This is a genomic window from Flavobacterium sp. ENC (genome assembly GCF_020991415.1).
Classification (GTDB): domain Bacteria; phylum Bacteroidota; class Bacteroidia; order Flavobacteriales; family Flavobacteriaceae; genus Flavobacterium.
The window spans coordinates 173,015-230,685 of the sequence record NZ_JAJMOY010000006.1 but is presented as its reverse complement, the minus strand read 5'-3'; the positions used below and the strand labels follow the sequence as shown (position 1 = coordinate 230,685).

General features: G+C 37.7%; 47 protein-coding genes (2 of these 47 running past the window's edge). 13 read left to right on the top strand and 34 right to left on the bottom strand.

The genetic code is table 11. The features are described from left to right. From LPB89_RS17035 to LPB89_RS17000, 8 genes are all read left to right on the top strand, one after another. A protein-coding gene (locus LPB89_RS17035; RefSeq protein ID WP_230702889.1) for a TonB-dependent receptor crosses the window boundary here: on the top strand, positions 1 to 1,196 show its 3' portion. The gene continues 1,807 nt to the left of window position 1, outside the view; 1,196 of the gene's 3,003 nt are visible here — the last part of the coding sequence; the start codon falls outside the window, past its left edge; it ends in the stop codon at positions 1,194 to 1,196. Between the two features lie 16 nt (positions 1,197 to 1,212). After that, positions 1,213 to 2,730 carry a RagB/SusD family nutrient uptake outer membrane protein gene (locus tag LPB89_RS17030; protein WP_230702888.1) on the top strand — a complete coding sequence of 506 codons (1,518 nt, stop codon included), beginning with the start codon at positions 1,213 to 1,215 and terminating at the stop codon, positions 2,728 to 2,730. Between the two features lie 17 nt (positions 2,731 to 2,747). Beyond that, positions 2,748 to 3,932 (top strand): glycoside hydrolase family 88 protein, encoded by a 1,185-nt coding sequence (locus LPB89_RS17025; protein WP_230702887.1) that lies wholly within the window; start codon positions 2,748 to 2,750, stop codon positions 3,930 to 3,932. 3 nt (positions 3,933 to 3,935) lie between these two features. Next, the gene (locus LPB89_RS17020) at positions 3,936 to 6,368 is read left to right on the top strand and encodes a glycoside hydrolase family 2 TIM barrel-domain containing protein (RefSeq protein WP_230702886.1); all 2,433 of its coding nucleotides are present in this window, start codon (positions 3,936 to 3,938) and stop codon (positions 6,366 to 6,368) included. A gap of 235 nt (positions 6,369 to 6,603) precedes the next feature. Then, a complete protein-coding gene (locus tag LPB89_RS17015; protein ID WP_230702885.1) occupies positions 6,604 to 8,418 on the top strand; it encodes a glycoside hydrolase family 2 protein in 1,815 nt (604 codons plus the stop codon). Positions 8,419 to 8,484: 66 nt separating this feature from the next. Then, entirely contained in the window at positions 8,485 to 9,045 is a 561-nt protein-coding gene (locus LPB89_RS17010) for a DUF2911 domain-containing protein (RefSeq protein WP_230702884.1), read from the top strand. A gap of 116 nt (positions 9,046 to 9,161) precedes the next feature. Further along, positions 9,162 to 10,559 (top strand): serine hydrolase, encoded by a 1,398-nt coding sequence (locus LPB89_RS17005; protein WP_230702883.1) that lies wholly within the window; start codon positions 9,162 to 9,164, stop codon positions 10,557 to 10,559. 117 nt (positions 10,560 to 10,676) lie between these two features. Further along, positions 10,677 to 11,009 carry a YegP family protein gene (locus LPB89_RS17000; protein ID WP_230702882.1) on the top strand — a complete coding sequence of 111 codons (333 nt, stop codon included), beginning with the start codon at positions 10,677 to 10,679 and terminating at the stop codon, positions 11,007 to 11,009. Between the two features lie 54 nt (positions 11,010 to 11,063). Here LPB89_RS17000 and LPB89_RS16995 read toward each other — a convergent pair whose 3' ends face one another. The 12 genes from LPB89_RS16995 to rhaT all read right to left on the bottom strand — a co-directional run bounded on the left by LPB89_RS16995 (position 11,064) and on the right by rhaT (position 22,798). Beyond that, complete coding sequence (locus tag LPB89_RS16995; RefSeq protein ID WP_255667766.1) at positions 11,064 to 11,450, bottom strand: helix-turn-helix transcriptional regulator; 387 nt, start codon at positions 11,448 to 11,450, stop codon at positions 11,064 to 11,066. 1,075 nt (positions 11,451 to 12,525) lie between these two features. Further along, positions 12,526 to 12,741, bottom strand: a complete 216-nt coding sequence (locus LPB89_RS16990) for a hypothetical protein (RefSeq protein ID WP_230702880.1) — start codon at positions 12,739 to 12,741, stop codon at positions 12,526 to 12,528. Positions 12,742 to 12,782: 41 nt separating this feature from the next. Next, complete coding sequence (locus LPB89_RS16985; protein WP_230702879.1) at positions 12,783 to 13,100, bottom strand: DUF3817 domain-containing protein; 318 nt, start codon at positions 13,098 to 13,100, stop codon at positions 12,783 to 12,785. Next, the gene (locus tag LPB89_RS16980; RefSeq protein WP_230702878.1) at positions 13,097 to 13,561 is read right to left on the bottom strand and encodes a hypothetical protein; all 465 of its coding nucleotides are present in this window, start codon (positions 13,559 to 13,561) and stop codon (positions 13,097 to 13,099) included. The genes LPB89_RS16985 and LPB89_RS16980 overlap by 4 nt, the downstream gene beginning before the upstream one ends. A 59-nt stretch (positions 13,562 to 13,620) precedes the next feature. Next, on the bottom strand, positions 13,621 to 14,223 hold the full coding sequence (locus LPB89_RS16975; RefSeq protein WP_230702877.1) for a TetR/AcrR family transcriptional regulator: 603 nt from the start codon (positions 14,221 to 14,223) through the stop codon (positions 13,621 to 13,623). Between the two features lie 134 nt (positions 14,224 to 14,357). After that, on the bottom strand, positions 14,358 to 15,545 hold the full coding sequence (locus tag LPB89_RS16970; RefSeq protein ID WP_230702876.1) for a hypothetical protein: 1,188 nt from the start codon (positions 15,543 to 15,545) through the stop codon (positions 14,358 to 14,360). A gap of 102 nt (positions 15,546 to 15,647) precedes the next feature. Beyond that, positions 15,648 to 16,235, bottom strand: coding sequence for an LUD domain-containing protein (locus LPB89_RS16965; RefSeq protein WP_230702875.1), 588 nt, complete (start codon positions 16,233 to 16,235; stop codon positions 15,648 to 15,650). Then, complete coding sequence (locus LPB89_RS16960) at positions 16,225 to 17,628, bottom strand: lactate utilization protein B (protein ID WP_230702874.1); 1,404 nt, start codon at positions 17,626 to 17,628, stop codon at positions 16,225 to 16,227. Before LPB89_RS16960 ends, LPB89_RS16965 begins: the two co-directional genes overlap by 11 nt. A 4-nt stretch (positions 17,629 to 17,632) precedes the next feature. After that, the gene (locus LPB89_RS16955; protein WP_230702873.1) at positions 17,633 to 18,373 is read right to left on the bottom strand and encodes a (Fe-S)-binding protein; all 741 of its coding nucleotides are present in this window, start codon (positions 18,371 to 18,373) and stop codon (positions 17,633 to 17,635) included. 242 nt (positions 18,374 to 18,615) lie between these two features. Further along, on the bottom strand, positions 18,616 to 19,977 hold the full coding sequence (locus LPB89_RS16950; protein WP_230702872.1) for an FGGY-family carbohydrate kinase: 1,362 nt from the start codon (positions 19,975 to 19,977) through the stop codon (positions 18,616 to 18,618). A 279-nt stretch (positions 19,978 to 20,256) separates the two neighbouring features. Next, positions 20,257 to 21,531 carry a TIM barrel protein gene (locus LPB89_RS16945; protein ID WP_230702871.1) on the bottom strand — a complete coding sequence of 425 codons (1,275 nt, stop codon included), beginning with the start codon at positions 21,529 to 21,531 and terminating at the stop codon, positions 20,257 to 20,259. A 217-nt stretch (positions 21,532 to 21,748) separates the two neighbouring features. Next, positions 21,749 to 22,798: an L-rhamnose/proton symporter RhaT gene (rhaT, locus tag LPB89_RS16940; protein ID WP_230702870.1), complete on the bottom strand. Its 1,050-nt coding sequence runs from the start codon at positions 22,796 to 22,798 to the stop codon at positions 21,749 to 21,751. Between the two features lie 372 nt (positions 22,799 to 23,170). Here rhaT and LPB89_RS16935 point away from each other — a divergent pair, with 372 nt between their 5' ends. Next, positions 23,171 to 24,211 carry a GntR family transcriptional regulator gene (locus LPB89_RS16935; protein ID WP_230702869.1) on the top strand — a complete coding sequence of 347 codons (1,041 nt, stop codon included), beginning with the start codon at positions 23,171 to 23,173 and terminating at the stop codon, positions 24,209 to 24,211. 155 nt (positions 24,212 to 24,366) lie between these two features. On the opposite strand, the gene LPB89_RS16930 is transcribed toward LPB89_RS16935, so the two are convergent. After that, on the bottom strand, positions 24,367 to 24,543 hold the full coding sequence (locus tag LPB89_RS16930) for a histone H1 (RefSeq protein WP_127336630.1): 177 nt from the start codon (positions 24,541 to 24,543) through the stop codon (positions 24,367 to 24,369). Between the two features lie 362 nt (positions 24,544 to 24,905). Continuing rightward, positions 24,906 to 25,448 (bottom strand): hypothetical protein, encoded by a 543-nt coding sequence (locus LPB89_RS16925; protein WP_230702868.1) that lies wholly within the window; start codon positions 25,446 to 25,448, stop codon positions 24,906 to 24,908. Between the two features lie 400 nt (positions 25,449 to 25,848). Here LPB89_RS16925 and LPB89_RS16920 point away from each other — a divergent pair, with 400 nt between their 5' ends. Further along, positions 25,849 to 26,829, top strand: coding sequence for an AraC family transcriptional regulator (locus LPB89_RS16920; RefSeq protein WP_230702867.1), 981 nt, complete (start codon positions 25,849 to 25,851; stop codon positions 26,827 to 26,829). Positions 26,830 to 26,847: 18 nt separating this feature from the next. Then, positions 26,848 to 27,876 (top strand): AraC family transcriptional regulator, encoded by a 1,029-nt coding sequence (locus LPB89_RS16915; RefSeq protein WP_230702866.1) that lies wholly within the window; start codon positions 26,848 to 26,850, stop codon positions 27,874 to 27,876. A 17-nt stretch (positions 27,877 to 27,893) separates the two neighbouring features. Here the strand turns inward: LPB89_RS16915 and LPB89_RS16910 are convergent, their stop codons facing one another. The 12 genes from LPB89_RS16910 to LPB89_RS16855 form a co-directional block, all read right to left on the bottom strand. Next, a complete protein-coding gene (locus LPB89_RS16910) occupies positions 27,894 to 28,637 on the bottom strand; it encodes a rhamnogalacturonan acetylesterase (protein WP_230702865.1) in 744 nt (247 codons plus the stop codon). Between the two features lie 179 nt (positions 28,638 to 28,816). After that, positions 28,817 to 30,166, bottom strand: coding sequence for a glycoside hydrolase family 28 protein (locus LPB89_RS16905; protein ID WP_230702864.1), 1,350 nt, complete (start codon positions 30,164 to 30,166; stop codon positions 28,817 to 28,819). 20 nt (positions 30,167 to 30,186) lie between these two features. Beyond that, complete coding sequence (locus LPB89_RS16900) at positions 30,187 to 31,173, bottom strand: pectinesterase family protein (protein WP_230702863.1); 987 nt, start codon at positions 31,171 to 31,173, stop codon at positions 30,187 to 30,189. A gap of 6 nt (positions 31,174 to 31,179) precedes the next feature. After that, positions 31,180 to 32,778, bottom strand: coding sequence for a glycoside hydrolase 43 family protein (locus tag LPB89_RS16895; RefSeq protein ID WP_230702862.1), 1,599 nt, complete (start codon positions 32,776 to 32,778; stop codon positions 31,180 to 31,182). Between the two features lie 80 nt (positions 32,779 to 32,858). Beyond that, on the bottom strand, positions 32,859 to 34,079 hold the full coding sequence (locus LPB89_RS16890) for a glycoside hydrolase family 105 protein (RefSeq protein ID WP_230702861.1): 1,221 nt from the start codon (positions 34,077 to 34,079) through the stop codon (positions 32,859 to 32,861). 22 nt (positions 34,080 to 34,101) lie between these two features. Continuing rightward, the gene (locus LPB89_RS16885; RefSeq protein WP_230702860.1) at positions 34,102 to 35,322 is read right to left on the bottom strand and encodes a glycoside hydrolase family 105 protein; all 1,221 of its coding nucleotides are present in this window, start codon (positions 35,320 to 35,322) and stop codon (positions 34,102 to 34,104) included. 18 nt (positions 35,323 to 35,340) lie between these two features. Beyond that, complete coding sequence (locus LPB89_RS16880) at positions 35,341 to 36,564, bottom strand: glycoside hydrolase family 105 protein (protein ID WP_230702859.1); 1,224 nt, start codon at positions 36,562 to 36,564, stop codon at positions 35,341 to 35,343. A gap of 4 nt (positions 36,565 to 36,568) precedes the next feature. Beyond that, a complete protein-coding gene (locus LPB89_RS16875) occupies positions 36,569 to 37,534 on the bottom strand; it encodes a DUF4861 family protein (RefSeq protein ID WP_230702858.1) in 966 nt (321 codons plus the stop codon). Between the two features lie 11 nt (positions 37,535 to 37,545). Beyond that, entirely contained in the window at positions 37,546 to 38,481 is a 936-nt protein-coding gene (locus LPB89_RS16870) for an alpha/beta hydrolase (protein WP_230702857.1), read from the bottom strand. 97 nt (positions 38,482 to 38,578) lie between these two features. Further along, complete coding sequence (locus LPB89_RS16865; RefSeq protein ID WP_230702856.1) at positions 38,579 to 40,252, bottom strand: RagB/SusD family nutrient uptake outer membrane protein; 1,674 nt, start codon at positions 40,250 to 40,252, stop codon at positions 38,579 to 38,581. Positions 40,253 to 40,264: 12 nt separating this feature from the next. After that, positions 40,265 to 43,369 carry a TonB-dependent receptor gene (locus tag LPB89_RS16860; protein WP_230702855.1) on the bottom strand — a complete coding sequence of 1,035 codons (3,105 nt, stop codon included), beginning with the start codon at positions 43,367 to 43,369 and terminating at the stop codon, positions 40,265 to 40,267. Between the two features lie 36 nt (positions 43,370 to 43,405). Then, positions 43,406 to 44,845 carry a glycoside hydrolase family 28 protein gene (locus LPB89_RS16855; protein WP_230702854.1) on the bottom strand — a complete coding sequence of 480 codons (1,440 nt, stop codon included), beginning with the start codon at positions 44,843 to 44,845 and terminating at the stop codon, positions 43,406 to 43,408. Between the two features lie 286 nt (positions 44,846 to 45,131). Between LPB89_RS16855 and LPB89_RS16850 the strand changes: the two genes are divergently transcribed. Then, positions 45,132 to 46,160 (top strand): LacI family DNA-binding transcriptional regulator, encoded by a 1,029-nt coding sequence (locus LPB89_RS16850; RefSeq protein ID WP_230702853.1) that lies wholly within the window; start codon positions 45,132 to 45,134, stop codon positions 46,158 to 46,160. A 462-nt stretch (positions 46,161 to 46,622) separates the two neighbouring features. On the opposite strand, the gene LPB89_RS16845 is transcribed toward LPB89_RS16850, so the two are convergent. The 8 genes from LPB89_RS16845 to LPB89_RS16810 all read right to left on the bottom strand — a co-directional run bounded on the left by LPB89_RS16845 (position 46,623) and on the right by LPB89_RS16810 (position 56,397). Next, entirely contained in the window at positions 46,623 to 48,245 is a 1,623-nt protein-coding gene (locus LPB89_RS16845; protein WP_230702852.1) for a UxaA family hydrolase, read from the bottom strand. A gap of 29 nt (positions 48,246 to 48,274) precedes the next feature. Further along, on the bottom strand, positions 48,275 to 49,714 hold the full coding sequence (locus LPB89_RS16840) for a tagaturonate reductase (RefSeq protein ID WP_230702851.1): 1,440 nt from the start codon (positions 49,712 to 49,714) through the stop codon (positions 48,275 to 48,277). 212 nt (positions 49,715 to 49,926) lie between these two features. After that, the gene (locus tag LPB89_RS16835) at positions 49,927 to 50,598 is read right to left on the bottom strand and encodes a bifunctional 4-hydroxy-2-oxoglutarate aldolase/2-dehydro-3-deoxy-phosphogluconate aldolase (protein ID WP_230702850.1); all 672 of its coding nucleotides are present in this window, start codon (positions 50,596 to 50,598) and stop codon (positions 49,927 to 49,929) included. Positions 50,599 to 50,608: 10 nt separating this feature from the next. Beyond that, a complete protein-coding gene (locus LPB89_RS16830) occupies positions 50,609 to 51,631 on the bottom strand; it encodes a sugar kinase (protein WP_230702849.1) in 1,023 nt (340 codons plus the stop codon). 141 nt (positions 51,632 to 51,772) lie between these two features. Then, the gene (gene uxaC / locus LPB89_RS16825) at positions 51,773 to 53,179 is read right to left on the bottom strand and encodes a glucuronate isomerase (protein ID WP_230702848.1); all 1,407 of its coding nucleotides are present in this window, start codon (positions 53,177 to 53,179) and stop codon (positions 51,773 to 51,775) included. Positions 53,180 to 53,203: 24 nt separating this feature from the next. Further along, positions 53,204 to 53,998, bottom strand: coding sequence for a gluconate 5-dehydrogenase (locus LPB89_RS16820; RefSeq protein WP_230702847.1), 795 nt, complete (start codon positions 53,996 to 53,998; stop codon positions 53,204 to 53,206). Between the two features lies 1 nt (position 53,999). Beyond that, on the bottom strand, positions 54,000 to 54,839 hold the full coding sequence (gene kduI, locus LPB89_RS16815) for a 5-dehydro-4-deoxy-D-glucuronate isomerase (RefSeq protein WP_230702846.1): 840 nt from the start codon (positions 54,837 to 54,839) through the stop codon (positions 54,000 to 54,002). An 88-nt stretch (positions 54,840 to 54,927) separates the two neighbouring features. Further along, entirely contained in the window at positions 54,928 to 56,397 is a 1,470-nt protein-coding gene (locus LPB89_RS16810; protein WP_230702845.1) for an MFS transporter, read from the bottom strand. A 492-nt stretch (positions 56,398 to 56,889) separates the two neighbouring features. Between LPB89_RS16810 and LPB89_RS16805 the strand changes: the two genes are divergently transcribed. Continuing rightward, positions 56,890 to 57,671, top strand: partial view of an alpha/beta hydrolase gene (locus tag LPB89_RS16805; RefSeq protein WP_230702844.1) — the 5' portion only. It continues 100 nt past the right edge of the window; only the first 782 of its 882 coding nucleotides appear in the window; its start codon is at positions 56,890 to 56,892; its stop codon lies off the right edge, out of view.

Sequence of the window (57,671 nt, the reverse complement as noted above, 5' to 3'; positions counted from 1 at the left end):
TAAAAGACAGTAAAATCATTTCAAACCTAAAACTGAGAGCGAGTTATGGTGCTACCGGAAATCCTTCCATCGGTGCCTATTCTACCCTTTCCAGGTTCTCTGAAATTTACGATGTGAGCGGTGACGTAATTGTCAATGCGGTGCAATTAACATCATTAGACAATCCAAATCTGAAATGGGAAACTTCCTATCAGCAGGATTACGGAATTGATTTAGGTTTGTTTGACAACAGAATAAGCCTGACAGCCGATTATTATAAAACGATTACCAAAGATTTGCTGTTCAACAGACCTTTACCGGGAGTTTCAGGAATTGGATCTCAGCTTCAGAATGTTGGTGAGTTGGAAAACAAAGGCTGGGAATTGGGAATTAATTCGAAAAACTTTATCGGAGCCGATTTCACCTGGTCGACCAGTTTTAATATTTCTTCTAACAAAAATAAAGTATTGAAATTAGCTGATAACAAAGACCTTCTGATCAACTCGACGCCGGGGCATTTCCTGGCAACAGAATCCCAGATTCTTAGAGTGGGACAACCGGTGGGTTCTTTCTTCGGATTTATTTATGACGGTGTATTGCAACAAGGAGAAACAGCGCTTCCGGGTAACTTCGAAACCACTGCGGGCGGTGAAAAATTCAAAGATGTAAACGGTGACGGAAAATTAGATTCCAACGATAAAACGATAATTGGTAATCCGAATCCTGATTTCATCTTCGGTCTGAACAATGATTTCACATATAAAAATTTAGATTTAAATATCTTCTTCCAGGGTTCAGAAGGCAATCAGGTCTTAAATTATACCTTGATGGAGCTGGCTTCCGGAAACAATAATGCTACCACAGAAGTTTTAGACGCCTGGACACCAACCAACACCGATACCAACGTTCCAGCCAACGCGGCAAGAACCAAAAGGGTTACCTCAAGATTTGTGTATGATGCGAGTTATATCCGTCTGAAAAATATCTCTATAGGATACAGTTTAAGTGAAAAAATTGTTTCTAAAATGGGACTGAGCAAAGTTCGTTTTTACATCAGTGCACAAAACATCTGGACGATTACCGATTATCCGGGATCAGATCCGGAGACCAGTTATCTGAATGACAGTAATGCCAGAAGCAATACGAATCTGGGTCTGGAATATGGAAGTTATCCAAATGTGAAAACTTTTACGTTCGGATTTAATATTAAATTTTAGTCTAATACAACACATTATGAAAAAATATATAGCTTTTCTTTTCTTGGGAATATTCGCCTTTGGATGCTCTGATCTAGAAGAACATCCGGTTGGAATCATTCGTCCCGCTAACTTTTTTAACAATACAGACGACTTACAGGCAGCTGTAAACGGAAGTTTTGCCAACATTGCCCACAATAATTACTGGGGAAGGGAATTTACAATTGCACTGATGCTCAGAGACGACATGGCCGATATTGGCGACAGAACGACTCAGGCCGCGAGAATCGATGTCAACGACTTTAAGATGAATGATACCAATGCGCTTGTGGCGAACTTCTGGCCACAATCCTATATCATTATTGCCGCGGCCAATCAGGCGATTGAAGGTGCGAAAAAAACACCGGGTGATCCTGCAAAAGTAAACGCAATTGTAGCACAGGCCTATTTCGCAAGAGCTTTTACGTATTATCATCTGGTACGCATCTTTGGGGACGTTCCGTATATTGATTTTGCCGTAAATGAAGTTTCACAGGTCGATAAATTAAGCCGAACCAAAGAGGCTGTAGTCTATGCCAAAATAATTGAAGATCTGGAATTTGCCAAAAAATGGCTGGACGATAAACCAAAGGTAAAAGCCGTTCCGGGAAAAGGAACAGCGGCAGGTTATCTCGCTTCTGTATACCTGACGTTAGGCCAATACCAGAAAGCATACGATGAAGCGAAATATGTTATTACCAACGAAGCAAAATTCGGATTGGGACTGGATGCTGATTTTCAGGATTTGTTTAATGCCAATAAAGCAGCGGCATTGAAAGAACCGTTGTTCACCATTGATTTCAATAACTTAGTATCCGGAAACTACGGTCAGGACTATACTGCGTTTTTTACGGGTTCCTTAAAAGATGACAGTTACAGCTACGGTCAGGGGTTTTCTGTAGCGGTACCTGCTTTGAAAGTTTTTAACGACTGGGATCAGCGAGATTACAGAAGAGCAGTAAGTTTTGATACCATCATCAGAAAGAAAACAGGCCCGGGTGGTTCTTTGCAGGTTTATCCTTCAAGTGATAACGAAAAAGCACCTCGTCCGCATATTGCCAAATACTTTCGTTTTCCGGGAAAAGCCGGTGCCAACGGAAGAACTTCACAGCACAATTACATCACAATGCGTTACGCCGAAGTATTGCTGACCGCTGCCGAAGCCTTAAACGAAATTACTCCGGGAACCTCAGAAGCGGACGGTTATGTAAACAGGGTTCTGGCAAGAGCCCGAAACAAAGCCGGAAAACAAGTTTCTTTTCCTGCGAATGTAACTCCGGGATTGTCCCAGGTGGATTTCAGAAAAATGGTAATCAATGAAAGAAGACTCGAATTTGCCTTTGAATACATCAGATGGTATGACATTAAAAGACTGAAAAACGGTCCTGAAGTATTTGGTCCGGCTGGTTTTGAGCCTCATGCCAATTTTGATCCGAACAGGGATTACCTTTTTGCCTTACCGGGAACGGAACTGGCCATCAATCCTAATTTAAAACCAAACAATCCGGGTTACTAAACATTAGATTAATTAGTATGAATAAAGTTAGTTTTTTTACTTTAATTCTTGGGTTTGCATTGCTGGCAACAGCGTGCAAATCCGGAATTAATTCCCAAACAAAAAATACGTCTGCAACCGCCAGCACTCTTCTTGAAACCCGTTACAAAATGATGCTGGAATATCCTGTTGATTCCCTGTCCATGCCGCGCAGCATGAACCTGAAATCCAATCTCATAAAGAAAGTACCTTCGCGAGATTGGACCAGTGGTTTTTTTGCCGGAAACTTATGGCAGCTGTATCGATTGACAGGCAATTCCGAATACAGAAAACAGGCTGAAAAGTGGACGCCTTTCAGTAAAAAAGAAAGCGTGAACAGCGGTTCTCATGATGTTGGTTTTAAAGTGTACTGCGCTTTTGGCGAAGCCTTAAAAGTCGAAAACAAATCGGAGTACCAAAATGTTATCATCAAAGGAGCCGAAACGTTGTGTACCCGATTTAATGAAAAAACCGGAGCGATCCGTTCCTGGGATTTCAACAAAGACATTTGGGAATATCCTGTGATTATTGATAATATGATGAACCTTGAACTACTTTTTGAGGCGACCAAATTATCCGGCAATAAAAAGTATCACGACATCGCGGTAAAGCATGCCAATACCACACTGAAAAATCAATTTAGGGCAGACAACAGTTGTTATCACGTCATCGATTATAATCCTGATACCGGAGCTGTGAGAAAGAAAACCACGCTTCAGGGATATAATGACGATTCCGTCTGGGCACGCGGACAAGCCTGGGCGGTGTACGGTTTTACCATGTCGTACCGATATACCAAAGATCCGGCCTACCTGAAACAGGCCGAAGCAACAGCACAGTTTTTCATTACAAACCAAAACCTGCCGGAAGACGGAATTCCGTATTGGGATTTTAAAGATCCCTCGATTCCAAATGCAGCACGTGATGTTTCTGCCGCAACCGTTATGGCTTCTGCTTTATATGAACTTTATGGCTATACCCAAAACAAAAGTTACCTGACCTACGCCGAAAAGGTAATCAGGACTTTACAGTCAGACAACTATATTGTAAACCCTAAAATCAATGCGCCTTTTATTTTAGATCACAGCACAGGAAACTGGCCTAAGAAAGACGAAATTGATGAACCCATAATTTATGCCGATTACTATTTCCTGGAAGCATTATTAAGAAAAAAAGACTTATAACTTATGAGAAAACAATCGTACCACTATAGCTCTTTTTTTACTTTCATTTTTGTTTTTCAGTTTTGCCTGGGCAGTCTTTTTGCTCAGGCAACTACTGATTTGCGTACCAAAACAAATAGCAATGACCACTGGCTTTATTTAGAAAACAATACTCCAAACCTAAACGATGTCCAAAAAGCAGCGAACTGGACCGGAATAAATCTGCCGCACAGCTGGAACAGCGAAGACGCCACCGACTTAAATCCCGGTTACAGGCGTGATGCAAGCTGGTATCAGAAACAGCTCAACATTGCACAAATAGATCCTGATAAACGGTATTTTTTATATTTCGAAGGAGCGAATGTGACTACGAAAGTATACGTCAACGGCAAAGAAGCCGGAGGTCATATTGGCGGATATATTGGATTTACCATCGATATTACGAATTATATTAAAGAAGGAAACAATGCTGTTTTTGTTCGGGTGGACAATAGTTATGACATTGAAATTATTCCGTCCCAGAAAAGTGATTTCTTTATCTATGGCGGGATTACGCGCGATGTCTGGCTGGTTTCCAAATACAAAAACAATATCGACAACCTGAAAATTACCACTCCGGAAGTCTCGGCGAAAAAAGCCTCTTTGCAAATCATCGCATCGACCGTACATCCGGACAATGCAAAAGATCTTTCCCTGACAGTCACGCTTAAGGATCCTAAAGGAAAAAAAGTAGCGGGTAAAACCGTTTCGATTACCAATAAAACAACTACCATCACATTCGAAAACATCAAAAATCCGGAATTGTGGGATACCCAAAAACCGAATTTATATACCGTAACAGCTGTTTTATCAGAAAAAAACAAAGCAAAAGACAGTATCAATGAAAAAGTAGGTTTCCGATGGTTTGAGTTTAAAGATCATGGCCCTTTTTACCTGAACGGAAAAAGGCTCTTGCTTCGCGGTACACACCGACACGAAGAACAAGCCGGTGTTGGTGCTGCCATGAGCAATGCGCAACATCGTGCTGATATGGAATCCATAAAAAAAATGGGGGCTAATTTTGTCCGTCTGGCGCATTACCCGCAAGATCCGGAAGTCTATAAAGCCTGTGATGAACTTGGTCTTTTGGTGTGGGATGAATTACCCTGGTGCCGTGGCGGAATTGGTGATGACCTGTGGAAAACCAATACCAGAAACATGCTGGCGGAAATCATCAATCAGAACTATAATCACCCGAGTATCATTATCTGGTCTTTGGGAAATGAAATGAACTGGCTTCCCGACTTTCCTGACGGAGACAATACCGAAAAGACCAATGCTTTTCTGACGGAGCTAAACGATATCGCCCATAAAATGGATCCGAACCGAAAAACAGCGATCCGAAAATACTATGAAGGCTCGCAGACTGTAGACGTCTTCTCCCCTTCTATCTGGTCGGGCTGGTATTCCGGAAGTTATAAAAGCTATCAAAAAGCAATTGATGTGTATAAGAAAGAATACAAACATTTTATCCATGCCGAATATGGCGGCGACAGTCATGTGGGCCGTCACAGCGAAAATCCGGTTACAGGCGAAAATATCATAAAAGCAGAAGGCTGGGAAGAAGCCATTGTACAGACAAAAGTGGCCAATATTGCCCAAATTGGCGACTGGAGCGAAAATTATATTGTTGATTTATTCGACTGGCATTTGCATATATCCGAGAATGATCCAACGTTTGTGGGTAATGTTCAATGGGCATTCAAGGATTTTGCAACGCCGCTGCGTCCGGAAGATGATATTCCGTACATGAACCAAAAAGGACTGGTGGACCGAAACGGAGTTCCAAAAGATGCGTATTATGTTTTTAAAAGTTACTGGAGCGACGAACCTTTTACTTACATCGAATCGCATACCTGGACAGAACGCCAGGGCCCTGAAAATACGCCCAGAATCCTAAGCGTCTTTAGCAATTGCGAAAAGGTGACTTTATACCACGACGGAAAATCCCTTGGTGAGAAACAACGAAATATCGCCAGTTATCCGGCCTGTGGCCTAACCTGGGACGTTAACTTCAAAAAAGGGGAAAACATTTTAATCGCCATTGGAAAAAATAAAGACGGCAAAACGGTTTCGGATACTTTAAAAGTAAATTATCGTTTTACTAAAAATGAATCCGCAGTTTCGTTACAATTATCTTCCCAAAAATTAAAGAACGGAAATTATCTTGTAACGGCTATTGCGATAGATAACAACAATTTACGTTGTTTAGATTATGAAGAAAGCGTATATTTCCAATGCCTAAAAGGTGGCAAAACAATGAAAAGCCAGGGAACACCAACCGGAAGCGAATCCATCCGGATGGCAAACGGAAAAGCTTCGATTGAAGTGATTCCTGATGGTTTAAATATTCCAATCGAAATGACAGTGCTGAACCAGAATTTTAAAGGGGAATATTTACGAATACCGATTGAATAAAAAGCTATTTAAACTGGAATGAATTAGTCGCGCAGAGTTGCAAAGTTTTTTTTTATGTCTCGCAGATTGAGCAGATTTAATTTTAAAACTTTGTAAATAAATTATCTGCTCAATCTGCCAAATCTGCGAGAAAAAATCATTTTAATCTGTTGCAAATAACTTTGCGACTCTGTGACTTTGAGAGAGATAAATACAAAAGCTGCGGCTTTGATACTAAATAAAACAAACTTTACCAATGAAAAAACTACTAACCACATTGCTCCTGACCTTTTCCATTCTCGGACAAGCGCAAAATCAAAACCTGATTTCAAACGTTCCAAATAGACATACCACTTCTTTAAACGGCGTATGGAATTACATTGTCGATCCTTACGAAACAGGGTATTACAGTTTTCACCATGATGTTTACGACAAGCAGGAAAAGCCTTCCAAAGCGGCTTATTTTAGTAATTATCATGCTGTAAACAAACAGGAACTAGTAGAATACGATTTTGACAAATCACCCAAAATAAACATTCCGGGAGACTGGAATTCACAGGTTCCTGAGCTTAAATATTACGAAGGAAATGTATGGTTCAAAAAATCCTTTGATTACGACCTGAAAGCCCAAAAACGCCTTTTTGTGTACATCGGAGCTATCAATTACAAAGCTGATGTTTATTTGAACGGAAAGAAACTGGGAACGCACGAAGGCGGTTTTACGCCCTTTAATTATGAAGTCACTTCGATTGTAAAACCAAAAGACAATTATCTGGTCATCAAAGTGGACAATACCCGTCATAAAGAAGATGTCCCGACGCTTAATACCGACTGGTGGAATTACGGCGGGATTACGCGCGATGTGACTTTAATAGAAGAATCAGCCTCTTTTGTGGAAGATTATACCATTCAGCTGGATAAAAAAGATAAAAACAAAATATCCGGTTTTGTCAAAATCAACAACTTCAATCCGGCTCAGAATGCTGTAGCAATTGCTATTCCCGAATTAAAAATCAATTACAAAGGAAAAGTGGGCACTGATGGTCTTTTGAAATTTGAAATTCCCTCCAAAAACATCTCCTACTGGTCACCCGAAAATCCAAAATTATATGAGGTAACGATCGATTTCAACGGGGAAAAATTAAAAGATAACATAGGTTTCAGGACCATTGCAACGCAGGAGGATAAAATTTTGCTGAACGGAAAACAAATCTTCCTTCGCGGCATTTCGATCCATGAAGAAAATGCCAAAGGCGGGCGCGCCAATTCCGAAGAAGATGCCTTACGCCTGCTCAACTGGGCAAAGGAATTAGGCTGCAACTATGTACGTCTGGCCCATTATCCGCACAACGAAAACATTATCCGACTGGCTGACAAATTAGGCTTAATGGTGTGGGAAGAAATTCCGGTGTACTGGACCGTTGAATTCACCAGAAAAGAAACCTATAACAATGCTCAGGACCAGTTAACGGCAGCCATTACAAGAGATAAAAACAGAGCCTGTATCATCATTTGGTCCATGGCCAACGAAACCCCAATTTCTGATGCGAGAAATAATTTCATCAAAAACCTGGCAGACCATACCAAATCATTAGACAATACCCGATTAATCAGCGCGGCCTTATTAACGCAAAGCGGAGATGGCTTCGGCACTATCAATGATGAAATCGGACAATATTTAGACATCATTGCATTCAATCAGTATTTGGGCTGGTACGGCGGAAATCTGGAAGATGCCGAAAAGATCCTATGGAAAACCAAATACAACAAACCGGTAATTGTTTCTGAATTTGGAGGTGATGCCAAAGCCGGCTTACACGGAGAAAAAAATGAACGCTGGACAGAAGAATACCAGGAATACCTGTACATTCAGAACCTGAAAATGATCGAAAAAATACCCCACCTCAGCGGATTAAGCCCTTGGATTCTGGTCGATTTCAGATCACCAAGAAGATTACTGCCGGGCATTCAGGACGAATACAACAGAAAAGGACTGATTTCCAACGACGGTCAGAAAAAGAAAGCTTTTTACATCATGCACGACTGGTATGAAAAAAAGAAAAAGGAGTAAAAATTTAATCTCTTCCTATTCTTTATTCTCTTATTTTTGTATGAATCATATTAAAAATACTACGTTATGAAAAATTTTAGTTTACTGACCCTTCTTTTATTGTTTGTCTTTTCTGTTAATGCACAGGAAGTCAAATTCGCACCTCTGGATGCCAGTCCGGCCGATATTGCTTATTTCCCGAATAAATCCGTAAAATTTAAGAAAACAGATTCTCCTTCACCTGTAATCAAAGTTATTTATTCAAGACCTTCTGCAAAAGGAAGAGCGATTTTTGGAGAATTAATTCCGTTTGGTGAAGTATGGCGCGTAGGTGCTAACGAAAACACGGAAATCAAATTTTACAAATCGGTAACGATCAACGGTGTTGCGGTTCCTGCAGGGACATATAGCCTTTTTGCTATTCCTGAAAAAGACAAATGGACTGTTATCATTAATAAGGAAATTGATTTATGGGGCGCATATCCTTATGATTCAGGTAAAGACCTTGTGAAAATTGTTGTTCCGGTTAAACCAATCTCAACTCCTGTAGAAGCTTTATCGATTGCTTTTACCGCTCAGGGTACTGGTGCTAATTTAGTAATTGGCTGGGACAAAACAATGGTTGAAGTGCCGATCAGCATTAAATAAGGGTACCTAAAAATACACGATAATAAAAAAGAGACACTAATTTCGTAATTAGGTGTCTCTTTTTTTTATAACTTTCCTTAATTAACTAACCAACAATTCCTTAAAACCAAAAAAGAATGAAAAAAAACCATTTGCTTCTGTTATTTTTATTGGCGATTTATTCGGGTTATGCACAAAAAAAATTCAAAATTACCTACGAACAATTAAAAGAATATGAAGGTGTTTATGAATACATAAATAAAGGTTCTGTTAAAATAGCTGCTTCACCAAAAGACACTGTTTTATTCGCCATTATCAACGAAAGCAAATATAAATTAAATGCAGTTGACAAAGATGTTTTTGAAAATATGTCAAAGGAAAAAGTAACTTTTGAAAGAAAGGCAGGAATCATTACCGGTTATTCTTCTGAAGGAAGTACTTACAACCTGCTCTCTAAAAAAGTAGTTTTTCCAAAAGAAATGTGGTACGCCAGACTAAACCCGAAAGATTTTAAATACATATACCAGCAGCCGAAACAAGATCCGGATGGAATTCCGACAGGAAATCTCGATAAAACCGGTTTAGACAAAGCATTACTGAGTGAAATGATGCAGAAAATCGTAGACGGTTCCTTACCCAATGTTCATAGTGTTCTGATTATTAAGGACGGAAAACTGGTGTTTGAAGAATATTTTTATGAATACAATAAAACCAAACTACACGAACTGCGATCTGCTACAAAGAGCTTTGTTTCGGCGCTTACCGGAATTGCCATTGATAAAGGGTTTATAAAAAGCAAAGACGAAACCGTCCTTTCCTTTTTTCCGGAATATACTTTTAAAAATCTTACCGAAGACAAAAGGTTAATTTCGATCAAAAACCTTTTGACCAACCAAAGCGGTCTGGATTGTGACGTGAGCAATCCAAGATCGGAAGGCAACGAAACCACCATGAATAATTCGGCCGACTGGATACAATTTACCCTGGACTTACCCATGATTGATGTACCCGGAGGAAAGGGAATGTACTGCTCCGGAAATCCGATCACACTGGGCCGGATTATTGAAAAAGCCACTAAAATGCCCCTGCCCGACTTTGCCAGGCAGACTCTTTTTAAAGATATTGGAATCAAAAATTTTATATGGAATTTTAAACCGGATGCCTCAAGTTCCGAAACCTTCTGCCAGATTTATTTAAGTCCGAGAGATATGGGGAAATTAGGTTTGCTCTATCTGAATCAGGGACTGTGGAATGGCAAACAGGTAATCTCTAAAGACTGGGTACAGGAATCCTTCAGCAGACAATCTGTAGTACAGGGTGTTAATTACGGTTATTTATGGTGGCTCAAGTACCTGGATGTAAACGGAGTACGCTATAATGGAAAAGCCGCGCAGGGAAATGGCGGACAGAAGATTTACATTTGGGAGCAGCAAAATATGGTGACCATTATTACCGGCGGAAATTACAATTCACAATCTCCCAGCGATGAGATCATTCAGAAATATATATTAGCTGCTTTCAATAAAAAACAGTAAAATCTGATCCGGAGAAGAGCAATTATTTTTTATTCCGGCATGATTTGTAATCCTAAGTTTTGTACTTTTATCACTATCAAAATAGTTAATACCTAACTTAAAAAACCAAAAAGACCTATGGGAAAATTTGTAATTACTACAAGATCAAACGGTGAATTTCAATTTAATCTAAAAGCGGGAAACGGTCAGACTATCCTGACCAGTGAAGGCTATTCTACAAAATCTGCCTGCGCAAACGGAATCGAATCCGTGAAAACAAATTCACAGGACGACAGCAGATATGATAAAAAGGAATCCAGCAGCGGAAAACCCTATTTCAATCTTAAAGCAGGAAATGGCCAGATCATCGGTGCAAGTGAAATGTACGAAAGCACTTCTGCCAGAGATAACGGAATAGCTTCAGTAAAATCAAACGCTCCCGATGCGGCTACAGACGATCAGACAGCATAAAATTATAAGAAGATAAATAAAAAAAACGAGGTTGTACACCTCGTTTTTTTGTTGCTACAACTGACCGAATTTCTTTTTATAACGGTTTAATTCCTCTTCTGTTTTGCTAAGTAATTTTTCCAGAAGCATTATTTTATCTTCATAAAGCTCCTTTAAAGCTGTCGTGTTATCCGGATTAATCTGAATGCTGCCATTGTTATTTCCTTTGACTTTATTAAAATTATTGAAATACCGCTGACTGTCAAAACTTAGTATATCTTCTACACTGACTTCCAAAATACGGGCTATTTCTACTAATTTAACAAACGAAAGAATGGTTTTTCCTTTTTCTATTTTACTATACCCCGCCTGGGTAACGCCTAGTTGATCTGCCATATATTCCTGAGTATAATTTTTTAACTCTCTAATGCTTTTAATTTTATTTTTTATTGAAGTGGTCATAAGCTCTTTAGGGGGATCTTGTACAGCTAAACAGTTCACTATTAAAACGTAGGGTACCGTAACTATACCTTTAATACGTAATCTGATGCAACTCCAATCGTGGGATCATGAAGCTGTATTCTTATTTTCTTTTGGTAGTAATAATAAAACCATACACTACGGCAACGACAATAAAGGCAAGGTCGAAGCCAAAAGTTTCGTTTGATAACATCAACTTATTTTAGAGTGTTGGAAACTTGTTTTTGTACCATCCGATCGAACTCCAGGTTTAAGTACTGATCAATTTGTTTTCCTATGACAGGCCGGTCTAAATGCTTTATTTTAACCTTGATTTCTTTACTGTAAATATCTTTTACGATGACGTAATATTCAGCATCGATGTGAGTATGGAACCTAAAAATAATAATGAGAGTGTAGCACAATAAAGTAGGTATAATATAATACATCTCCATTAGATCTGAGAAAACCATACAATAAAAAGCTATGGCAGTGATGGCAATAAAAGCACCATTTTCAAGAAGGTAAGACTTCTTTTTTTTGAGCAGTCCAAGCTCTACGATTTCATTAAAACTATATTGCCAGCGTTTTGATTCGTAGCAAAATTGTATCTGGTCATGTGTAAGAGTAAAGAACATAATTTATTAATGTTATTTTAGGTATTGGGGAAAATAGTAAAGAAGTGATGGTTAAAAAATCGTCACAGGTTCAAAAATGATATGAAAATGCTGAAATTTCAAACAAAACTTGTTATCGCAATATTACGCATAATCCTATTTTTTTTCCTACAAATGGTCTTATAGAATATAACCATGAGTTGTAATTAAATCCAAACGTCAATCTTTACCTGTTATTTATTTTTAGATCTGAAGATTTTACTTATATATATATTTTTAAGTTAGAAGGGCATATTTTACACTTATTGCCATACGAAAGCTAACTAAAAAAATAATACATATCTTAGTTTATGAAAAACTTAACTTACATAAAAAAAGCGGATGATTCCAGGACAGAATCAGCCGCTTTTGACCAAATAATACGCATATAAATTACGTATGGTGATTATTGTTCAATCGAATTAATCTTCTAATATTTCACAGGCAAAACCCAAATTTATGATTTCATTTTTGATCGTCGTGATTTGTATTTTTTCGATGTGATCAACACGTAAAATTTTATCGCAATCTTCGAGATCAAAAACAAAAGAAGCGTTCGGGAATATTCTTTCCAGCATTTTTAAAATTCTGCCGGACTGCCTTTTTGAATTTACATTGGTTTTGAAAATTTCAATCATGATTTTTCTACTTACTATTTTTAAATCTAATAACAACTTTTCTATTTCTCCTGAGCTTCAATTTTACGCAAAATTGTATGGTCAATGTAAAATGTCCCGAACGGAATAATACATGCCAGCAGTACTTTTGATGTAGTGTTCTTAAATTTCCAGTTTTGCTCCACGCCTACACTCAGGGCATTGAATATAAAAAGCAGAAATAAGGCCCCATGAACTGGCCCCATCATTTTGGTCAGCGACGGATTGTCGAAAATATATTTGAGGGGAACTGCAATAAAAACTAAAATCAATAAAGATATACCTTCAAGAAATCCGAGAATTCGTAATCGTCCGGTGTTTGTTTTGAAAAAATGTGTCATAATGATCTAAAATAAGGTCTGTTAGCAAAAGGGGAAAAGGGCCACGGAATGGCGATGAAAATGATGATTAGGGCAATAGAAAACCAGATCAGCATTGTTTTGAATTTGTCGGAATCCAATATTTTACGCTTGGCTGCCGCCGAACCAATCGTGATGATTACAATTGCCAGCAACATTAAAACAAAATGGATTAAACCGAAGAAAAGGGTATTCAGATCCTTTGATGCTTCCGCGAAATTATTCCAGAAGTACTTTATTAATGCACTTTGGGAATATAACACAATACCGAGCATCAGCTGGATATGGGCAATGGTCGCTGTCCAGTGGCGGACCAGATCATCCGTTTTAGTGAAAGAAGATTTGCTTTGGTATCCCCGATACGACCTGATAACAGCATAGAACAGGCTCAAAAGCACCAGCCATCTCACGACTGAATGCAAAAATAGTAGTGTTAGGTACATTGTTATTTATTTTAAAATAATAATGCAAATATAAATAAAACATACTAAGTAGTATGTTTTTAAATTTCCTTTTTTTTCAAATTATTCAGATACGACTTAAGCTCTTCTAAATAAACAACATAGTAATTATTATCCTCCGAAAGTTTCCCGAAATTCCGGATCCCCCAATAACCCGATAAGACAAAAAGCGCCACTTGCTCCTCGTTTATTTCCATTCTGATACTTCCTGCGTCCTTACCTTTTTTTAAGGCAATTTGCATGGCTTCTTTTAGTTCTGTCGTCAGTTTAGAAAGTGCTTCGCTAAACTGCTGGTTTACCGGAGACATTTCCTGGGTTAAGTTCCCTGCCGGGCAACCGTATTTTTTGAGCAAAAATTCATTTTCCAAAAGTAAATAATGCATCATTTTAAAGATATCATTCACAGGATCATCCGAACTTAAAAGTGGTTTTACAAAATCATCATGCATTAACGGATACATGATTTCATTAATAACAGCAAGGCCCATTTCGTCCTTATTCTTAAAATGATAAAAAAAGGCACCCTTGGTTACGTTGGTTGTCGCAATTATGGTGTCTATGCTTGTAGCCTGATAGCCATGCGTATAAATTAACTCAAATGATTTCTGAAGAATGGAAAGTCGTGTGGAAGCTGCTTTTTTCATAAAAGATACCGATTAGTATTCTTTACAAAGGAATGCAAATTACCCCAACTATACAAATGCCGGCAGTTACCCAAAAGCAGACGGCGCAGGATTTCTCGCTGCGCCGTCTCTTATAAATGTCTTTGAATTCTATATCAAAGTGATGTATTTTTCTTCTTAGGATTCCAGACAACATAAAGCAGAAACAAGATCAGCCAGACCACTACAATTACGGTAAAGAAAATCAGTGCTATGGACGGATGCAGATAGTTCGGTTTATAAAACAGCTTCTCCAGGGTATTGAATTTATCTTTCAGGGCTGCCCTGTCGTACGTATTTCTTATTCCATTTAGTGGTTCCCTATTATGGTCCCTGTAATAAAAGGCATCCTTTGCCAGCAATTTTGGATTAATCTGTGTTTCGATATTGTATTTTTTCAATACTGTATCCAGCTTTTGAAAAGTGTATAACAAAGAATCAGCTTTGTATTTATAAAGAAGCTTATATCTTTTTACAGCATTGTCATATTGTTGTTTTTCAACAGGAAGATCCTGTATTGGTGCGTACAACTTTTTATTTTGCAGAAAAATGCAAATATCTTCGTCATAATCCGGATTGATTTCTCTCCCTTTGAAAATGATTTCCGTACTGTCTTTTATTGCTTTTTTCGAAATGATTCTTTTCTTGAGCTGTTCCTTGTCAAAACCTAAAATATCAAAAATCGAATCCGCTTTATTGTTTACTTTTTCATACGTTGAAGTCAGCACTTTTAGCGTGTCGATACTAAAATAGGTATATTCATTAACTGAATATTCATTGCCGTCTGATCCGTAATCAATAGATTCTGTGGCCTTTATAACCGGATAAGGTTTCGGATATAAAATGTTTTCCGGATTGAATAATTTCTCCGAACTGTAGGACGTATAATTGTATAAAAAAGAATTTAAAACATTCAGCAAAGTCTTGTCGGCATTGAAATCCGCTTCCGGTAATTCGCTTTTCAGCTTCGCATTCAGACCAAAACTGTAACTAATAAAAAAAGAGAAAGACAGGAATGAAATCAATAAAATCAAGCCCCCAATTTTAAGCAGATTTAAAAAAGAATAACCCTGTCTGGTATGGTTTCGCAGCAAAAAGATTAAAAAGAAAAACAAGAATAAACCGCTTACAAAAAAATGCGAAATGGAAACATCATCATAAAATTTGAATCGGTAGAATTCTGTATAAATATTGATGTCCTTCAGTCCTGCAAACTTAAAATATCCGTAAATAAAATACGCTAAATGAATCAGCAGTAATACGACAATCGATTTAACGAGGAATTGTTTTAATTTTTTGTCCATTTAAATTGGTTTTGAAACGATTCCATGAAAGTAAGCAATTTCTTTACTTTATGAAAGACGGAATAGCATTAATCCGGAAAATAATAATCTGATCTTACTCCTCTAGTCCATCAAAAAAACAATCAGCCCTCTGGCGCCATGTGCTCCCAGAACAAGCGACTGTTCGATATCGGCAGTTTTGGAAGGGCCGGCAATAAAAGTTCCGAAACCATATTCCTCATTTCCGATTCTGTCATAAGCCTGATGCATTGTGGCAACAATATCTTTTTTAGAAACAATAATGGCCAGGTATTGTGCAATAAAGGGTGCTACGCGCTGTCCTAAAAGAGCATCGGTAACCCAAAGGGCACTATTCTCCGCCACTCCAAAATGCGCTTTTACAATCGTTAATTCAACATCTTCAAGTGAATGGGGATCATCATTTTCCCAATCTAATCGGGCAATTTCAGAAAGTTCCGGAATAGTGGTGATGATTCGTTTTTCTAAAGCATAACTGTTTTTTAGAAAATCTATGATTTGAGTATAATCTGCTACTTCAGCGAAATCGCCTCCAATACTTTTTAATACGGTTTTATAGGTCTCCTGAATATCAAAATCCTCTGAACCCAAAACCTTTAGATCCGGTAACTCACTCACGTCAGCGGGTTGGTTTTGTTTTATTTTTTGTAAAATCTGCGCTCTACTGTTCATCTTTATCCGTTTTAGATTCTCTCGAATTTTTCTTGTACCATTCTCTGAAAGATTCCTCAGGAACGTCCGGCATTTCGCGTTGGTCGTACCATTTGTTCATTTTATTATTGACAAGTGCAGGAACATTTTTCATTACAAACCGGCCTGATTTTCCCGCTATGTTAAAAATGACAGGATTTGCCAAAACAGTCGCCATGGTTTTCATTGCCATGGTCTTTGCCGCCGGCGTGTGGCCTTCTTTTACCAAAACCTGACGCCATTTGTACAACTGATCGTGAATATCAATTTTAACTGGACAAACATTCGTACAAGAACCACAAAGCGTGCTTGCAAAAGGCAAATCGGCATTTTTGCTCATGTCGAGATTGGGTGCCAAAATTGCTCCAATCGGTCCGGCAACGGCATTGTGGTAACTGTGTCCGCCACTGCGTCTGTAAACGGGACAGGTATTCATACAGGCACCGCAGCGAATGCATTTCAGGGAATTCCTAAAATCTTCCCTGCGCAGTTGTGTGCTTCTGCCATTGTCTACAATTACTATATGGATTTCTTTTCCGTGTCTTGGTTTTTTAAAATGGCTCGAAAAAGTAGTGATAGGCTGTCCTGTCGCACTTCTGGCCAGCAATCGGAGGAAAACACCCAGATGTTTTCGTTGCGGAATCAGCTTTTCAAAACCCATGCAGGCAATATGGACGTCTGCTAAATGCGCACCCATATCGGCATTTCCTTCGTTGGTACAAACTACAAATTCGCCTGTTTCGGCGATAGCAAAATTAACGCCGGTCAAAGCAGCTCTTCGGGTCAGAAAAGTATCTCTTAAATGCAGGCGGGCTGCTTCAGTTAAATATTGCGGATCATTGTTCCCTTTTTCTGTTCCGAGATATTCATGGAAAGTTTCGCTTACATCCTCTTTTTTAAGGTGAATGGCAGGCAAAACAATATGACTTGGCGGTTCTTTTCGAAGCTGAACAATTCGTTCGCCAAGATCAGAATCGATTACGTCAATTCCTTTTTGGGTGAGGTATTCGTTGAGATGACACTCTTCGGTCAGCATTGATTTTGACTTAACAATTTGCTTCACCTCATGTTTTACCATGATCGAATGCACGATTTCATTATGTTCTTTCGCATCGGCTGCCCAATGTACAATTATTCCGTTTTGCTGCGCATTCGCCTCAAATTCAACCAAATAATCATGAATATTGGAAAGTACATTGTTTTTAATTTTCGAAGCGGTTTCTCTGAGGAGCTCCCAATCCTGTATCTGGTGTGCTGATTTATCGCGTTTCTCACGCACAAACCAAAGCGTTTCGTCATGCCAGTTTACGCGTTCTGTATCTTGGTTAAAACGTGTGGCTGCTTCACTGTGTGTTATTATTTTTTCTGAAGACATCTTTTTAATTTTCTAAGGAATTCAAGATTTCCGCAATATGAATCGTTTTGATAGTGCTTTTCTGCCTTTTCAAAATTCCTTCCAGATGCATTAAGCAGGACATATCCCCTCCGGTGATATAATCGACCTGGTGATTTTGATGGTCTGTGATTCGGTCCTGACCCATTTTTACCGAAACAGCTTCTTCGGTTACGCAGAATGTACCTCCAAAACCACAACATTCATCTTTTCGGGTCAAAGAAACCAAATCGATTCCTTTGATATGACTTAGTAATCTTTCCGGTTTGGAGAAAGCCGGTGCATTTAATTCTGTCATTTGCGAAAGTTTCAATCCGCGTTGTCCATGGCAGCTTTGATGCATTCCGACCCTGTAGGGGAAATTTCCTTCGATATGGTCAATTTTCAGAACGTCTGTGATAAACTCTGTCAGTTCAAAAACTTTTTTGCGTAATTCATTTGCCAGTTCCTGTTTTTTGTCATCGTGCAAATGTTCTTTTACATGCAAAACACAACTCCCTGACGGGCACACTATATAGTCAAATCCGGCAAAATTACTGATGAAATTGGCATCACAGCCCTTTGTCAGATGTACATATCCACTGTTTGCCATGGGCTGGCCGCAGCAGGTCTGTCCCATCGGAAAATGAACTTCGCAGCCTAATTTCTGCAAAAGTTCATAGGTAGCAATGCCTACTTTTGGATAAAACTGGTCGACATAACAGGGTATAAAAAGTCCGATTTTCATATTCTCATTTATTTTTAAACACCTGGAAAAACTTGACCGGGTGTTACTATTTTTTCTCGCAGATTTTGCAGATTTTGCAGATTTTTTTTAATCTCTAATCTATAGACATTATTTTCTTTTACTTCGATTTTACATTTAAACAGAACCACTGCCCTGCTCCTTCAAAAATTAAATCCGCTAAATCTGCCAAATCTGCGAGAGAAAAAAAATCTTTTTAATCCTTTAATCTACAGCACTACTCTCTAATGTTTGTAAAATTTCAAATCAATTAAATCGTTCTGAATCGGCTTTGGATTCCAGTTATCATGAATCGCCAACGCAGCGCCCAATGCACTCGCCTGCGCCATAGAAGCGGCATACACTTCTATATCCGGAAAAGCCTCTGCCAGTAGATTCATAAAAATTGAATTCTTACTGAATCCTCCATCCACAAAAATTTTCTTTACTGGACTATTTTGAATTACTAAATTAGTTGAAAAAAACTGCTGTTCCACAATATCCATCATTAATTGGTGGTAGGCTGTTTCATAATTTTTAAAAGTAGACAGATCTCTTTTCTGAAACGGGCATTCCTTAAGAATATCAAACTCGTATTTCTTCGGATAAATAAATGAAAAACTAAGTGCCCTAAGATTCGAAACTATCTTTTTATCAAAGTAAATATTCTTATAAGCATCATTGGCAACCTTAAAATGTTCCGCTAATCTTTTCGTCTGAATTTCATGTTCGTTTCCCGAAAACAGACGGGCTGCTTTTACGGGTTTTTCCGTGTATTGCAGATAACACAGACAATCGTGCTGCAGTTCCTCAAAGGTTAACGCTTTCGTATTGAACGGATTTAACGAAATACTCCAGGTCCCTGTAGACAACAAAACAAAAGGCTCCGTAAAGTTAATCGTATACGGAATAATAGCAGATGAGCTGTCGTGCAGTCCTGTTCCAATGGCCAGACCGTCTTTGTTTTTTATAACGTCTTTGCCATAATGCAGCGGCGGAAGCTTGTCTATTATCACCTCATTTTTAACCCACTTGTGATACTTCATCTTTTTAAAATTCCAAAGATTCGTATGACATCCTATACTTGTAATATCCGAATAGGCTTCGTTCGTTAACAGAAAACTCAGGTATTGCGGCAAATGCAGGCAATATTTTACTTTTTCAAACAAGGCGGGATTTTCTTCTTTCAACCTGTAAAGCTGCATTCCCGAATTCAGACTCCCTAAAACCGGAGAAGCCGTTTTGACAGCAAACACTTCTTTTCCTTTATATTTCTGATAAAACGCCTCTTTTAAATGTTCCGGATATTCTTTCAGGTAATTGTATAGTGGAGTTAATGTATTTCCGTTTTTGTCAATGTATACAAAACTGGCCCCATACGTACTGAAGTTAATTGCTTTCAGCACATAATCGCTAAGGCTTTTTATTTCAGCTAATCGTTCGAGTATCCAGTTTCTGACCAGCCCGATATCTTCACAGGGAAAGCCGTCTTCATCAATTGTTTCATCAAGATTTACGGCTTTCTCCCAAACAATTTTATAATTTTCATCAAATAAAAATACCTTCTTGTTTGTCTTACCAATATCAAAAATTGCAACTACATTCATTGGGGTAATTGTGAGTTAGGGGGTTATGAGTTATGAGTTTTGGGTTTTGGGTTGGGAGTTTTGGGTTGGGAGTTTTGGGTTATGAGTTATGAGTTTTGGGCTTTGCGTTATGCATTATGCATTATGGGTTTTGCGTTATGGATTGTGATTTTGCCAAAAGTATTCCATGTTATTAAGCTAAAGTCCTTTTGTTTTTATTTTAACTGATCCATAAAGACAATAATAGTTTATTAATCTCTAACTCATATAACTTCTAACGTATAACTCATAACTAATAACTCACAAACCTGTAGCCATTGTTTTTAATCCTCTTTCCCCGATCAGGTTTTTTCTGACGGTAAGACTGCGGTATAACTCCACCGGATTCAAAGCAGCTCCTGAGCGGAGACGGGCTTCGGCAACTAATGCGCGAACATCTGTACGGAAGGCGTTTTGCAAAATTTCCTGTGCTTTTACGACATCATTTTCGTCCTGAGCAGTTTCTAATGCTTTTCGGTCCACCAAAAGTGCCTGAGCATAAGCGATCATGATTGCTTCAACAGATTGCAACAGGTCTTCCAACGGATCTTTTATATTGTGTGACGCATCAATCATCCAGCCTAAATCTTTGGCATGGTTCATTCCTCTAGCGTCCATTCCTTCCACTAATTCATTAAATATCAGAAATAACTGGTACGGTTTTAATGCACCGGCTGTTAAATCATCATCTCCGTATTTTGAATCATTAAAATGGAAACCGCCCAGTTTATTTTCCATAAGCAATAATGAAACGATTTGTTCGATATTTGCGTTTGGCAAGTGGTGTCCCAAATCAACCAGCGTCTGTGCTTTATCTCCTAACTTTTTAACGTAGGAGTAAGATTGTCCCCAATCGGCAACAGTGGTGGAATAAAAGTTTGGTTCGGCACATTTATATTCTAAAAACAGTTTCCAGTTGGACGGTAATGCTTCATAGATTTCTTCTAAACTTTCCAAGGTATTCTGGTATGCTTTTCTGAAATTTAATTGCCCCGGAAAATTGGAACCATCCGCCAGCCAGATTGTCAATGACTCTGACCCTAAAGCAATTCCCTGCTGAATCACTTCAATATTATGGGTAATTGCCTGTTTACGAACGGCTTTGTTTACATTTTGTAAAGAACCATATCGGTAAGAGTGTTCCGAATTTACCTGATCCTGAAACGTATTCGAGTTAACGGCATCAAATTTTAAATGGTGTTGTGCCGCCAAAGCTTTTATAGCATTATGATCTGTCGGAATGTCCCATGGAATGTGAAGTGAAATTGCCCCGGAAGCATTATTTAAAGCATGAAGCAAACCAACATCTTCAATTTTTTCTTCTAAGGAACGGGGTTCACCACCTCCTGCAAAGCGTCCGAATCTGGTTCCTCCGGTTCCCAGGGCCCAGGATGGAATGGCAATTTGAAAATCAATTAATTTCTGAATAATGGATTCCGTATCCCCCACTTCTGATGCTGTAAAAGCAAATTTGCTGGTATGTTTTTTTAATAATTCCTCGTTATGAGAGGTTATATGGTTTGCTCCGATTAACATGATATTTTATTTTAATAGAATTTTCAATTTATAAAATATAAACCGAACTCCCTGTTTTACTTTATTCTTTTTTTCTTTTGTTGTGATTCTCCTTCGTTTAAAAATCTAACGTCCGAATGTGCATCGAACGTTAGAATATTGCAAAAAACCACTTTTGCTTAAACAAACTTAAAAAACTAATTTTTTATTTATAGTGTCCCAGATGACATGGGATTTTTTATAATGAATTCCCTATTCCAACCAAAACAATGGAAAGCATAATCAGCCCGATTCCCCATAAAAAGGTATTGAATGTTTTTTTGGAAACCCCGGCCCATTCTTTCAGATAAAATCCCCAGAAATTAGCTGTCAAAATGATCGTGGCCATATGCAGAATCCAGGAACTGGCTCCGTTTCCTAATTTGCTTTCGCCCATTCCGTAGAAGAAGAACTGTAAAAACCACATTGTTCCGGCAAGAGCAGAAAACAACGTATTTTTGGCAATTGGTGCTTTTGAATTGGTATAGTCCGTAAATGTTTTATTCTTGAAATTAAGGTACATGCACCAGATAAAATTGGTCGTTAATCCACCCCAAAGCAGTACAATGTAAGTGACATTATTCTGAAACAGCGGATTACAGCCATCTATAACTGCCTGCTCTGCCATTGGTTTTCCGGCTTCAATTCCATAATTGAAAAACGAACTCAGGATTCCGGAAATAACAGCGATAATAAGTCCTTTTACCAGATTGAAATCTTTGTCTTTATCTTCATGTCCTACTGCAAAATCTTTTTCTTTCATAATTCCCGCTTTACCTGAAATGGCAATTCCGATCAGGCAAACCAAAACACCCAATAAGACCAGCTGCCCGCCTGTATGCGAAAGCATGTGGCTGAAAGATACCTTTCCGGCTGTTGGATACAGATCGTAATAAACAGAAGGCACTAAAGCTCCGAAAGCGGAACAGAATCCCAGAATGATCGAATTCCCTAATGACATTCCGAGATAGCGCACTCCCAATCCGTAGGTCAGCCCTCCAATTCCCCAAATAAGCCCCATTGAGTACGTAAAGGCTTTTATGGTTGGTGATGCTGTTGCGATAATTTCCACAAAATTCGGAATCGTTAAATAAGCAGCAATGGGCGGCACTATCAGCCAGGAGAAAAACCCGCCTACGATCCAATAGCTTTCCCATGCCCAATTTTTAACTTTCTTGAAAGGCATATAAAAACTCCCTGAAGAAAATCCTCCAATGGAGTGAAAAATAATTCCTAATAATGATTCCATTTAGTATTTTAGTTTGTGGTTATTCTGATAGTTAATCTGGTTTTGTAAAATAAGAGAATGTAAAAAAGAAAACTGTCCTGTACTATCCTTTACCTTTTTTTTGTTTATGTTAAAACTAAGGATAATTAGAAAGAACAAGCAAAATTTAGTAGAAAAATAAATTTAAAATTTCTATTTTAGCAATCGATTTCGTAATTATCATATCCTCATTTCTGTGAAAATTAAGAAATTATAAAAAACATACAATAAACCTTATTACATATTCTTTTTATTGTACGAAAATATCAATCGTAAATATTCTGATGGCTTAGATTAAATATAATTTCAAATTGGGGCTGATTACAATCATACCTGATTTACAAGACCTGCAAAATGATTAAACTTATTAAAATTGATGAAGATTCCAGGGTTCCCAAATACAAACAAATTGTAGACTCTATACTGCAGAATATTGCTAACGGAAATCTGAAAATAAATCAAAAAATCCCTTCCATCAATAGCTTTAGCGAGGAATTTTACATGTCCAGGGATACCGTTGAAAAAGCATATAATATTTTAAAAGAACGAAAAATCATTTCTTCCATCAGAGGGAAAGGCTATTATATTACCCGTACCAAACTCGAATCTAAAGTAAATATCCTGTTTTTATTCAATAAACTGAGTGCGTACAAAATGAAAACGTACAACTCCTTTATTAATACTGTCGGAGCAAACGCGCATACCGATCTGCATATTTATCACTGCGATGAAACTTTATTCCTGAACTTACTGGATAAGTTTGAAGGTGCTTATGATTATTATGTCATTACAACCCATTTCAAAACCGATGAATTAAAGCATTTGAGCTTTACCGACGAGGTGGTAAAGGCTATTGAGAGAATCCCAAAAGAAAAACTGGTGATAATGGATAACATTAAAATCGGAATGGAAGGTGAAATTATTAAGATCTATCAGGATTTTGAGAATGACATTTACAATGCCTTAAAAGAAGGATTATCTAAAATAACAAAGTACCAAAAGCTGATTTTAGTATATCCGGATAAAGCCGTTTACCCTTATCCGCGAAGAATTCTGCACGGATTCCGAAAATTTTGCGTGGAGCATGAAATAAATTTTGAGATTCTGAGTGAAGTGTATGATGATATGATCCTCAAAAAAGGGGATTTGTTCATCACTATCGAAGAATCTGATCTCGTGAACCTCATGAAACAAATCAGGGACAAAAAACTGGTTTTAGGGGAAGATATCGGAGTGATTTCTTATAATGATACCCCGCTTAAAGAACTTTTAGGAATTACGGTAATGTCTACCGATTTTAATGTAATGGGAGAAACCGCTGCCAGAATGATCCTTAATAAAGAGAAAGGGCAGGTAAAAGTTCCTTTTAATTTTATTGATCGAAATTCTATTTAGAAGGGTCTAAGATTCTGAGATTCTAAGGTACTAAGAGTAATAGTTTTAAAAGGTAACCACACCTCAGAAACTTAGAATCTCAAAACCTTAGATCCTTAAAAGAAAAAACCTCGTTTAATTTACTTAAACGAGGTTTTTGTTTCTGAATACAAATATTATTTTTTTGATTCTTCGATAGAAACTTTTCTAAACTCTTTTAAAAGTTTTTCAATTTCCAAAGTTGATTTACGTGCTCTTGCTCCAGCAGCTTTAACACCTTTTTCAGTAAGTGATTCAGCTTCTGCTTTAAATGTGTCGATTTCGGCGTTGATTTTTACTAATAGATCTTTCATGCTTATACTTGTTAAATTAAGGCGCAAAAATAAAAGTTTGCTTGATAGATAACGCATCTTTAATGTTAAAATTGCGCCTGTTTTTGCCTGAACGCTTAATATTAAATTAGCTGACACGCTTCAGCACTTATTATCAATTCATTACAAATAAATTTACGCTGATTTTTATTGATTAATTTTTTATTTAAACCTGTCACAGCGGTCTCTTTTATTTCATTTTTAAAAATTATCTGACCTTTTTTAAGGAGCTCACAGTCATTAAAGGACTGAAAATTTGCTCCTTTTCCTTTGCAACTTCCAAAATGGTCATTTGTAACTTTTTATTACACCGGAATGCTTAGGATGAATGGTAACGATTCCCCTTACATTTTCATAATTTGCGTAACATGACGATCTACAAATGTTATTAAATCAATCATATTCCTGTTGTTGTTGAATTTATTTGAAATAGAAATAATGTGCTGCTCCTTGTCTTTAACATATAAAAAAAAGAAGTCTTTAGTTAAAACGGCTTTATCAATCTGGCTCCACTTATGAACAAAAGCACCTAAGGGAGAATTTACATGAATATCAGAACTGGTAAAGTTGAGCTTATATTTCCCAAAAAGACTACTATACCCTATTAGCCGTCTTATCAATTTAAAAAGAAGCCTGCATGTCGCATTTACAAACGAGTACTGAAACATGAAGAACGACACAATAAGGACTAAACTCCTTAACTGAAACTTAAAAAAATCTTCCTGGCTTTCTAAATTAAGAAAATCATACACGAGAAAAGATACCATGATAATTACAAAAAAGAAAGTAACTCTTCCTTTATACAAACGCTTAAAATACATTTTATTGAGCTTTTGTATTTCATTAATATTCAATTCAAACTCTGCAGAAAATTTAGAAGTATTCATCCTGATCGTATTAGTAATTAGCCATTCAAATTTGTTCTTTTTATGATTCTTGTCATGGAAAAACGAAATTAAGCGGAATAATAATTACAGAGAGCACACTTCAGACATTAAAATATCAGAATAAGGTTTTTTATAAAATTTTCAAATCAAAAAATTCTTTTGTAAGGCATTTTACAAGCCAAAAATGCCTCAAAAATTACAGTTATCAAATGAAACCCTACAGTTATAAATCGGATTTGATAAGCCCGGATTTTTTATAGTACATTACCTCCGAAAAGCAAATCTAATTTAAATTCTTACAAAATAAAATTGAAAGAACCGGGAATAACTAGTGTATTTAATTCTTTTTAAGTCTTAAGACTAAGCAGTAAAAATGATTGTATACCATAATAAATGCCACATGAAAATAATAGAACATTCTTATTCAGCAGATTTAAGCTGGGTAAAACCGCTTGCCAGAAAACTCAATGGAAAAATAAAGGACAATTTTATAATTGTTCCTGAAAATATACAATCCGGAATCAGGTATTTTCTGGAATGTGAGGATGGGATTGTAGCTTATTATATCAATGTAAAATATTATAAAAACCTTCATTTTGTTCAAAAAAACCAAAAGAATGATTTTATAGGTTTCTATTACGACCTTACCGACGGTGAAGCGCGTTTAGTGGCTAATAATACTATTTGCGATTTAGGTCGCTGGAAGTATAATTTAGCAGTAATTGACGGTACTTTAAAAACCAATTACCAGATAAAATCTGGAAGTCATACGTATGCGCTTTGCATATTTGTACATAAAAGTAAACTTGCCGCTTTTATCAAAGATGATACGGTACTTTTTTCAGATTTGCAAAAAATTACTGATCCTAAAAAAAATACGGTCATCCGATATGACAGGATCAGTAATGAGAGTTTTCATGTCCTTAATGATTTACGCAAATTAAAAGTAGGCGGGCCGGTTTTCGATTTAAATCTCAAAGCTACCGTACATATGTTGATGTCCAATTACTTAAAAAAAATAGCTGGTAACAGGATGATTCTTCAAACCGTTAAGGAATCGGATATTCAGGATATCATTGCAATGCAGATGTTTTTGATTGAAAATATTGAAGGTCCTTTTCCGAGTATTGCACTGATGGCACAAAAAATTAAAATGTCTGAAACAAAGTTTAAAAATTTGTTCAAAAAATTAACCGGCTTAACACCTAATTCTTTTTTTATGAATAATAAACTGGCACTTGCAAAAGAACTTCTTGAAGACCGGCAATTATCCATATCCCAAATTTCAAACAGACTTCATTACAGCAATAATTCTCATTTTACCTTAAAATTTAAGGAGCATTTTGGACTATCGCCAAAGAGTTTTATAAAACAATTATAAATTTAAACATTTACAATAATGAAAAAGATTAATCATTTTTACAGCTTAACACCAGACTGGCAACAACAATTAGTACAGGAAATAAATGGAGAACTTATTGATGATAAAATCATTATTATACCGGAAAATTTAGGAAAAGGCCACTCTTACTTTACACCAATAGCTGCCGGAATTTCTGCCCTGTTTGTCGATTTTGTTGTGACTGAACCAGTTGAAATAAACCGTTTAAAATCGGATAACGAATCGTATATATTTCATTTTGATTTAAGTGATTCCGTGAATTTTATAAAAATTGATGCTGCGGATTACAAAATTGGCTCCCGTGAAAATCCGGGCCTTGCGATTATCGATAATCAGACGGAAAGTTCCTTTAAGCCATCTGTTAACGAACGTACGCTGGCCTTACGCCTGCTGGTTGATAAAAAATTACTGAATGAACTTTTAGAGACAACCGCTATAGGAGAATTTCAGAAACAAGAAAACAAGTTGGAGCAAAAATCTCTTTATTATTATGACAATATTGACAGCAATAGTGTTTTACTAATCCGATCCCTTATGGATAAATCTGTTTTTGATCTTTCATTCGATTCGTATTTAAAAGGAATTTCGCTAAAACTCTTAGGCAATTTTTTAAACCGATATGAAAATTTATCTGTCAAAAAGAATGAAATTAAGGAAACAGATCTTGAGGCTGTCATCAAAACACAGGATTATTTTTTAAAGGATTTGTGCAATCCCTTCCCTACCATAAATTTCTTATCGGAAATGGCGGGAATGTCTTCTACCAAATATAAAATATTATTTAAAAAGCATTTTAATGACAGTCCGAAAAAACTTTTTTTAAAAGAAAAAATGATTTTAGCCCACAAATTGCTTCAAAGCGGCAAGTACAGTACCCTAATAGAAATTGTATATGAATTAAGCTACACGAGAATGAATCATTTCCACTCGAAATATTATGCTGTTTTTAAACGAAAACCATCAGAAGATTTTGTGAAGAAACCGTATCGAAAAATGTCCCAACGTGCACCTCAAATTGTAACCTGAAAAGGAATTTCAAATTTTTATTTGATGCCTTTTTTGAGTTTACCAAGAGAAGGATCTTCCAAAAGTTTGATTTGATTAATCACGATTCCGGCAATTTCCGCAGCGCCTTTTAGAGAAAGATGCGTATCATCATTTTTATCTTCTTTGTAATAAGGAACTTCCCCCGCCTTAAAATGTAAATGAAGTAACTTTGATTTTTCGGGTCCATAGGATTGCTCCAGTAATTCGGTGTAATATTCCAGGTCAATAAAAGGGACTTTGTATTCCTGAGCCACTAATCTTGTTTCCAAAGGATAATCGCCATGGGTAGGCACCAATACTCCTTGTTCGTTGAAATTTCTTCTTGCGATAGAGGTTAATAAAATCGGAACAGCTCCTTTTTCCCTGCTTTCCTTTACAAACCGGATTAAGTTATAACGATAACTTGTATGCGGATTGGTATATCGCGTTGAATCTGCTATTTTTTCGTCATTATGGCCAAACTCGATAAAAACATAATCTCCTTTTTTGAGTTTTTTACAGATGGAATCCCAGCGTTTTTCGTTGATAAAACTTTTGGTACTGCGCCCGTTTACCGCTTTGTTTTCTACAATGATATTGTCATTAAAAAACGGTTGCAAAACCTGCGCCCATCCGTGTTCGGGATTTTTATCGGGATCTTTTTTATTGGCCATTGTAGAATCGCCAATACAATACAATGTAGTTTTTTGTGCCCGGCAACTCAGGGAAATTAAAAATAAAATGGAAAGGAAGTATTTCATTTTTTGGATTTTTGGATTATTCGATTTTTGGATTGTTCGATTTGAAAATTAATGCTAACCGCAGGGTTCGCTCTGGTTTACACAATTCCCATAGCTATCGTGACACACAAAGCTTTGCTCCTTTGTTCCTTTGTTCCTTTGTTCCTCTGAGCCTCTGAGCCTCTGAGCCTCCAAAAAACCTATTTAGCCGCCGAAGGAACAGTCGCCCGCTGACCAATAAAAACATCAGTCATAAGCACATTCTCGGCATTTTCATTTGACAGGGCGTTTTTTGCCGATTTTATTTCGATGTTGCTTAAAGAGATATTCCTGATTTTTTTCTCCGGGAATCCCTGTATTACAATTCCTGATTCTGTGGCTTTATTGCAGGTGATATTCGAAAAATAAACATTTGATATGTCCGATTGAAAACCGCTTCCTTCCCCGTGATAATTGGCTGTGATATACAGGCAGTCTTCTACTTCATCCAGTTGCAGGTTATTGACAAAGATATTTTTTATAAAACCGCCGCGATCGGCATTGGTTTTTATGTAAATCCCTCTTTTCAGATAACCAACAGTTTTACAATTTTCTACATACACATTCTGAATTCCGGCAGACATTTCGCTGCCTAAAACCACTCCGTGAAGTCCTTTGAAGTTACAATTTCTAATCACAATGTTCTCACTTGGAGTAGCCGAATTGGCTCTTCCTTCATGATCCCGGCCTGCCTTAATGGCCACATTGTCGTCACCATTATCGAAATTTACATTTTCAATTAAAACATCTTTTGCGTATTCCGGATCAATTCCGTCATTATTGTAATTCAGTGATTTATAACTTATTCCACGAATTGTGATACTTTCTGATTTCAACAGATGCAGACACCAGAACGGTGAATTTTCAATACGGATATTTTCAACCAGGATATTTTTACAGTTAAAAAACTGAATCAGCTGCGGGCGTAAAAAATAACCTTCCCCAAACTTTCTGTCGTTCAGCGGCACGCTGTTGTGATTCATTTCACGGCTGCGAATTTTGCCTTCATTTTCTTTGGCCTTAAAACTTTTCCAGGTAGTACCTCCTTCGCCGTCAATTGTTCCTTCGCCGGTTAAGGCAATATTCGAACATTCGTAAGCATAAATTAGGGGACTGTAATTGTACAGCATGGTTCCTTCCCAGCTGGTCAGCACCATTGGCAAATAATCTTTGGGATTATCACTAAACTTAATTTTGGCACCCCTTTCTATTTTAAGATTGACATTGCTTACAAAATGAATAGGGCCGTTTACTTTATAAATGCCTTTGGGCACAATTATGGTTCCGCCATTGTTCTTTTTACACAAGGCCATTGCTTTGTCGAAAAAGGCTTTATTATTGGTTACAGAATCTCCTTTTGCTCCCAGTTTCAAAACATTTACCTGATACGAGGGAAAAACAGGCAACTGGATCCTATTGACAATCGCAGCTGCTTCTGCAGTTGGAAAATCCATTTGCTGGGCAAAGGAAGTCCATGAAATTACTAGAAAAAGAAGACATCTGAAATTCATATGTTTTGTTTTTGTGAAAACTATTTTTGTCTGGAAAACCAGTTCGGTACACTGTCCTTAAGGATATTTTCTGTGGTATATTTTTCAGCTTCTTTTTTTGAAAGCTGGTGCGACCATGAAACTCTTTTGCCAGGCTGATATCCTTCGCCTTTGCAATTGTATTCGGCATAAAAAGTATTCTTTTCCGCTTCAGGTTTGGACCAGTTTTGCCAGCCCTCCGGTTTGATCTGTTTGCCCATCTCACAATTCAGATACACTGTTTTGGCATAAATTCTCCAAGGCCTTCCGAGATAAACGGCTGTTGCGGAAGGATCGGCTGTCAGTTTGCAATTTTTAAATACAAAACCGAAATCATTTCCCTGCGGAGTTGAAGCAGCGGTAATATAGGAGCTTTTTAGGCTGTGGATCACGCAATTTTCGAATAAAGCGGTAGCGCTTCCAAAAATAAAATCGGTTGTTCCTTCGATGTAACAATCCTTAAAATAATGCCTGCTTTTTTCTCCTGACAGGTACAACGTATCCTGATTTCCCAGTAGCCTGCAATTTGAAACCTGCACGCGATTGGCCACCACTGACAAAGCAATTGCCTGACCATTATCGCCTGAACTATTTTTTATGGTTAAATTGGATAGTGAAGTATCATCTCCTTCCACCAAAACCGTATAGGTATGAAAAGTACTGTTTCTTCCTAAATTTATTTTCGAAAAATTATCATCGAAAGTAATAATGGTGTTTTCTTTACTTTCTCCAATCAGTTCCAGATGCGTATTCCATTCCGGGATTCTGACTTTTTCTGTATAGGTTCCGTTTTTGATGCGGATGGTTACTTTTTCATACGGGAATGACGGAGCCGCATTTATGGCATCCTGAATTTTTGTAAAATCCCCGGAACCGTCCTGAGCTACAATAGTTTCCTTATTCGCACCCGTTTTATTGGTGTTCTGAGCGATTGCTGCAAAACCTGTAACCACTAAAAAAAGCAGTGTTATTTTTTTTAATGAAATCATCTTCTTTTATTTCGTTATCCTGAACCAATCTACAGCTACATTACCGGAATCATTCGTAACTTTTTGGCTTAAAGCAAAAAGACCTAATTTGGCGCCAATCCACTTTCCCTCTTTGGCTGTAAAATCGATACCAATGGGCTGATATTTTACATCATCTGAGCTGTACGAAAAGCTGCAGATTCCTCCTTTTTTAACTTTAACCCTTAGGTATATGGTATTGTTTTCCACCAAAACAGCTTTTGTTTCTGTTTCTGAAACTGTTTTATCAAAAGTTCCTGTTTTCTGATTTAAGTATAATTTGCCATTATTGTTTTTCAGGCATAAATAACTGTAATCCAAACCCATTATCATAAGTCCGGTAGTTTCTCCGTCTAATCTTGCATTAAAAGTGAGTTTGGTGGTCGCCGTAAATTCTTCGGCAGGAAATTTTTGCAGCAACAAATTCGGAGCCTCAAAAATTCTCTTTTCATCTTTACTACTGTTGATACAAAACAAGTTTAAATATCCTGAACTGGTTGGAAATCCCCAATGAATCCGGGAATTGGCCTGCCATTGCCACTGCAGTCCTAATGCAGGCAAATTAAACTCGTCTGATGCTGCCGGGTTTTCGATTGGGTATTTTTTTCCAACATTAGGTTTTTTGAAAGTAGTGACCGGTTCTCCGATCCCGTTTTTATCCAAATCCCGTCCCATTACGGGCCAGTCGTTTTCCCATTTCATGGGCTGCAGGTGCACAATTCTGCCGTAAGCGCCTTTGTCCTGAAAATGAATAAACCAGTCCTCACCTGTTTGGGTTTGTACCCAGGCGCCCTGATGAGGCCCGTTTATACTGGTTTTTCCCTGTTCTAAAACCTTTTTCTTCTCATAAGGTCCCCAGACATTTTTTGACCTTAAAATGGTTTGCCAGCCGGTAGAAACGCCTCCTGCCGGAGCAAAAACATAATAGTAGTTATTTCGTTTGTAAAACTTCGGACCTTCAATGGTGCCTTCACTCTCGTGTCCGTCAATTATCATGACTTCATCATTGTTCGCCACGGTCCCTTCCGTATTCATGGTACAAATTACCAACAAACTTTTAATTTGCGCGCGGCTTCCCGCAAAGGCATGAACCAGATATACTTTTCCGTCATCATCCCATAAAGGACTTGGATCAATAAGTCCCAGGCCTGCTTTCACCAAAAGCGGTTCCGACCAGGGTCCTTCGGCTTTTTTAGATTTTATCATATAAATTCCAAAATCAGGATCGGGGTAATAAATATAAAATTCATTGTTGTGAAAGGTAATGCTCGGTGCCCAAACGCCATTCCCATGCTGCACTTTATCATAGGTTTCGAATGGAGGCTGTTTGGCCAGTGCGTAGCTGATAATTTTCCAGTTGACCAAATCTTTGGAATGCAGAATCGGTAATCCCGGTATGCAGTTAAAAGAAGAAGCCGTCATATAAAAATCATCCCCTACCCGAACCGCATCCGGATCTGAGTAATCGGCATGAATAATCGGATTGGTGTAGGTTCCATCTCCGTTATCCGGAATCCACACTTGTGCGAAATTCGGTTGTATCGAAAATACGGCTAACAGAAAAAAAAGGGCTTTAAAATTTTTCATTCTTTTTATTAACTTTCTATAAACGGGACAGATTTTAAAAACCTGTCCCGTTTATACAACCAAAAAGTGTTGTTTTTTTATTATCTGTTCAATTCCAATGCTGCCAGAATAAAAGGGCCTGTTGCTTTGGGATCGTTGTCTTTTTTTCTTTCGTTTACATAATATTCGTAGGATCCGTCACGATATGGATTTCCTCCCAAACCTGCCACCTGACAAGCCTGGGTTAAGGTAATTCCGCCGTCTTCATCGACTTTTTTGATCAGTTGTGTTGTGAGGCCGTCGAAAGCTTTGTTTGCCAGTTTTTTATATTTTGCAGGCAGATATCCTTTGTTGGCTCCTTTTGCAAAAGCATACGCAAACATTGACGATCCTGATGCTTCCAGGTAATTTCCTTCTCTTGCGCCCTGGTCTGTTACCTGATACCATAAGCCGGATTTGTCCTGATATTTGGCTAAACTCGCTGAAACGTTATTTAAATATTTAACCAGTTCTTTTTGTTTTGGATGGTCTTTTGGGAAATAATCCAGTACGTCTACCAAAGCCATGGCATACCATCCTAAAGCTCTGGACCAGAAATTTGGAGAGTTTCCTGTTTCTTTATTTGCCCAGGGCATTTCTTTGCTTTCATCCCAGCCGTGGTATAATAATCCTGTTTTTGGATCTGTTGCATGCAACTGAATCAGCTCAAATTGTTTTGCGATATCATCCAGGCTTTTCCCGTTCTCAAAGGTTACGGTATATTGTGCATAAAACGGCTCTCCCATATACAAACCGTCCAGCCACATTTGGTTCGGATAAATTTGTTTGTGCCAGAATCCGCCACTTTTTGTACGTGGCTGTTCGGCAAGCTGCTTGCGGATGGATTGTAAGGCTGTAAGGTATTTTTGTTCTTTTGAAGTAGCATAAATATCAAAAAGAAGACGGCCCGGCACCACTAAGTCAATATTATATTTATCGAATTCATAGGTTTTAATACTGCCGTCATTTTGTACCAGTGTGTCTACGTAACCTCTTATGTAGGCTTTGTATCCTGGATCCGGATTTTTTTTATATAATTCTTCGATGGAATGCAGAACCAAGGCGTGTACATAATCCCATTTGGCTGTTTTTGAATCGTCGATCATATAAGCCTGAGGATGACGTTTCATCAGGGTCAAAGCCATTTTATCGGACCATTTTAAATCTTTAGAAATAACGATATCCTTATTTGCCGGTACCTGAGAGGTTACTTTACAGCTTGTCAAAACCATAAGTCCAAGTATTACAACCGATACAAATGCTTTTTTTCTGTTATTTTTCATTTCAAAATATATTTAAATTCTATTATTTTTTTAATTCCAGTGCGGCCAGAATAAACGGCCCCAGTCCATGGGAATTGTCTGTTTTTATTTTCTCTTTTATGTAATATTCGTACGAACCGTCACGATAGGGATTTCCGCCTAATCCTGCACTGGCACATACCTGTGTGATGTGAATTTCGCCATCGGCATCAACAGTAATTAATTTTTTTATTATGCCGTCGAAACCTTTGTTGGCCAGTTTTTTATAACTGGCAGGCAGATAGCCTTTGTTTGCTCCTTTCGCGAAAGCGTACACAAACATTTCAGATCCTGATGCTTCGAGATAATTGCCCTCTTTTTTTCCGGAATCGGTAACCTGATACCAAAGCCCGGTCCGATCCTGATATTTTGCAACCGATTTGGCAATCTCATTTAAGTACTGAATTAATTCCTTACGTTTCGGATGGTCTTTGGGCATATAGTCCAAAACATCCACCAAAGCCATCATGTACCAGCCGATAGATCGCGACCAGAAATTGGGTGAAGTTCCTGTTTCCTTATTCGCCCAGTCCATTTGTTTACTTTCATCCCAGGCATGGAAAAGAAGTCCTGTTTTGGGATCCAGTGTATGCAGCTGAATTTGTTCGAACTGTTTTGCAATGTCATCAAAATCCTTTCCTCCTTCAAACTCTGCCGTATAGCGCGCATAAAAAGGAGTTCCCATATAAAGACCGTCGAGCCACATTTGGTTGGGATAGATTTTTTTATGCCAAAAACCACCGGAATTTGTTCTCGGATGTGTTTCCAGCTGTTTTCTGAGCGTTTTTAGCGCTGTCAGATACCGATCGTCTTTTGTTCTGGCATAGAGATCAAAAAGCATTTTCCCGGCATTGATATTGTCTATATTATAATCTTCCAGTTTATAGTTCAGAATTTCCCCTGAGCTGTTGATAACTGTTTCGGCATAGTCCTTTATGTAATTGGCATAAACCGGATTATCGGTTGCTTCGTAAAGTTTCTGAAAAGAAGTCATCACCAATCCCAGCTTATAGTCCCATTTGGTTTTTTCGTTATTATCGATTTGCCAGGCTTTTGGATCTCTTTTTAGTATCGAAAGTGCCATTCTTTCGGACCATTTCAAATCTTTGGAAATGACAACTGCCGGATTTGAAGTTTCCTGTGCTGTTATTTTATCGCAGGGCAACAGGGCAAGACCTATCAGCAGGACAGCAATACAATAATTTTTCTTTTTATGTCGTATCATTCTGAAGACGTATTACGGTTATTTATTCAACTCTATTGCGCTTAACAAAAATGCCCCAATGCCTATTGCCCCATTTTCTTTTGTCTTTGCAGTAAGGTAATAATCATTGGTGCCATCGCGAAACGGTTTTCCTCCCAGACCCACATTCGAAGAAACATTCAGAATAGTTATTTCTCCTTTTTTATCCACTTTTACAAATTCTTTTACAAAACTCTCAAATGATTTTTGGGCTGTTTTTTTATAGGATGAAGGCAGATATCCTTTGTCAGCCCCTTTTGCAAAGGCATAAATAATCATTCCTGAAGCGGAGGGTTCAACATAATTGCCAAATAACTGAGGTTTATCTGCTATCTGATACCACAAGCCTTCCGGGCTTTTGTATTCGTTTACATTTTTGGCAACCTGATTCAGGTATCCGACCAATACTTTGTATTTTGGATGTGATTTCGGAAAATACTCTAAAGTTTCTACCAAAGCTATCATGTACCAGCCAATTCCGCGTCCCCAGATGGTTGGCGAGGTTCCGGTTTGTTTATTGGCCCAGGCAATTGCTTTGCTTTCATCCCAGGCCTGATATTGTAAACCGGTATTTTTATCTGTAATATTATTTTGTGCCAGTTCAAATTGTCTGGCAATATCGTCTAAGCTTCTCCCTTTTTCATACTTTACCGTAAATTGCGTGTAGAAAGGCTCGCCCATATACAAACCGTCAATCCACATTTGGTCCGGATAAATTTGTTTGTGCCAGAATCCTCCGCTTGGTGTTCTCGGCTGGGTTTCGAGTTGATTTCTCAATTGTCCCGTAATTTTCAGATAGCGGGCATCTTTTGTCAGATCGTATAAATTAAACAGCAGTTTTCCCGGGCTTAAATAATCGATATTGTATTCTTTGAGATCGTATTTTTTAAGGTTTCCGGTGCTGTCGATCATTTCATCAATGTAGTCTTTTATGTAATTGAGGTATTTTTTGTTGTTTGTTTTCTGATATAATTTTTCAAAACCGGACAATACGAAACCCATTTTATAATCCCACTTGGGTTTGTCATTTCCATCCAGCTGCCAGGCGTTTGGGTATTTATTTAAAATAGAAAGTGCTGTTCTTTCTGACCATTTTAACTGATAGGAAATACCCCCTTTTTCTAAATCATACTGCTGCTGCGCCGTTGTTTTACCACTAACAATCAGCAGTAAAACAACTAGGCATTTTATAAAATTGATTTTTATACAGACCGATTTAAACATACGCTTACATTTTACCTTTTTTGTTTAGTATTTCTAATTTTTCGTTCAGGTATTTTACAAATTCTTCCTGTGTTTTAATTCCGTTTACTTCTTGTTCCCAGGCGCCCAAAAGGTAAAATGAAGTCGCTTTGGTTGTGGGTTTGAATACTAACAAATAATCTAAATCCGTATCTTCAATACTCGCGATTGTAGTTACCTGGTAGAAAATAGCCATTCCAAGTTTATCCGGGACTAATGATTGCTGACCGTACGTGGCCAGATAAGCCCATTTTTTATTTTTGCTTTCTTTTTTAAGCAATTCTGTATTTTTCTGTTTGACGATTCCGGTACAAATTCCCTGAATGGCTTTGGATGCTTTTATGGTATGCTGTGTATATAGCTGATCCGGTTTAATGGTCAGTTCTGAGGTGAAATTGATTTTATCAGCCGCTGTTTTCCATCCGTAATAATCAATTTTTACTACCGATTCGTTGGTTTTATTGCTCACATAAGCGATTGTTGAATCGACTTCACGGAAGTGTAATTTCTCCTTGTTCAGGTAACGATCGATGGATCCGATTCCGATTCCTTTTCCGGCTTTCAGGATATCTGCTCCCCAATCGCTCATTTCGTGGTACGAATCGAAATTATCCTGCCCTACTTTGGGTAAGATATTCTCCGAAGTTTTCTTTCCGAAAATGTCAATCGCATTTCTCCAGTCTAAATACAAACGGTATCCAATTCTGTTACTTTCCCATCCCGGGCCTTCATAACGAATATCAAAGGAGTGATCGGTATGTTCGGGGGACAGTTTTAGTTTATCTGTATTTTTAAAAACTGTACCGCCAATATATTTTCGGCCTTCCCATTTTCCATCTGTTTTGGCTGAAATTTCAGCATAGGTCTTAGCAGTTTTTATATCGTATTTTTGGGCATTTGCGGCAGTAAAACCTAACAGGAATAAGGCTGCTATTTTAATTTTTGCTTTCATTATAGGGTAAATTATTTAAAAATTGTATCTAAAAACTGTGTTGTACAGGTCACTGTTTCATCAAACCAGGGCTGAAAAAACCAAAAGGAATGTGGTGAATTTTCTATTGTTTTAACCTCATTATAAATTTTATTCTGATTTAAAATGGCAATCATATCGTCCCTTCCGGCATGAAACCTTTCGAAACTGCTGTTTATAAAAAGTACAGGTGGCGTATTTTTGTCTGTATGACTTAAAGCCGAGGCCTTTTTCCAGTTTTCCGGATTTTCATCATAAGTACCATTGAGCCAAAAAGCGGCCATTTCCCCTTCTTTTGATTCAGGATGTTTAAAAGCCAGAACGCCGTCTATATCAATAATTGCATTTACTTTTGAAGAGGAATTGCTCTTATTTGCTTCATCCTCAAAAGCCGGATTTCCATTTGTTGTACCGATCAAAGCTGCCATTTGTCCGCCCGAAGAGCATCCCAAAACCGCAATTTTGTCCGGATCTACACGGAATCTTTTTGCATTATCTTTTATAAACCGGATCGCATTTTTTACATCATAAATCCCTTCCGGATATTTTGCTTCCGGTGATAATCTGTATTCGATGGCAAAACAAGAATATCCTTTTGAAGCTATTTCCTGTGCCAGCTCGTGCATTTGGTTTTTATTCCCGGATTTCCAGCCTCCTCCATGAATGAGGATTACAGCGGGATTTAATTTTTTGTTTTTATTTAAAAAGGCATCAAAATGTAAGTCCCTGCTTTTTCTTTGGTCATAAACCACATCATTCAGCTGATTGACATTTAAATTTTTTTCTGCCCTGGCAATTGTGATAAAGGGATACGAACTTATTAATTTGCTATAGGTACTTTTTACGGTGTACGAAGTATCTGCAAGGTATTGACTTCGAGCATCGATGACTTTTAAAAACAAGACTAAAAGTACTACTATTTTTTTCATCTTCAATTTCTCAATTTCAGTTAAGAAAGGAGCCTGACCATGTTCAGACTCCTTTTTAACTGCTTCAAAAAAACTAATATTTCAAAATTACAAATTACTAATATCCAGGATTTTGTGGAAAATCTTTATTTTGATTTAAGTCCAGTGCCGTTTGAGGGATTGGTCTTAAAATTTTCAACTGTCCGCCTACGCCAACAAAGTTTGCGGCCTTAATTTTATAATTATACGCTGAAGCTCTGGCCACTAATGTTCCGGTACGTTTTAAATCGAACCAGCGTTTGTATTCTCCCACCAGTTCTCTTCCTCTTTCATCTAAAATATAATCGATGTTGAATTGTCCGATTGTTGCATTGGTTACTCCGGCTCTTCTTCTCACTTCGTTTAAACGGTCTAAACCTGTTGTTGGTACCCCTGCTTTTAAATAGGCTTCTGCAGCAATTAAATACGTTTCACCCAATCTGGCCACAATAATATCTCTTGTACTAACAGGACCTGTACTGGATGGTGTAGTCGGATCCGGATCATCAAATTTCTTTACAGGTATTGTATAACAGTCACGGTTATCGATTAAGGTATGTGCTGCATCATATTCTCCCCATGGATGATACACGAAAGTCGATGCTTTTCTGGATGCATTAGCCGTTTCCCAGGCCAACCTGTCTGCAGGTGTAAACCATTTTGGCTCGTAAAAATGTCTCACTTTTAAGGCAGCTGGATTTGCACTTCTATAGTATGGATAATAAAGAACTGTTTTAGTCTGTCCGTTGTTAGTTTCCGGACCTTCCAGAATTTCAGTCATAAAAGTAGCATCCCATCTTTTGTCCCCTTTCTCGTATAAACCTAAAGCATAAGCTGTCGGGCATAAGTTGTAGCTTCTTAATGGCGCTCCTGTTTCTGCTCCCCCTAAATAAGGACCAAAATAGTAAAACTGGTTGTTCCCTAACTTTGTCGGATCTGTACTTGTTGACGCTTTGTCGTACTGAACAGAAAAAATCGTTTCTGCATTTAAATCGTTTCCGGGTTTAAATAACTGATCGAAAGCAAGACCTAAAGTTTGTCCGGCTATAGCCGCGTCAGCATAAGCCGCTGCTTTTGTAAAGTCATCCGGTTTACCAAATGTTTCGTATCCTCTGGTTAAATAGACTTTAGCCAGTAAATCGTTTACGGCTCTTTTGTTTACTTTTCCGGAAGTGCTGTAGGCAGCAGTGCCGACACTAGCTAAGGCAGCGTCTAAATCTCCGATAATTTTTGTGTACACTTCTTCGGCACTATTTCTTTGAAAAGATAAAACCGGGCTTGTAATATGCTCGTCTACGATGGCAACGCCACCATAAGTCTGCACCAGTAAAAAATAGGCCTGTGCTCTTAAAAATCTGGCTTCTCCCACTAAAGTATTTAAGTTCGAAGTCTGTTCTGTAATACCCGAATAGTAAATTGTTTTATTTACCGATTGGATCAACTGATAACAAGGACGGTACAAATCAGCTACGTTATCTGCTGTCGGGATTAAAAGCGTGTACTGGCTTAAACCTGCCGGTTCCGGTGTTCTTCCCTCAGCGTACATGTCTGTTCCTGATTCAAACAACCACGGATTTCCTCCGTAAATACTTTTTAACCAGGCGTAATTTGAGTTTACCAATAACTGAAATCCGGATGCGGTTTTATAGGTTTGATCTGCCGGTACGTTCGAAAGGCTTTCTTCTTCGATATAATCGCTGCAAGAGCTTAAAGCCGTTAGAATTATTCCTACTAATATAATTATTTTTTTCATTTGATGTCTTAATTAAAATTTAACACTTATTCCCAACTGCGTAGTCACTGATGCCGGACGATTTACCCCAAAAGAAGATGCTGCCCATTCCGGATCATATCCGTCAAAATTTGTAAATACAAATGGATCTAAAACATTTACATAAATTCTCAGGTTGCTCATTTTAAGTCTTTTTAATAACTCTGTATTGAATGTGTACCCCAAAGATATATTTTTAATTTTCACATAAGAAACATCTCTGTAATACCCGAATAATGAAGTCCAGTACGCTCCTGCACCAGTTGCAACCGGCCCTGGTCTTGGATTTGTATTATTAGCATTCGACTCAATGCCTGTTCCGTTTGTTGGAATAAAGTAATCCATTGCTAATTTCTGACGTCCTCTGTCGCTTACATCAGCAAAGTTTTGGTGAAAAGTACTCAAAACGGTTTGTCCCTGACTTGTCAGTACCGAAAAGTTAAAATCAAAATTCCCTACTGTTAATTTAGAATATAAACTTCCCTGCCAATCCGGATTTGCGTTTCCAATTACCGTTCTGTCATCACTATTAAATTTACCATCATTATTCAGGTCTTTTGGTTTTGCCTGACCAGGCAGCATGTTATAAGTTGCTGCTTCTGTCTTCTGGCTTTCCTGCCATACCCCATCATATACATAATTGTAATTAGGATTTAATTCTGATCCTAAAATTAATTTATTTCCAATATCACTAACACGATCCTGATTGTAAATTGATTCCAGTTTATTTACGTTTTTAGTGAAGGTAAAAGTAGTTTCCCAGTTTACGAAATCACTTTTAATAATTTTAGTCGTTAATAAAACCTCGACCCCTTTATTGCTTACAGAACCAACGTTTGAAAAAGTATTTTTATATCCTGCTTCGAGAGGTAGTTCCTGTTTGTAAATTAACTTATCAGATAATCTGTCATACACATCAACACTACCTGAAATTCTGTTCTTCAGGAACCCAAAATCAAGTCCAAAGTTAAGTTCTCTCGTTTTTTCCCAGGTCAGCTGCTGATTAGCAAGATTTTCTGTCTGCCATCCCGCTACGACATTTGCCCCGTTGGCATAAAATGTCTGCTGGTTTAATAAAGCCTGAGAAGTATAAGGCGCTACGTTATCATTTCCGGTATATCCTAAACTGGCACGTAGTTTTAAGTCTGAAATGACAGTGCTGTTTTCCAAGAACGACTCTTTGTTGATTTTCCATCCTAAAGCTACAGAAGGGAAACTCTGCCATTTATTGCCTTCCGACAAAACAGATGATCCGTCCCATCTGGAAGAAGCCGTTAATAAATATTTGTCTTTAAAGGTATAATTCAAACGAACCGCATAAGAGCTCAATGTGTTTTTTTGATAGCCCGAACTTATGTTATAACTGGTCTGAACTCCGGATCCCATATTATTAGAACCTGTATTAAAAGGCTGATTGTTAGAATACAAATAAGAAGTTTCATCTGTGTTCGAATACAAACTTTGTAGTAACAATACGCTAAAATCATGTACTTCCGCAAAAGTTTTTTTCAAATCAATCTGGTTATCCCAGGTGTAATTGAAATTGTTGAAGTTTTTGATAGATGCTGAGTTTTTTCCATTTAAGGTAACCCCTGCATTGGTTTGTGCACCATATCCTGTGCTTGTTACGGTATTTTCTATTCCGGCCGCAAATGTGGTTTTAAAGGAAAGCCATTTTAAGGGCTGGTATTGAAAAAATACGTTACCAACAGACTGCCATGTTTTTTCGGTTTGGGAAGAATTGGCAATCTCCATTAACGGGTTAACCGCACTGGTTTTATTAATTGCCCACGAACCATCAGGATACGTTAGTTTTCCTGGCAGAAAAAATAAATTTCCTACTTGTTCTTTTCCAGAAGCATCGACAGCCCATGGTGACATTAACGGACTAAGCCTGAAAGCGTCCTGCATGGCTAAATCACTTCCCAGTTGTGTTGAAACTCTGGCAACAGTAATGTTTGCACCAGTTGTGAATTTATCGTTTATCTTGTGATTTAATCCTAATTTAAAAGAATATTTATCGGTTGAATCGTTGTCAATAAGTCCTTCGTCGCTTTGCACTCCGAAACCTAAATTATAGCTTAAACCCGAATCAGAACGTCCTGAAACATTCAGATAGTTATTTTGAGTCATACCCGTTTTAAGCACAGCATCTGCCCAGTCAAAATTGTAACCGCTGTTGGCTCTTGATACTAATAGCGGACTTTGATTTCCGGCTAATGTGGCAAGTTGTGCCGGAGTTTGAGTTGCCGGTGTTGCACTCATATAAGCTACCTGGTGAAATTTCCACCACTCTTCACCGTTCATCATTTTCGGAAGTCTTGCTGCTTCTCTTGTACCATAAGAAGAATCAAATGTTACATTGATTCCTGATTTTACATTTGCACCGCTTTTTGTGGTTACAATGATAACACCACTTGCTCCTCTTGAACCGTAAATCGCGGCCGAAGAGGCATCTTTTAAAACATCCATTCTTGAAATATCCTGTGGATTAAGGAAATCTATATTATCAACCGGAACACCATCTACAACGTATAAAGGAGAAGATCCTACCAAAGAGTTATTTCCTCTGATTACCACTTTGAATCCGTCACCGGCACGTCCTGAAGAAGATGTAATGCTAACCCCGGGTGTGCTTCCCTGAATGGCTTCCAGGGCACTGGTGGTATTTCTTTCGGTAATCGTTGCCGCATTAATAGTACTGATCGAACCTGTTAAATCTGTCTTTTTTACGGTTCCGTACCCTACCACTACCACTTCATTTAAGGAGTTGGACTGTTCGGCAAGGCTTACATTTACTTTAGATTTTCCGGCTACACTTACTTCCTGCGTCTGAAAACCCAAATAGGTAATAACCAATATGGCTTTATTACTGCTAACATTCAATTTAAAACTCCCTTCAAAATCCGTCGAAGTTCCGTTTTTAGTTCCTTTTTCCTGAATATTTACTCCCGGAAGTGATAATCCTGTCGCATCTGTAATTTTCCCCTCAATCACAGTAGACTGAGCGCTTACTGCGTTACTCAACAGGAAATTCAGGAAAAATAAAAATACCACATTGTATTTTATTTTTTTCTTTGATAGTTCTTTAATGTTCATAGTTTGTTTAATAGTTTGGTTAATTGATAGTTTTTTTTAGTTTTTAATTGATTCTACTTTTTTTCCATTGATATAAGTATTTATAAAGTTTACGTTTTTTACATTTTTAAGCGAATAGACCGAATCTACTTTTTCAATTACGACATCTTTGAACGTAATATTTTCCACTGGGGATGATGCATAACCATCCGCAAGAATGCCATATTTTCCCGCGTTTTTCACTTTGATATTTTCAAGGCTGATATTTCTGATGGCAGGTATAAAATTCCCTTCCTGGCCTCCGTATACATTATAGGTCATGGTTGCTAATAAAACACACTCCTTTACGGTTCCTACTTTTAGATTTCTGACATAAATATCTTCTGTTGTTCCGCCGCGTTTCGAATTGGTTTTGATTCTGATCGCCCGGTCAAGATTTGGACTGTCCATAATGCAATTTTCAACGAAAACATTATTGACACCTGCAGATATCTCACTACCCATCACGACTCCGCCATGGCCATCGATCATTTTACAATTCTGAACAATGATATTTCTACTGGGAATAGCGACTCTTCTTCCGTCTGCATCCCTCCCCGATTTGATGGCAATACAATCGTCTCCTGTATTAAAGGTGCAGTTTCTGATAATTATATTTTGGGAATATTCGGGATCACAACCGTCATTATTGGGTCCGTGGCTGTTTACGGTTACGCCGTCGATAATCATATCTTTTGATTTTATGGGATGTAAAACCCAAAAAGGGGCATTAATAATGGTAACATCTTTTATCAAAACGGTATTACATTCGAAGAACTGAATAAAACCAGGCCGTAAATAACGTCCTTCCCCAAAAATCCTTTCGGAGACCGGAACACCTTTTTCAGCCATATCAATCAAAACTTCACGGTTTGTCGGATCATTTTGCGACGGAATTCCTTTTTGCCAGCCATAGTTTTTACCTCCTGACCAAATCCACCAGTTCGTACTATTGGCCTGACCGTTAAGAGTGCCTTTACCGGTTATCGCAACATTTGTTTTGTTTTTTGCATATATAAGAGGTGAATAATTCATCAGTTCTGTTCCTTCCCATGAAGTATGAACCAAAGGATATTCCTTTGCATCTGTACTGAAAAGAATTTCTGCCTGATCTTCTAAGTGCAGATTCACATTACTTTCTAAATGTATCGGGCCAGTCAGGTATTTTCCGTTTGGAACCAGTACTTTTCCACCACCTTTTTTGGCACATTCTTTAATTGCTTTTTCAAAAGCCGGCGTATTAGAAGTTTTTCCGTCTGCTACCGCACCAAAATCTTTTACATTATAAGTCTTATCAGAAAAATGGGTTAAAGGGATGCTTTTGATAACCAAATCCATTTTTTTCCACGGATTGGCTTCAGAAATACCGGAAACCTGTTTCGCACAAGACAAAAAAAGCAGGAATACCAAACCTAAAACGGCTGTAATTTTTAATGTTATAGACTTATTTGTAATCATTTAAAGAAAATTTTATGATTTGAGGCCAGTAAATGCAACCTTTTATGTAATCGATTACACGAAAGTAAAAAAATAGTTTGACTGCACCAAATTTATTTAGAAAAAATTTATATATTTAATTTTTATTACGAACTATATTTACACGTAATGTAAAAAAACACATAATTTATTATGATTGTAATATTGAAAACGTTTGAAATATAAGTTCTGGTAATCGATAACAATTTTTATTTGTTAGATAAAAAAAATGTACTTTTGTCCTGTAATTAACCTGAAAACCTTTTGAATGAGCGAAAAAATAACCATTTATGATATTGCGAAAAAACTGAATATCACTGCCGCTACAGTTTCCAGAGCGTTAAACAACAATCCGAAAATAAAAGAGAGCACGCGTGAGTTGGTGATCAAAACGGCGGCTTCAATGAATTACAAGCAGAACAAACTTGCCCTGGCCTTAAAAAGCGGCCGAAGTAATAATATAGGAGTTATTGTTCCCCGTATTGACAGCAATTTTTTTGCTTCGGTTATTAGGGGTATTGAAGAAGAACTACATCCGCATGGCTATCAGGTTATTATTTGCCAGACGCATGAAGATCCCAAAAGGGAAAATGAAAACCTGTATACTTTAATTGATGCCCAGGTAGATGGTATACTCATGTCTGTTACGGATGTTACCAACGAAAACACCGGCGCTTTTCATTATGTATTAGAAAAAAACGTACCTCTGATCTTTTTTGACAGAAGCAAACATATTGATGGCGTAAGTTCAGTAACAATCAACGACTTTAAAGGAGGTTACATTACCACAAAACACCTTATTGACGAAGGCTGCCATAATATTGCTCATTTCTCCGGAGATCAGTCGCTTGAAATTTTCAAAAACAGGTTTTTAGGATACAAACAAGCATTATTGGACAACGGAATGACTTTTAATGAAGAATATGTGATTCGCACCAAAAGTAGTGTGGAGTCCGGGAAAGAGGCCGTGAATGCACTGTTACAGCTTAAAACTCCGCCTGATGCTATTTTTTCTTCGAGTGATTTTGCTGCTTTGGGAGCTATTCAGGAATTAAAGGATAAAAACATCAGCATCCCAAAAGAGTTTTGCGTAGCAGGATTCAGTAATGAGCCGTTTACTAAATTCATGGAATTATCAATTACTTCTGTGGATCAGTCTCCGCTTGAAATGGGAAAAATGTCTGCACGTGTTTTCCTGGAGCAGGTTGATAAAACCGACACGATTAAAATCGAAAAAAAGGTAGTGCTCGCACCGGAATTACACATTCGTAAATCGTCTTCGAGAAGTAGCATTTAAATTGTCTTTTTACCATATAATTGATGTAGGTTCATATTAGTTAAACTGCTGTGATTCTTTTTTTTTTGCCACAGATTAAACGATTGAACAGATTTTTTTGCCACGAATTACACGAATTTGCACGAATATTTTACCATGTAAGTGATGTAAGTTCATATTAGTTAAGCTGTTGTGATTCTTTTTTTTTGCCACGAATTACACGAATTGGCACGAATATTTACCATGTAAGTGATGTAAGTTCATATTAGCATTCATTTGTTATCGAGATGCGCAGTTGTCGCTTTTTTTGCCACGAATATTAACGTAAAGATTCGTGCAAATTCGTGCAATTCGTGGCAACTCTTTTTTTAATCATTTAAACCATCACAATCTCTAGCTTATATTTTCTTAAATCACTTATATGGTAAAACAAAAAAAAGACGCACAATTGTGCGTCTCTACATTTATATTATGTTGAAAATCTTAAAGTGAAACCCCTCTTTTCCAGGGAATAAAATCATTTTGATTTAAGATTGCGGCTTTGGTTTTAATGGTACCGCTTGCAACCTCAATGATGAATTCCAGCATTTCATCAGCCATTTCGTCTATCGATTTTTCACCTGTGATAATTCCTCCGGTGTCGATATCGATAATGTCAGACATTTTTCTGGCTAATTCAGTATTAGACGAAATTTTTACTACCGGTGCGATCGGGTTACCCGTCGGAGTTCCCAAGCCTGTTGTAAACAAAACCATATTGGCTCCCGAACCTACCATTGCGGTCGTACATTCAACGTCGTTTCCTGGTGTACAAAGCAGTGTTAATCCTGGCTTAGTAATGTATTCACCATAATCGAAAACACCTGTAATCGGTGAAGTTCCACCTTTTTTAGCAGCTCCTGCAGATTTCATCGCATCCGTAATTAAACCGTCCTTAATGTTTCCCGGAGACGGATTCATATCAAATCCTGAACCGGCATCTACAACAGTTTTTTCGTACCATTGCATTAAATCCAGAAAACGTTTTCCGCCTTCATCTTCTACGCAACGGTTTACCAGTTCCTGCTCTACTCCGCATAATTCAGGAAATTCAGAAAGGATTGTTGTTCCTCCCAAAGCAGCCAGTAAATCTGAAGTTACACCTAATGTCGGGTTGGCTGAAATTCCGGAAAACCCGTCAGATCCGCCACATTCCAGACCAATGGTTAATTTTGACAAAGGTGCCGGTGTTCTTTTTATATCGTTTGCTTTTTTAATCGCTTCGAAAGTATCTTTTACCACACTGCTTAGCATCGTTTCAATAGTTCCTATTTGTTGCTGATCGTAAATCAAAACCGGTTTTTTACTGTTTGGATTTATAGCATCCAAAGCATCTTTAAAAATCTGAATCTGAAGATTCTGACAACCTAAACTCAGAACTGTAGCTCCGGCCACATTGGGGTTGTTTACGTATCCTGCCAATAATTTAGCCAAACTGTGCGAATCCTGACGAATTCCGCCACATCCACCCTGATGCGTGATAAATTTTACTTCGATATTATTGAATAAATTAGCATCATTTGAAGCCGCCTCATTACCTGCACCGCCCGTTTCCGTTTTCACCAAAGAACGAAGCAATAATTGATAATCGTTTTCCTTTGGTTTCATTAATTCCTTTTCGAAGATATCTTTTAATATTTCGATGTTTCTGTTTTCACAGAAAACCAAAGGGAAAAACAACCATACATTTTCAGTTCCAACCTGTCCGTCTTCTCTGTGGTAGCCCAGAAAAGTTCTGTCTTTCCACTTATCGATATTCGGTTTTGTCCAGCCAATAGTTTCCGTTTTCCCGGTTACTTTGTCACTTTCGTGTTTTACATTTACCGTAGAAAGCAATCCGCCTTTTTCGATTCTGGCACTTGATTTTCCCACCAAAACACCGTACATAATAATCCTGTCTCCGATGTCAAAAGGAACCAAAGCAATTTTATGCTTCATTTTTACATCAGTTTCAATTGTAATATCCTCACCTTCAAAGTGAATCACCTCTCCAGCCACCAGATTTACCAAAGCTACCGCTACATTATCAGTAGGGTTAACTTTTATTAATTTTTTTTGCGTTTCCATAACTATTGTATGTGAGTTCCTGAATTTATTTATTTTTTAAAATTGGCAAAACCTTGTTCTACACCATTTTCATCAATTTCTTTTAATGCTTTTGCAATAGCTTCCGTCAAAGAAGGAACTGTAGTCAAATCTACATCCCAGAAACTTTTATTCTGTAATGTAAGTGTCGCTATTTTATTGTAATCCTCTGATTTCCAAACTTCATTAAAAAAAGTAATGATATCATCGCTATCGTTTAAGGGAAGAGCTTCCCCTTTCCATGTTCCTTTGTAAAAACGAATTAAACAGGCAAATGCAAAGGTCAGGTGAACCGGTAATTTCTTATGAATGGCCACATATTCCGTTAAACTTGGCAAAACACGTACTTTGAATTTCGAAATTGAATTTAAAGCAATCGATGACAATAAGTGCTTGATAAACGGATTTCTGAAACGGTCCAGAATTTCTTCAGCAAAACTGGTTAATTCTGCTTTGTCCATATTCAGCGTATCATTGATTTCCTCAAAAACAGCTTTGTTTACGAAATCTCCCGTAAAGGCATTATCAACGGTTTCTTTAACGGTTTCATTTCCGTAAAGCAATGAAAATGGAACCATAGCCGTGTGTGCACCATTTAGAATTCTAACTTTTCGGGTACGGTAAGGCTGCATATCCGCCACTATTTTTACGTCTAAATCTGTCTTTTCAAACGGAAGTTTTGCCTTTAGATCATCATCACCTTCAATCACCCATAAAAAGAAACTTTCGGCACTTACAATCAGATCATCTTTATAAGACAACTGACTGTTGTATTCTTCAATCTGATCTTTTGGATAGCCCGGAACAATTCTGTCTACCAAGGTATTATGGAAAGAACAGCTGTTTAAAAGCCAGAAAATAAAATCCTGTCCCAGCTTCCATTCCGTTGCATATTTTAAAATAATTTCTTTTAAAGTATCTGAATTATAATTAATGAGCTCACAAGGAATAATGGTTAACCCTTTGGATGCGTCTCCGCTAAAATGCTTAAATCTTTCGTGTAAAAGTACGGTTAATTTCGCAGGAAAAGAAACCGGAGGCTGCATGGTCGGAAGATCTGACGGAATGTATTCAATACCCGCTTCCGTAGTATTTGATATAATGAAAGCCAGCTCTTCTTCTTTGGCCAAAGCCAGATATTCCTGAAAAGAGGCATAAGGATCAATTGCTTTTACAATATTGGTAATCAGCTCTTTTTCCTGAATTTCCTGTCCTTTCTTCACCCCTTTCATAAATAAAGTGTACAAACCATCCTGGGCATTGATCATATTGACAAGGCCTTTATCGATAGGCTGTACGACCGCGATCCCTGCATTGAAACCAGCTTCCTGATTTAGCTTTTGAATAGCATATTCTACGAAAGCTCTTAAGAAATTACCTTCTCCAAATTGTACAATTTTTATTGGAAGTTTAGTCGAAAACTCCGAATTTGATCTGTTTATTTTTTCCATTATAAATCCTTTAAAGCATTATAAATAATCATTGTAAACACTTATTTGACTTTTATTTTTTAATTGTAAAAGAAGCATTACACCTGAGTGAGTAAAATAAATTTTGCTGTGAGGAGTGACAAAATTTATTTTGCAAGCGCAATGCTCTGTTACAATATCTAAAAACTTTTAAAAAAATTGCAAGCCAAATAAGGAACAGGCATGATTATCCCTTATTTATTTTTAATATTTTTGATGATGTCAAGGACCTGACTGACTCTCATTTTTAAGCCGTCAAAATCATTGGTATCGAGTATATCTTTTGAAATTAATTGTGACCCCAGACCCACACAAAATGCGCCTGCATCAATCCAGGAAGTAAGACTTTCTACAGTTGACAAAACACCTCCCGTTGGCATAATACTGGTCCATGGACAAGGTCCTTTTAATGCTTTTATAAACTCCGGACCATAAATATCCCCCGGAAATAATTTGACAATTTCGCAGCCTAGTTCTTCCGCTCTGGCAATCTCCGTCAGCGTGCCGCAACCCGGCGACCATAATACTTTACGGCGGTTACAGGCGATAGCAATATCTTCCCTGAAAACCGGAGTTACAATAAAATTGGCACCCAACTGCATGTACAAAGACGCAGCAGCAGCATCTGTTACAGAGCCCACTCCCAACATCATTCCCGGTAATTCAGCCAGGGCATATTTATTTAAAGCTCCGAATACTTCGAAAGCAAAATCACCACGGCTTGTAAATTCCATTAATCTTGAACCTCCGTCATAACAGGCCTTCAGCACTTTTTTGCTCACTTCGATATCAGAATGAAAAAACAACGGAACCATTCCGTTTTCTTTCATTTGGGAAGCCACTTCAATTCTTGAATATTTTGCCATTTTCTATTAATTATCTTGATACCAATCCGGCAGAATCGCCATCAAGCATATTTTCAACTTCTTTTAGGGTCACCAGATTGTAATCTCCTGCAATGGTATGTTTTAAACAACAGGCTGCCACTGCAAAATCTAACGCTCTCTGGTTGTTATTCTGATATTGCGACAAACCATAAATCAATCCGCCCATAAAAGCATCACCGCTTCCTACGCGATCCACAACTGGTGTAACTTCTTTAACGGCTGCACCATAAATTGCTTTTCCGTCAAACAAAATACCTCCAATTCGCTGATGTGAAGCACTTACAGAATAACGAAGTGTGGTCGCAGCAATTTTCAGATTTGGAATCAATTCGAACAATTTTGTGTATAATGCCGGAAGCGATTTTTCGTCCTGATAATTTGGATTTACCTTCGGAATTCCAAGCATAAAATAAGCTGTATCGATATCTCCTAAAATAACATTACTGTATTGCAGCATTTCCGGCATTACATCACATGGTGTTTTTCCGTACTGCCAAAGTTTTGATCTGTAATTTAAGTCGCATGAAATCATGATTCCTTTTTTATGAGCCACTTTAATGGCTTCCAGACAAGCTTCTGCTGCACTCTCCGAAATTGCCGGAGTGATTCCGCTCCAGTGAAACCAAGTGGCACCTTCAAAAACTTTCTCCCAGTCAATAGTTCCTTTCTGAATAGTTGCCATGGAACTGTGCGCGCGGTCATAAACGACATTACTGCCACGTGTCCCCGCTCCGGTTTCCAGAAAATAAATCCCTAAACGTTCGCCACCGTAAACAATGTTTTTAGATTCTACATTCATTTTTCGGATTTCTCTTAATGCAGAAACACCAATTTCATTTTCTGGTAATCTGGTAACAAATTCAGCATTCACACCGTAATTGGCCAAAGAAACGCAAACGTTAAATTCTCCGCCGCCATACGTAGCACCAAATGCTGTTGATTGCGCAAACCTTAAATGTCTTTCTGTCGATAAACGCAACATGATTTCACCAAATGCAACTACTCTACTCATATTTATTTTTTTTACCATTAATAGATTACACCTGAATTTTAACGGTTATTTTACTTTGCCAAAAATTAAATGGATAAAAGATTAAAAAAATCTGCCTAATCTGCGGGCTTCAAATTCTTTCTTCTATATTCTATATTCTAATTAAAATTTAAAATATTCCTTCGCATTGTTATACGAAATATCCTGAACCAGTTTACCAATCCATTCCATATCGTTCGGAAGCTCCCCTCTTTTGATTTCGTCTCCCAGAAGATTACAAAGAATTCGTCTGAAATATTCGTGTCTCGGGAACGATAAAAAGCTTCTCGAATCCGTCAGCATTCCAACAAAACAGCTGATTAATCCCATATTGGAAAGGGCATTCAATTGTTTGGTCATTCCGTCTTTCTGATCTAAAAACCACCATCCGGATCCGAACTGTACTTTTCCTCTGACACTTCCGTCATTGAAATTACCAATCATGGTAGCCATAACCTCATTGTCAGCCGGATTTAAGTTATAAATGATTGTTTTCGTCAATTTATCTTTACTGTCCAGCGCATTTAAAAATGATGATAATTTTTGAGCCTGCGGGTAATCTCCGATAGAATCCCAACCCGTATCAGGTCCTAAAATTCGGTGCATACGCGCATTGTTGTTGCGCAGCGCCCCTAAGTGAAATTGCTGTACCCAGCCTTTTTCATGATACGTTTCAGACAAAAACAACAAAATTGAACTTTGGAATTTTAAAGCTTCTTCAGGAGTTATAATTCTGTTTTCTCTTTTCTTTTTGAAAATCGTATTGACTTCAGCTTCCGTAAACTCTTCAAAATAAATCTGATCCAGTCCGTGGTCACTTAGCTTACAGCCATTTTGAGCAAAGAATTCTATCCTGTTTTTCAAGGCGCTGCACAAATCCGAATAGCTATGAATTGCGATTCCGGATACCTCTCCTAAGGTGTCCAGATATCCATTATACCCCTCATTTGAAATTAGAATGGCTTTATCGGGCCTGAAAGCAGTGCTCACTTTTGTCCCGAAAGGATTTTGAGCAATTTTCCGGTGATGATCCAAATTGTCGATCGGATCTTCAGTGGTACATACCAGTTCCGCATTTACTTTTTTAAGCAGGTTTTGTGTACTGTAAACTTCTGAGTTGATTTTCTCTGAAGTTTCGATATAGATTTTCTCTGCTGATTTTTCATTCAGTAAATCATAGATATCAAAATAACGAGCCAATTCCAGGTGTGTCCAGTGGTATAAAGGATTACGCATCGTGTACGGAACCGTTTTTCCCCAGTTTAGGAATTTGTCTTTATCGGAACCGTTTCCGGTAACAAACTGCTCATTGATACCCAGGGTACGCATCGCGCGCCATTTGTAATGATCCCCGTTGATCCAGACCTGTGTACTATTGTCAAAGATTTTATCTTCGGCTATAAACTGCGGATTTAAGTGATTGTGGTAATCTATAATAGGCTGGTTTTTGGAGTAATTGTGGTATAACTCTTCCGCATATTTATTTTCCAGTAAAAAGTTATCGTTTATGAAGGTCTGATTTGCGCTCATGTCTTTTAAAATATAATTTGAGAATTATTCTTCGTTTGAAGGTTTTCCAATGGTTGCAAGTATTCCGCCGTCAACATACAAAATATGACCGTTGACAAAATCGCTGGCTTTTGAAGATAAAAATATCGCTGCTCCGGCCAGATCACCCGGATCTCCCCATTTTGCAGCCGGGGTTCTGCTGATTATAAAATCATTAAACGGATGTCCGTCTACTCTGATTGGCTTGGTTTGTTCTGTAGCGAAATAACCGGGGCCAATTCCGTTGATCTGAACATTGTATTTTGCCCATTCCGTAGCCATATTTTTCGTCAGCATTTTTAAACCGCCTTTTGCAGCAGCATAAGCTCCGACTGTATTTCGGCCCAATTCGCTCATCATCGAGCAAATGTTGATTATTTTTCCCTGTCTTCTTTCGATCATTCCTTTGGCTACATGCTTCGAAACAATAAAAGGACTCACCAGGTCAATATCGATCACTTCTTTAAAATCGGCCACTTCCATTTCAATCAGCGGAATTCTTTTGATAATTCCAGCGTTGTTAATTAAAATATCAATGGGTCCGACTTCGCTTTTAATTTTTTCAACCGCAGCAATCACTTCCTGCTCGTCTGTTACATTAAATCTGTAACCAACCGCTTTGATTCCTTCGTTTTGAAGTTCTTTTACGGCATCATCTATCTTTTGCTGTGAAGAGTTGCCATTGACAACAATTGTTGCTCCTGCCTGCCCCAGTCCTTTTGCCATTGCCATTCCCAGTCCGTGTGTACTTCCTGTAATAAGGGCAATTTTTCCGTTTATATCAAATAATGAATTTGTCATCTTATCTTAAATCTGTGATTTTACAAACATCCATATCACCGTAATCTAAATTCTCCCCTGCCATTCCCCAGATAAAAGTATAATTACTGGTTCCGGAACCGGAATGAATAGACCATGGCGGAGAAATTACTGCCTGATGGTTGTTAATCCAGATATGCCTTGTTTCCTGAGGCTGTCCCATAAAGTGGCAAACGGCCTGATTTTCCGGAATGTCCAGATAGAAATAAACTTCCATTCTGCGATCGTGTACGTGTGCCGGCATGGTATTCCATACACTTCCAGTTCTCAATTCTGTCATTCCCATCTGCAATTGACAGGTCGTTACGACACTACCAATAATCATTTGGTTTACCGTACGGTGATTTGCCGTTTCCATCGTACCCAATTCCAATTTATTCGCTTTCGCCAAACTCACTTTTACCGTTGGGTAACTGGTATGTGCGGGTGCGGAATTGATATAAAACTTAGCCGGATTAGTAGTGTCATCACTTTTAAAAATTACTTCCTTGTTACCGCTTCCGATATACAAAGCATCTTTAAAACCAAGTTCAAAAGATTTTCCTTCAACAAGAACAGAGCCGCTACCTCCCACATTGATGATTCCGATTTCTCTTCGTTCCAGAAAGTACGGAGCTTTAAGAGGATCTATTGTTTCTAATGTTAAGTCGTTTTTTACAGGAACTGCTGAACCTGTAATATATCGGTCATAATGAGAGTAGACTAATACAATTTCATCCTCTTTCATTAAATCATCAATTAAGAATTCTTCTCTTAGTTGTTGTGTATCGTATTTTTTCACCGCTTCGGGACTTGACGCGTATCTTGAAGTATATTTTGTCATAATTTTTAATTTAATGTAATCGATTGCACAAAATTATATTTTTATCTTTAAAAAACATATTTTCGAACTACTAAAGTTTTGTAAAATATTATAAACCTGTAATTGGACTGTATTTTGGCACCAATGTTTTCATAACGATCCAGCCTGTTAAGTAACAAACGGCACAGATAGAGAAAATGATAAAATAGCCCGATTCAATTCCGTGAAACCCCATGAAAGACATATTGGTTTCCTTGGCATGATCAAATAATAATCCGGAACCTTTATTAATTATCGTAGAACCTACACCGCCTGCCAAACCTCCAATTCCGGTAATAGTAGCAATTGCTTTTTTGGGAAACATATCACCGACCGTCGTAAAAATATTGGCCGACCAGGATTGATGCGCTGCTCCTGCAATACCAATTATGATAATCGGGATCCAGTAACTTATATATCCTAAAGGCTGCGCAATTAAGGCTAATAATGGAAAAAATGCAAAGATCAGCATCGCTCTCATTCGTCCTTCGTAGGGATTCATTCCTTTTTTCTCTACAAAGTAGGTAGGCAGCCAGCCTCCGATAATAGAAAGCAGCGTAATCATGTACAAAACGAATAAAGGCAAAGCTGCTTCTGTAGAATCCATTCCGTAAACAGAACTTAGATAAGCCGGGGTCCAGAATAAGAAAAACCACCAAACACCGTCTGTCATAAATTTACCAAAAGCAAAAGCCCAGGTTTGTTTGTATTTAAAGCAGTCTACAAAAGAAACTTTCGTTGAAGTATCGGGTACGTAGCCCACTATTTTAGCATCCGCAATATCATCCTGTTGAATATATTCTAATTCTGCTGCACTTACTCTTTTGTGTCTTTCGGGCTTATCATACATAAAAACCCAAAATCCCATCCATACAAAACCCAAAGCTCCGATGATAATAAAGGCCATTTCCCATCCGAAAGATTTTGCAATAAACGGAATTGAGATTGGAGCTGCCAAGGCACCAACAGTGGCACCGGCATTAAATATACTCGTAGAAAAAGCCCTGTCTTTTTTGGGAAAATATTCGGCTGTAGTTTTGATGGCTGCCGGAAAATTTCCTGCTTCCCCCACCGCCAGTACAAAACGGGCAAATATGAATAAAGCAACACTTACATTAATCACCAAACCGGTATCTTTTACTAAATGAATCAAATTTTTAGCACCTTCAAAACCTACAAACCAGTTCCCGGTAATTATTCCCGCCGTGGCAATACCACAAAAGGCATGCAGGCAGGCTCCGATTGACCAGATCCCGATGGCCCATAGAAATCCTTTTTTAGTATCCAGCCAGTCTACAAATCTTCCGGCGAACAACAGGGATACGGCATAAAAAATTGAAAACAATGCGGTAATATTTCCGTAATCATTATTCGTCCAGTGAAACTCAGGTGCAATAAAGTCACTCCACGTCAGGGAAAGTACTTGTCTGTCCAGATAATTGATTGTAGTGGCAAAAAACAACAAGGCACAAATACTCCAACGATATTTTCCGACGGAGGCGCTTTTCTGGCTGACAGTAACTGAATTGATCTGGTTCATGGTAACGGTTTATTTTTTAATTTATAATTTTTGGTAACACATTTTCAACACTTTAGCCTCTTAGGGATTCATTCCTCAAAAGTCTGAATACAACAAAAAAATCAAATAATGTAATCGATTGCACAAATATAGTTTTAAATCTTTATAATCCAAATAAATTGCATAAAAAATTATTTTACTAAGATAAATAAACACATCATACAAAAAACAGAATGCTAAATTACATATTAAACAATATATATGTTAAATACCAATAGGTGAAAAATATCCGTTTCAGGTGTCAAAATTGTCCTAAAATTAATCTTTTTACATCATTTTCCAATACTTATTAGTGTAAAAAACACAATTATTAATTTATCTGTAAGATTAAAGCAATAAAAACATTAAATTTGAATTTTATCCATTAAATCAAACGATCACTAAACCTTTATAAAATTGAAAAAATCAGAAAACCTTATTTTAAAAAATATCTTCCTAAAACTGTTTTTATTCATGGGAATACTACAGCAGCTACAAGCACAAAATCAGGTTATACCGCTTTGGAATAAAATACCCGGAGAAATTAAAGCTTCGGATTACACCGAAAAAGAAACCGTAAAAGACGGGAAAGTACAGAGTACGACTTTAGTTACAACACCAACTTTAACGGTATTTTTGCCAAAAGAAAGCAAACCCAATCAAACTGCTGTTGTTATCTTTCCAGGTGGCGGCTATATGCATCTGGCTATTGACAAGGAAGGCACAAAAGTGGCGGAATGGTTCAATAGTATTGGAATTGTAGCTTTCGTGCTAAAATACCGACTGCCAAGTGATTTAATAATGAAAGACAAAACCATTGGTCCATTGCAGGACGCTCAGGAATCGATACGCTACGTAAGACAAAACGCCTCAAAATGGAATATTGATCCGAATAAAATTGGCGTATTGGGCTTCTCCGCAGGCGGACACCTGGCTGCTACCCTGTCTACTCATTATGATGATAAAGTATATGAAACTTCTTCTCAATTAAGTGCACGTCCTGATTTTTCCCTTCTGATTTATCCCGTTATTTCGATGCAAAATGACATAACACATAAAGGTTCACAAATTAACTTACTGGGGCAAAACCCTTCCGCCGCATTACTTGATTCTTTTTCGAATGAAAAAAGAGTAACTCCCCAAACCCCTCTCACATTTCTGATTCATGCCACGGATGATGGAGCTGTTTTACCCGAAAACAGCATTAATTATTACCTGGCCCTTAAAAAAAATAAAGTTACAGCCGAGTTGCATTT

Excerpts from the sequence above, each read along its gene's own strand:
- LPB89_RS16960 (WP_230702874.1), bottom strand. The coding sequence starts at position 17,628 with ATGTCTTCAGAAAAAATAATAACACACAGTGAAGCAGCCACACGTTTT.
- LPB89_RS16905 (WP_230702864.1), bottom strand. The coding sequence starts at position 30,166 with ATGAATTTCAGATGTCTTCTTTTTCTAGTAATTTCATGGACTTCCTTT.
- LPB89_RS17030 (WP_230702888.1), top strand. The coding sequence starts at position 1,213 with ATGAAAAAATATATAGCTTTTCTTTTCTTGGGAATATTCGCCTTTGGA.
- rhaT (WP_230702870.1), bottom strand. The coding sequence starts at position 22,798 with ATGGAATCATTATTAGGAATTATTTTTCACTCCATTGGAGGATTTTCT.
- LPB89_RS16900 (WP_230702863.1), bottom strand. The coding sequence starts at position 31,173 with ATGATTTCATTAAAAAAAATAACACTGCTTTTTTTAGTGGTTACAGGT.
- LPB89_RS16885 (WP_230702860.1), bottom strand. The coding sequence starts at position 35,322 with ATGATACGACATAAAAAGAAAAATTATTGTATTGCTGTCCTGCTGATA.
- LPB89_RS16925 (WP_230702868.1), bottom strand. The coding sequence starts at position 25,448 with ATGAATACTTCTAAATTTTCTGCAGAGTTTGAATTGAATATTAATGAA.
- LPB89_RS16875 (WP_230702858.1), bottom strand. The coding sequence starts at position 37,534 with ATGAAAGCAAAAATTAAAATAGCAGCCTTATTCCTGTTAGGTTTTACT.
- LPB89_RS16950 (WP_230702872.1), bottom strand. The coding sequence starts at position 19,977 with ATGAATGTAGTTGCAATTTTTGATATTGGTAAGACAAACAAGAAGGTA.
- kduI (WP_230702846.1), bottom strand. The coding sequence starts at position 54,839 with ATGACAAAATATACTTCAAGATACGCGTCAAGTCCCGAAGCGGTGAAA.
- LPB89_RS16840 (WP_230702851.1), bottom strand. The coding sequence starts at position 49,714 with ATGGAAAAAATAAACAGATCAAATTCGGAGTTTTCGACTAAACTTCCA.
- LPB89_RS16810 (WP_230702845.1), bottom strand. The coding sequence starts at position 56,397 with ATGAACCAGATCAATTCAGTTACTGTCAGCCAGAAAAGCGCCTCCGTC.
- LPB89_RS16915 (WP_230702866.1), top strand. The coding sequence starts at position 26,848 with ATGAAAAAGATTAATCATTTTTACAGCTTAACACCAGACTGGCAACAA.
- LPB89_RS16830 (WP_230702849.1), bottom strand. The coding sequence starts at position 51,631 with ATGAGTAGAGTAGTTGCATTTGGTGAAATCATGTTGCGTTTATCGACA.
- LPB89_RS16975 (WP_230702877.1), bottom strand. The coding sequence starts at position 14,223 with ATGAAAAAAGCAGCTTCCACACGACTTTCCATTCTTCAGAAATCATTT.
- LPB89_RS16930 (WP_127336630.1), bottom strand. The coding sequence starts at position 24,543 with ATGAAAGATCTATTAGTAAAAATCAACGCCGAAATCGACACATTTAAA.
- LPB89_RS16865 (WP_230702856.1), bottom strand. The coding sequence starts at position 40,252 with ATGAAAAAAATAATTATATTAGTAGGAATAATTCTAACGGCTTTAAGC.
- LPB89_RS16845 (WP_230702852.1), bottom strand. The coding sequence starts at position 48,245 with ATGGAAACGCAAAAAAAATTAATAAAAGTTAACCCTACTGATAATGTA.
- LPB89_RS17000 (WP_230702882.1), top strand. The coding sequence starts at position 10,677 with ATGGGAAAATTTGTAATTACTACAAGATCAAACGGTGAATTTCAATTT.
- LPB89_RS16935 (WP_230702869.1), top strand. The coding sequence starts at position 23,171 with ATGATTAAACTTATTAAAATTGATGAAGATTCCAGGGTTCCCAAATAC.
- LPB89_RS16990 (WP_230702880.1), bottom strand. The coding sequence starts at position 12,741 with ATGATTGAAATTTTCAAAACCAATGTAAATTCAAAAAGGCAGTCCGGC.
- LPB89_RS16835 (WP_230702850.1), bottom strand. The coding sequence starts at position 50,598 with ATGGCAAAATATTCAAGAATTGAAGTGGCTTCCCAAATGAAAGAAAAC.
- LPB89_RS16890 (WP_230702861.1), bottom strand. The coding sequence starts at position 34,079 with ATGAAAAATAACAGAAAAAAAGCATTTGTATCGGTTGTAATACTTGGA.
- LPB89_RS16895 (WP_230702862.1), bottom strand. The coding sequence starts at position 32,778 with ATGAAAAATTTTAAAGCCCTTTTTTTTCTGTTAGCCGTATTTTCGATA.
- uxaC (WP_230702848.1), bottom strand. The coding sequence starts at position 53,179 with ATGAGCGCAAATCAGACCTTCATAAACGATAACTTTTTACTGGAAAAT.
- LPB89_RS16980 (WP_230702878.1), bottom strand. The coding sequence starts at position 13,561 with ATGTACCTAACACTACTATTTTTGCATTCAGTCGTGAGATGGCTGGTG.
- LPB89_RS16880 (WP_230702859.1), bottom strand. The coding sequence starts at position 36,564 with ATGTTTAAATCGGTCTGTATAAAAATCAATTTTATAAAATGCCTAGTT.
- LPB89_RS16970 (WP_230702876.1), bottom strand. The coding sequence starts at position 15,545 with ATGGACAAAAAATTAAAACAATTCCTCGTTAAATCGATTGTCGTATTA.
- LPB89_RS16850 (WP_230702853.1), top strand. The coding sequence starts at position 45,132 with ATGAGCGAAAAAATAACCATTTATGATATTGCGAAAAAACTGAATATC.
- LPB89_RS17025 (WP_230702887.1), top strand. The coding sequence starts at position 2,748 with ATGAATAAAGTTAGTTTTTTTACTTTAATTCTTGGGTTTGCATTGCTG.
- LPB89_RS16985 (WP_230702879.1), bottom strand. The coding sequence starts at position 13,100 with ATGACACATTTTTTCAAAACAAACACCGGACGATTACGAATTCTCGGA.
- LPB89_RS16910 (WP_230702865.1), bottom strand. The coding sequence starts at position 28,637 with ATGAAATACTTCCTTTCCATTTTATTTTTAATTTCCCTGAGTTGCCGG.
- LPB89_RS17020 (WP_230702886.1), top strand. The coding sequence starts at position 3,936 with ATGAGAAAACAATCGTACCACTATAGCTCTTTTTTTACTTTCATTTTT.
- LPB89_RS16860 (WP_230702855.1), bottom strand. The coding sequence starts at position 43,369 with ATGAACATTAAAGAACTATCAAAGAAAAAAATAAAATACAATGTGGTA.
- LPB89_RS17015 (WP_230702885.1), top strand. The coding sequence starts at position 6,604 with ATGAAAAAACTACTAACCACATTGCTCCTGACCTTTTCCATTCTCGGA.
- LPB89_RS16920 (WP_230702867.1), top strand. The coding sequence starts at position 25,849 with ATGAAAATAATAGAACATTCTTATTCAGCAGATTTAAGCTGGGTAAAA.
- LPB89_RS16855 (WP_230702854.1), bottom strand. The coding sequence starts at position 44,845 with ATGATTACAAATAAGTCTATAACATTAAAAATTACAGCCGTTTTAGGT.
- LPB89_RS17005 (WP_230702883.1), top strand. The coding sequence starts at position 9,162 with ATGAAAAAAAACCATTTGCTTCTGTTATTTTTATTGGCGATTTATTCG.
- LPB89_RS16945 (WP_230702871.1), bottom strand. The coding sequence starts at position 21,531 with ATGTTAATCGGAGCAAACCATATAACCTCTCATAACGAGGAATTATTA.
- LPB89_RS17010 (WP_230702884.1), top strand. The coding sequence starts at position 8,485 with ATGAAAAATTTTAGTTTACTGACCCTTCTTTTATTGTTTGTCTTTTCT.
- LPB89_RS16820 (WP_230702847.1), bottom strand. The coding sequence starts at position 53,998 with ATGACAAATTCATTATTTGATATAAACGGAAAAATTGCCCTTATTACA.
- LPB89_RS16955 (WP_230702873.1), bottom strand. The coding sequence starts at position 18,373 with ATGAAAATCGGACTTTTTATACCCTGTTATGTCGACCAGTTTTATCCA.
- LPB89_RS16870 (WP_230702857.1), bottom strand. The coding sequence starts at position 38,481 with ATGAAAAAAATAGTAGTACTTTTAGTCTTGTTTTTAAAAGTCATCGAT.
- LPB89_RS16965 (WP_230702875.1), bottom strand. The coding sequence starts at position 16,235 with ATGAACAGTAGAGCGCAGATTTTACAAAAAATAAAACAAAACCAACCC.
- LPB89_RS16995 (WP_255667766.1), bottom strand. The coding sequence starts at position 11,450 with ATGACCACTTCAATAAAAAATAAAATTAAAAGCATTAGAGAGTTAAAA.